65 protein-coding genes and 3 pseudogenes (1 of these 68 cut by a window edge) are annotated in these 53,053 nt (G+C 71.6%); 32 read left to right on the top strand and 36 right to left on the bottom strand.

From position 1 onward, the window contains the following. The 9 genes from AB4039_RS03965 to AB4039_RS03925 form a co-directional block, all read right to left on the bottom strand. Nucleotides 1-194: the 5' portion of a peptide ligase PGM1-related protein gene (locus AB4039_RS03965; RefSeq protein WP_266844319.1), read on the bottom strand. 1,087 nt of this gene lie to the left of the window's left edge; only the first 194 of its 1,281 coding nucleotides appear in the window; the start codon lies at nt 192-194; its stop codon lies beyond the left edge, outside the window. A gap of 183 nt (nt 195-377) precedes the next feature. Then, nucleotides 378-593: a hypothetical protein gene (locus tag AB4039_RS03960; RefSeq protein WP_266844321.1), complete on the bottom strand. Its 216-nt coding sequence runs from the start codon at nt 591-593 to the stop codon at nt 378-380. Nucleotides 594-653: 60 nt separating this feature from the next. Beyond that, nucleotides 654-950 (bottom strand): DUF5133 domain-containing protein, encoded by a 297-nt coding sequence (locus tag AB4039_RS03955; RefSeq protein WP_266844322.1) that lies wholly within the window; start codon nt 948-950, stop codon nt 654-656. Between the two features lie 409 nt (nt 951-1,359). After that, the gene (locus AB4039_RS03950; RefSeq protein WP_442269970.1) at nt 1,360-2,448 is read right to left on the bottom strand and encodes an SDR family oxidoreductase; all 1,089 of its coding nucleotides are present in this window, start codon (nt 2,446-2,448) and stop codon (nt 1,360-1,362) included. A 383-nt stretch (nt 2,449-2,831) separates the two neighbouring features. Beyond that, nucleotides 2,832-3,962 (bottom strand): enolase C-terminal domain-like protein, encoded by a 1,131-nt coding sequence (locus AB4039_RS03945; protein WP_442269969.1) that lies wholly within the window; start codon nt 3,960-3,962, stop codon nt 2,832-2,834. A 73-nt stretch (nt 3,963-4,035) separates the two neighbouring features. Then, nucleotides 4,036-7,110 (bottom strand): FAD-binding and (Fe-S)-binding domain-containing protein, encoded by a 3,075-nt coding sequence (locus AB4039_RS03940; RefSeq protein ID WP_442269968.1) that lies wholly within the window; start codon nt 7,108-7,110, stop codon nt 4,036-4,038. 2 nt (nt 7,111-7,112) lie between these two features. Continuing rightward, the gene (locus tag AB4039_RS03935; RefSeq protein ID WP_266844329.1) at nt 7,113-8,897 is read right to left on the bottom strand and encodes a thiamine pyrophosphate-requiring protein; all 1,785 of its coding nucleotides are present in this window, start codon (nt 8,895-8,897) and stop codon (nt 7,113-7,115) included. A gap of 485 nt (nt 8,898-9,382) precedes the next feature. Beyond that, complete coding sequence (locus tag AB4039_RS03930) at nt 9,383-10,351, bottom strand: LLM class F420-dependent oxidoreductase (RefSeq protein ID WP_266844330.1); 969 nt, start codon at nt 10,349-10,351, stop codon at nt 9,383-9,385. A gap of 106 nt (nt 10,352-10,457) precedes the next feature. Continuing rightward, a complete protein-coding gene (locus tag AB4039_RS03925) occupies nt 10,458-10,988 on the bottom strand; it encodes an SRPBCC family protein (protein ID WP_442269967.1) in 531 nt (176 codons plus the stop codon). Nucleotides 10,989-11,291: 303 nt separating this feature from the next. On the opposite strand from AB4039_RS03925, the gene AB4039_RS03920 reads away from it, so the two are divergent. The 6 genes from AB4039_RS03920 (at nt 11,292) to AB4039_RS03895 (ending at nt 15,273) form a co-directional block, all read left to right on the top strand. After that, complete coding sequence (locus AB4039_RS03920; RefSeq protein WP_266844334.1) at nt 11,292-11,558, top strand: hypothetical protein; 267 nt, start codon at nt 11,292-11,294, stop codon at nt 11,556-11,558. Between the two features lie 36 nt (nt 11,559-11,594). After that, entirely contained in the window at nt 11,595-12,488 is an 894-nt protein-coding gene (locus tag AB4039_RS03915) for an SDR family oxidoreductase (protein WP_266844335.1), read from the top strand. After that, nucleotides 12,485-13,486: a PHP domain-containing protein gene (locus tag AB4039_RS03910; protein WP_266844336.1), complete on the top strand. Its 1,002-nt coding sequence runs from the start codon at nt 12,485-12,487 to the stop codon at nt 13,484-13,486. Before AB4039_RS03915 ends, AB4039_RS03910 begins: the two co-directional genes overlap by 4 nt. Before the next feature lie 157 nt (nt 13,487-13,643). Then, nucleotides 13,644-14,204, top strand: coding sequence for a hemerythrin domain-containing protein (locus AB4039_RS03905; protein WP_266844337.1), 561 nt, complete (start codon nt 13,644-13,646; stop codon nt 14,202-14,204). Between the two features lie 198 nt (nt 14,205-14,402). Beyond that, nucleotides 14,403-14,906 (top strand): hypothetical protein, encoded by a 504-nt coding sequence (locus AB4039_RS03900; RefSeq protein ID WP_266844338.1) that lies wholly within the window; start codon nt 14,403-14,405, stop codon nt 14,904-14,906. 193 nt (nt 14,907-15,099) lie between these two features. Continuing rightward, complete coding sequence (locus tag AB4039_RS03895) at nt 15,100-15,273, top strand: CsbD family protein (protein WP_442269966.1); 174 nt, start codon at nt 15,100-15,102, stop codon at nt 15,271-15,273. Nucleotides 15,274-15,391: 118 nt separating this feature from the next. Here the strand turns inward: AB4039_RS03895 and AB4039_RS03890 are convergent, their stop codons facing one another. Together AB4039_RS03890 and AB4039_RS03885 are read right to left on the bottom strand one after the other, a co-directional pair. After that, nucleotides 15,392-16,471: an SRPBCC family protein gene (locus AB4039_RS03890; protein ID WP_442269965.1), complete on the bottom strand. Its 1,080-nt coding sequence runs from the start codon at nt 16,469-16,471 to the stop codon at nt 15,392-15,394. Nucleotides 16,472-16,475: 4 nt separating this feature from the next. After that, nucleotides 16,476-17,558 (bottom strand): histone protein, encoded by a 1,083-nt coding sequence (locus AB4039_RS03885; protein ID WP_442269964.1) that lies wholly within the window; start codon nt 17,556-17,558, stop codon nt 16,476-16,478. 245 nt (nt 17,559-17,803) lie between these two features. Between AB4039_RS03885 and AB4039_RS03880 the strand changes: the two genes are divergently transcribed. The 11 genes from AB4039_RS03880 to AB4039_RS03830 all read left to right on the top strand — a co-directional run bounded on the left by AB4039_RS03880 (nt 17,804) and on the right by AB4039_RS03830 (nt 23,679). Then, on the top strand, nt 17,804-18,184 hold the full coding sequence (locus tag AB4039_RS03880; RefSeq protein WP_266844343.1) for a gas vesicle protein GvpO: 381 nt from the start codon (nt 17,804-17,806) through the stop codon (nt 18,182-18,184). A 37-nt stretch (nt 18,185-18,221) separates the two neighbouring features. Beyond that, nucleotides 18,222-18,728 (top strand): gas vesicle structural protein GvpA, encoded by a 507-nt coding sequence (locus AB4039_RS03875; protein ID WP_442269963.1) that lies wholly within the window; start codon nt 18,222-18,224, stop codon nt 18,726-18,728. Nucleotides 18,729-18,731: 3 nt separating this feature from the next. Next, nucleotides 18,732-19,442, top strand: coding sequence for a GvpL/GvpF family gas vesicle protein (locus AB4039_RS03870; RefSeq protein WP_266844345.1), 711 nt, complete (start codon nt 18,732-18,734; stop codon nt 19,440-19,442). Nucleotides 19,443-19,510: 68 nt separating this feature from the next. Beyond that, nucleotides 19,511-19,759, top strand: coding sequence for a gas vesicle protein GvpG (locus tag AB4039_RS03865; protein WP_266844346.1), 249 nt, complete (start codon nt 19,511-19,513; stop codon nt 19,757-19,759). A 36-nt stretch (nt 19,760-19,795) separates the two neighbouring features. Further along, nucleotides 19,796-20,200 (top strand): gas vesicle protein GvpJ, encoded by a 405-nt coding sequence (gvpJ, locus tag AB4039_RS03860; protein ID WP_442269962.1) that lies wholly within the window; start codon nt 19,796-19,798, stop codon nt 20,198-20,200. Then, a complete protein-coding gene (locus tag AB4039_RS03855; RefSeq protein WP_442269961.1) occupies nt 20,197-21,036 on the top strand; it encodes a GvpL/GvpF family gas vesicle protein in 840 nt (279 codons plus the stop codon). Before gvpJ ends, AB4039_RS03855 begins: the two co-directional genes overlap by 4 nt. Further along, entirely contained in the window at nt 21,033-21,254 is a 222-nt protein-coding gene (locus AB4039_RS03850; protein WP_266844348.1) for a gas vesicle protein, read from the top strand. The genes AB4039_RS03855 and AB4039_RS03850 overlap by 4 nt, the downstream gene beginning before the upstream one ends. After that, nucleotides 21,251-21,658, top strand: a complete 408-nt coding sequence (locus tag AB4039_RS03845; RefSeq protein WP_442269960.1) for a gas vesicle protein K — start codon at nt 21,251-21,253, stop codon at nt 21,656-21,658. Before AB4039_RS03850 ends, AB4039_RS03845 begins: the two co-directional genes overlap by 4 nt. Nucleotides 21,659-21,950: 292 nt before the next feature. Then, complete coding sequence (locus tag AB4039_RS03840; RefSeq protein ID WP_442269959.1) at nt 21,951-22,394, top strand: hypothetical protein; 444 nt, start codon at nt 21,951-21,953, stop codon at nt 22,392-22,394. Nucleotides 22,395-22,802: 408 nt separating this feature from the next. Continuing rightward, on the top strand, nt 22,803-23,063 hold the full coding sequence (locus AB4039_RS03835) for a hypothetical protein (RefSeq protein WP_266844351.1): 261 nt from the start codon (nt 22,803-22,805) through the stop codon (nt 23,061-23,063). Between the two features lie 178 nt (nt 23,064-23,241). Continuing rightward, the gene (locus AB4039_RS03830; RefSeq protein ID WP_442269958.1) at nt 23,242-23,679 is read left to right on the top strand and encodes an ATP-binding protein; all 438 of its coding nucleotides are present in this window, start codon (nt 23,242-23,244) and stop codon (nt 23,677-23,679) included. A gap of 37 nt (nt 23,680-23,716) precedes the next feature. Here the strand turns inward: AB4039_RS03830 and AB4039_RS03825 are convergent, their stop codons facing one another. Further along, on the bottom strand, nt 23,717-24,064 hold the full coding sequence (locus tag AB4039_RS03825) for an STAS domain-containing protein (protein ID WP_442269957.1): 348 nt from the start codon (nt 24,062-24,064) through the stop codon (nt 23,717-23,719). Between the two features lie 444 nt (nt 24,065-24,508). Continuing rightward, the gene (locus AB4039_RS03820; protein ID WP_442269956.1) at nt 24,509-25,297 is read right to left on the bottom strand and encodes an SDR family NAD(P)-dependent oxidoreductase; all 789 of its coding nucleotides are present in this window, start codon (nt 25,295-25,297) and stop codon (nt 24,509-24,511) included. Nucleotides 25,298-25,665: 368 nt separating this feature from the next. Between AB4039_RS03820 and AB4039_RS03815 the strand changes: the two genes are divergently transcribed. Continuing rightward, nucleotides 25,666-26,106, top strand: a complete 441-nt coding sequence (locus tag AB4039_RS03815; protein WP_266844357.1) for a VOC family protein — start codon at nt 25,666-25,668, stop codon at nt 26,104-26,106. 172 nt (nt 26,107-26,278) lie between these two features. Here the strand turns inward: AB4039_RS03815 and AB4039_RS03810 are convergent, their stop codons facing one another. From AB4039_RS03810 to AB4039_RS03780, 7 genes and pseudogenes are all read right to left on the bottom strand, one after another. Further along, nucleotides 26,279-26,890, bottom strand: coding sequence for an SGNH/GDSL hydrolase family protein (locus AB4039_RS03810; protein ID WP_266844358.1), 612 nt, complete (start codon nt 26,888-26,890; stop codon nt 26,279-26,281). 193 nt (nt 26,891-27,083) lie between these two features. After that, nucleotides 27,084-27,509 carry a hypothetical protein gene (locus AB4039_RS03805; RefSeq protein ID WP_266844359.1) on the bottom strand — a complete coding sequence of 142 codons (426 nt, stop codon included), beginning with the start codon at nt 27,507-27,509 and terminating at the stop codon, nt 27,084-27,086. After that, a complete protein-coding gene (locus AB4039_RS03800) occupies nt 27,506-28,276 on the bottom strand; it encodes a class I SAM-dependent methyltransferase (RefSeq protein WP_442269955.1) in 771 nt (256 codons plus the stop codon). Before AB4039_RS03800 ends, AB4039_RS03805 begins: the two co-directional genes overlap by 4 nt. Beyond that, nucleotides 28,273-29,052 carry a DUF2071 domain-containing protein gene (locus AB4039_RS03795; RefSeq protein ID WP_442269954.1) on the bottom strand — a complete coding sequence of 260 codons (780 nt, stop codon included), beginning with the start codon at nt 29,050-29,052 and terminating at the stop codon, nt 28,273-28,275. The genes AB4039_RS03800 and AB4039_RS03795 overlap by 4 nt, the downstream gene beginning before the upstream one ends. A gap of 110 nt (nt 29,053-29,162) precedes the next feature. Beyond that, a pseudogene (locus AB4039_RS03790) lies at nt 29,163-29,477 on the bottom strand (metalloregulator ArsR/SmtB family transcription factor); the annotation flags it as partial. A gap of 40 nt (nt 29,478-29,517) precedes the next feature. After that, nucleotides 29,518-30,237, bottom strand: a complete 720-nt coding sequence (locus tag AB4039_RS03785; protein ID WP_266844363.1) for a hypothetical protein — start codon at nt 30,235-30,237, stop codon at nt 29,518-29,520. A 241-nt stretch (nt 30,238-30,478) separates the two neighbouring features. Beyond that, the gene (locus tag AB4039_RS03780) at nt 30,479-31,291 is read right to left on the bottom strand and encodes a class I SAM-dependent methyltransferase (protein ID WP_266844364.1); all 813 of its coding nucleotides are present in this window, start codon (nt 31,289-31,291) and stop codon (nt 30,479-30,481) included. Nucleotides 31,292-31,591: 300 nt separating this feature from the next. Between AB4039_RS03780 and AB4039_RS03775 the strand changes: the two genes are divergently transcribed. The 4 genes from AB4039_RS03775 (at nt 31,592) to AB4039_RS03760 (ending at nt 34,047) form a co-directional block, all read left to right on the top strand. Then, entirely contained in the window at nt 31,592-32,173 is a 582-nt protein-coding gene (locus tag AB4039_RS03775) for a DUF2231 domain-containing protein (protein ID WP_266844366.1), read from the top strand. Between the two features lie 192 nt (nt 32,174-32,365). Continuing rightward, nucleotides 32,366-32,527 (top strand): hydrophobic protein, encoded by a 162-nt coding sequence (locus AB4039_RS03770; RefSeq protein WP_266844367.1) that lies wholly within the window; start codon nt 32,366-32,368, stop codon nt 32,525-32,527. Between the two features lie 267 nt (nt 32,528-32,794). Then, a complete protein-coding gene (locus AB4039_RS03765) occupies nt 32,795-33,163 on the top strand; it encodes a PRC-barrel domain-containing protein (protein ID WP_266844369.1) in 369 nt (122 codons plus the stop codon). Between the two features lie 296 nt (nt 33,164-33,459). Continuing rightward, a complete protein-coding gene (locus tag AB4039_RS03760) occupies nt 33,460-34,047 on the top strand; it encodes a hypothetical protein (RefSeq protein ID WP_266844370.1) in 588 nt (195 codons plus the stop codon). A 31-nt stretch (nt 34,048-34,078) separates the two neighbouring features. Here AB4039_RS03760 and AB4039_RS03755 read toward each other — a convergent pair whose 3' ends face one another. Further along, nucleotides 34,079-34,750 (bottom strand): HAD family hydrolase, encoded by a 672-nt coding sequence (locus tag AB4039_RS03755; protein WP_266844372.1) that lies wholly within the window; start codon nt 34,748-34,750, stop codon nt 34,079-34,081. Between the two features lie 296 nt (nt 34,751-35,046). On the opposite strand from AB4039_RS03755, the gene AB4039_RS03750 reads away from it, so the two are divergent. Both AB4039_RS03750 and AB4039_RS03745 read left to right on the top strand, forming a co-directional pair. Beyond that, nucleotides 35,047-36,069 carry an iron-containing redox enzyme family protein gene (locus AB4039_RS03750; RefSeq protein ID WP_442269953.1) on the top strand — a complete coding sequence of 341 codons (1,023 nt, stop codon included), beginning with the start codon at nt 35,047-35,049 and terminating at the stop codon, nt 36,067-36,069. Between the two features lie 93 nt (nt 36,070-36,162). Further along, nucleotides 36,163-36,486 carry a hypothetical protein gene (locus AB4039_RS03745; RefSeq protein ID WP_442269952.1) on the top strand — a complete coding sequence of 108 codons (324 nt, stop codon included), beginning with the start codon at nt 36,163-36,165 and terminating at the stop codon, nt 36,484-36,486. 93 nt (nt 36,487-36,579) lie between these two features. Here the strand turns inward: AB4039_RS03745 and AB4039_RS03740 are convergent, their stop codons facing one another. Beyond that, nucleotides 36,580-37,113 (bottom strand): type 1 glutamine amidotransferase domain-containing protein, encoded by a 534-nt coding sequence (locus AB4039_RS03740; RefSeq protein WP_442269951.1) that lies wholly within the window; start codon nt 37,111-37,113, stop codon nt 36,580-36,582. A 105-nt stretch (nt 37,114-37,218) separates the two neighbouring features. After that, nucleotides 37,219-37,380: a hydrophobic protein gene (locus tag AB4039_RS03735; RefSeq protein WP_266844379.1), complete on the bottom strand. Its 162-nt coding sequence runs from the start codon at nt 37,378-37,380 to the stop codon at nt 37,219-37,221. Nucleotides 37,381-37,549: 169 nt separating this feature from the next. Here AB4039_RS03735 and AB4039_RS03730 point away from each other — a divergent pair, with 169 nt between their 5' ends. Next, nucleotides 37,550-38,386 carry a ribonuclease BN gene (locus AB4039_RS03730; RefSeq protein ID WP_442269950.1) on the top strand — a complete coding sequence of 279 codons (837 nt, stop codon included), beginning with the start codon at nt 37,550-37,552 and terminating at the stop codon, nt 38,384-38,386. Between the two features lie 97 nt (nt 38,387-38,483). Further along, nucleotides 38,484-38,672: a DUF6381 family protein gene (locus AB4039_RS03725; RefSeq protein WP_266844383.1), complete on the top strand. Its 189-nt coding sequence runs from the start codon at nt 38,484-38,486 to the stop codon at nt 38,670-38,672. A 32-nt stretch (nt 38,673-38,704) separates the two neighbouring features. On the opposite strand, the gene AB4039_RS03720 is transcribed toward AB4039_RS03725, so the two are convergent. From AB4039_RS03720 to AB4039_RS03695, 6 genes are read right to left on the bottom strand one after another with little or no spacing between them, the layout of a single operon-like run. Further along, a complete protein-coding gene (locus AB4039_RS03720) occupies nt 38,705-38,887 on the bottom strand; it encodes a hypothetical protein (RefSeq protein WP_266844385.1) in 183 nt (60 codons plus the stop codon). Beyond that, entirely contained in the window at nt 38,884-39,663 is a 780-nt protein-coding gene (locus tag AB4039_RS03715) for a metallophosphoesterase family protein (RefSeq protein ID WP_442269949.1), read from the bottom strand. Before AB4039_RS03715 ends, AB4039_RS03720 begins: the two co-directional genes overlap by 4 nt. After that, nucleotides 39,660-39,920 carry a hypothetical protein gene (locus AB4039_RS03710; protein WP_442269948.1) on the bottom strand — a complete coding sequence of 87 codons (261 nt, stop codon included), beginning with the start codon at nt 39,918-39,920 and terminating at the stop codon, nt 39,660-39,662. The genes AB4039_RS03715 and AB4039_RS03710 overlap by 4 nt, the downstream gene beginning before the upstream one ends. Next, entirely contained in the window at nt 39,868-40,509 is a 642-nt protein-coding gene (locus tag AB4039_RS03705) for a nucleotidyltransferase family protein (protein ID WP_442269947.1), read from the bottom strand. Before AB4039_RS03705 ends, AB4039_RS03710 begins: the two co-directional genes overlap by 53 nt. 3 nt (nt 40,510-40,512) lie before the next feature. Beyond that, nucleotides 40,513-41,562, bottom strand: coding sequence for an NAD-dependent epimerase/dehydratase family protein (locus tag AB4039_RS03700; RefSeq protein ID WP_266844911.1), 1,050 nt, complete (start codon nt 41,560-41,562; stop codon nt 40,513-40,515). After that, complete coding sequence (locus AB4039_RS03695; RefSeq protein ID WP_442269946.1) at nt 41,559-42,164, bottom strand: hypothetical protein; 606 nt, start codon at nt 42,162-42,164, stop codon at nt 41,559-41,561. Before AB4039_RS03695 ends, AB4039_RS03700 begins: the two co-directional genes overlap by 4 nt. Nucleotides 42,165-42,582: 418 nt before the next feature. Between AB4039_RS03695 and AB4039_RS03690 the strand changes: the two genes are divergently transcribed. Then, nucleotides 42,583-42,897 (top strand): hypothetical protein, encoded by a 315-nt coding sequence (locus AB4039_RS03690; RefSeq protein ID WP_266844395.1) that lies wholly within the window; start codon nt 42,583-42,585, stop codon nt 42,895-42,897. 263 nt (nt 42,898-43,160) lie between these two features. Here the strand turns inward: AB4039_RS03690 and AB4039_RS03685 are convergent, their stop codons facing one another. Continuing rightward, a complete protein-coding gene (locus AB4039_RS03685) occupies nt 43,161-45,293 on the bottom strand; it encodes a catalase (RefSeq protein ID WP_442270027.1) in 2,133 nt (710 codons plus the stop codon). A gap of 136 nt (nt 45,294-45,429) precedes the next feature. Then, a pseudogene (locus tag AB4039_RS03680) lies at nt 45,430-45,756 on the bottom strand (hypothetical protein); the annotation flags it as partial. Nucleotides 45,757-45,969: 213 nt separating this feature from the next. Between AB4039_RS03680 and AB4039_RS03675 the strand changes: the two are divergent. Together AB4039_RS03675 and AB4039_RS03670 are read left to right on the top strand one after the other, a co-directional pair. Beyond that, nucleotides 45,970-46,659 (top strand): HemK2/MTQ2 family protein methyltransferase, encoded by a 690-nt coding sequence (locus tag AB4039_RS03675; protein WP_442269945.1) that lies wholly within the window; start codon nt 45,970-45,972, stop codon nt 46,657-46,659. Nucleotides 46,660-46,756: 97 nt separating this feature from the next. Continuing rightward, nucleotides 46,757-46,966, top strand: a complete 210-nt coding sequence (locus AB4039_RS03670; RefSeq protein ID WP_442269944.1) for a CDGSH iron-sulfur domain-containing protein — start codon at nt 46,757-46,759, stop codon at nt 46,964-46,966. A gap of 374 nt (nt 46,967-47,340) precedes the next feature. Here the strand turns inward: AB4039_RS03670 and AB4039_RS03665 are convergent, their stop codons facing one another. Beyond that, nucleotides 47,341-48,246: an ADP-ribosylglycohydrolase family protein gene (locus AB4039_RS03665; protein WP_266844401.1), complete on the bottom strand. Its 906-nt coding sequence runs from the start codon at nt 48,244-48,246 to the stop codon at nt 47,341-47,343. A 125-nt stretch (nt 48,247-48,371) separates the two neighbouring features. Next, on the bottom strand, nt 48,372-49,370 hold the full coding sequence (locus AB4039_RS03660) for a helix-turn-helix transcriptional regulator (protein ID WP_266844403.1): 999 nt from the start codon (nt 49,368-49,370) through the stop codon (nt 48,372-48,374). 93 nt (nt 49,371-49,463) lie between these two features. Here AB4039_RS03660 and AB4039_RS03655 point away from each other — a divergent pair, with 93 nt between their 5' ends. Then, entirely contained in the window at nt 49,464-49,862 is a 399-nt protein-coding gene (locus tag AB4039_RS03655; protein WP_266844405.1) for a VOC family protein, read from the top strand. A gap of 415 nt (nt 49,863-50,277) precedes the next feature. Here AB4039_RS03655 and AB4039_RS03650 read toward each other — a convergent pair whose 3' ends face one another. Together AB4039_RS03650 and AB4039_RS03645 are read right to left on the bottom strand one after the other, a co-directional pair. Next, the gene (locus AB4039_RS03650) at nt 50,278-50,565 is read right to left on the bottom strand and encodes a DUF4190 domain-containing protein (protein WP_442269943.1); all 288 of its coding nucleotides are present in this window, start codon (nt 50,563-50,565) and stop codon (nt 50,278-50,280) included. Next, nucleotides 50,565-50,741: a hypothetical protein gene (locus AB4039_RS03645; RefSeq protein ID WP_266844407.1), complete on the bottom strand. Its 177-nt coding sequence runs from the start codon at nt 50,739-50,741 to the stop codon at nt 50,565-50,567. Before AB4039_RS03645 ends, AB4039_RS03650 begins: the two co-directional genes overlap by 1 nt. 207 nt (nt 50,742-50,948) lie before the next feature. Between AB4039_RS03645 and AB4039_RS03640 the strand changes: the two genes are divergently transcribed. After that, nucleotides 50,949-51,815, top strand: coding sequence for an alpha/beta fold hydrolase (locus tag AB4039_RS03640; protein WP_442269942.1), 867 nt, complete (start codon nt 50,949-50,951; stop codon nt 51,813-51,815). Between the two features lie 282 nt (nt 51,816-52,097). On the opposite strand, the gene AB4039_RS03635 is transcribed toward AB4039_RS03640, so the two are convergent. Further along, complete coding sequence (locus AB4039_RS03635) at nt 52,098-52,598, bottom strand: hypothetical protein (RefSeq protein WP_442269941.1); 501 nt, start codon at nt 52,596-52,598, stop codon at nt 52,098-52,100. Nucleotides 52,599-52,953: 355 nt separating this feature from the next. Between AB4039_RS03635 and AB4039_RS03630 the strand changes: the two are divergent. After that, nucleotides 52,954-53,053, top strand: a pseudogene (locus AB4039_RS03630) (IS5/IS1182 family transposase); the annotation flags it as partial.

The raw sequence follows: 53,053 nt of genomic DNA, 5'->3' as shown, positions 1-53,053 counted from the left end.
GTCAGGTCGTACACGTACCGCAGGAACTCCCGGCTCAGCGGTACAGGAGTGACGAACACGTCCCCCGGCCGAAGCAGCCACGCCTTCCGCGGCGCTTGCCGGGCCCACTGCGTCAGGATCTGACCCTCGGCGAGATCCACCGCCAGGTCGGAGAGGAAGTTCGCGAACACGACGATCGGGCCCGTCTCGGTCACCGCTCTGCTCCCATGGTCGCCGCACGGCCGTCCACGGTCAGCGTGGGAGCACCGCGGCCGCGGCCGGGCGCGCAACGGGCAACCGCGTCCCCGCACGCGTCCTGGCAGGAATCACTGATGCGTCCCGCCCCGTCCCGGCCCGAGTCGCCCACGAGACGTCGCCACGTGGGCCGGGGAATGAGGTCAGGGATACGGTTCCCACGCCTCAGGGCCGGCCCCTCTCCACTCCACGAAGTCGGGGTCGGTGAGGTCGACATCCTCTGCGTTCTCCATCCCGGCAGCGGCGAGAAAAGCTCGGATATCGGCTGGACGGTGTGCCACTCCGATGGCGACACCGTCATAGCGGACACGGCGCCAGCCCTGCTGGTCGGGCGGGTAGATGATCAGCTTGGCGGCCATGGGCCCAGCCTCTGCCGCACCGAGCGGATTGGCATCCCTTCGCATCCGAACGGGTGACCTTCACCGGGCAGCTGTAGCCATGGGCGCCGTCCGCGGTCGGTCCACGCCCGCTGACGGCTGAACCGATGAGCCGGAGACGAGCACGGAGTCATCGAGGGCGCCCGTGCCGGGCAGGCGGTGACGGGTGGCGATGAGGGCGGCGTGCACGTCCGTCGTACCGGTGGCCACGCAGAGCGCTCGCTCGACGTCCTCGATCTCCGTGCGCACGGGCGATTCGCCTTCTGCGGCGTCGAGCACGGACAGCGCCCAGTAACGGTTGACGAGGCCGGGGAGCACGGCCGGGTGAGCCATCAACATGGGTGTTTGCCTTTCGCCAGCGGATCCGTATCGTGGCCGTCGCCTACCCTCCCGATCACCGTTGAACCCGTCCACAGCCTGGTCGCCTCCGGGGGGTGGCGGTGTCGGCCGATGACGAGCACCCCTCGAAGCGTTCCCTCACGCGCAGGGCTGCCTCGGCGGGACCCGCGTCGATGTGGGCGACCGCGTCGAGGGCCACGACGACGGGAAGGGGCACAGAGGCCATGGCGGCCACCGTGTGGCCTACCCCGCCCTGGGTAGGGGCGCAGTGCGGGATGCGGTCCTGGCCCTCATGGCTGCGACGGGGGCCGCATCCCGCCCATCAGGATCACCGCGCTCCAGCGCACTGTCTTCGATGTGCTCGTACGGGCGTTTCCCGCTTCGGGCTCGAAGCGCGTGGCATGTGGCATCACGCGCTTCTCGTCGGGTGGGTTCCCGTCGGCGGGAGGCGTCTGCCCCGCCACGTGAATGCGATGCCGCCCGGCGCCTGCGCCAGACCAGATCTCACCCGCCCGGCCGCCCGCCAGACCCCCGCACCCGCGCCTGCGAGGGCCTGCGCGACCTGCTGCTGGACGCTGCGGGCGCGTGCCTGGTTGTCGAAACGCCCGTGCGCCCCGAAGTCCTCCCCGGCATCGACCGGCTCGAAGAGGTTGTCCGGATCGCCGGCACGGCGGCGCTCACCGGTCTGCTGCGAGTCCCATCCGGTACGGGCCAGGTAGCGGTCCAGCAGCCCGGGCACGATCGCGTTCGCCCACAGGGTGGCCACCGTGCTCGCGCCGACCCAGTACTCGCGCCGCCCGGGATGGTCGGCGGCGAACACCACAGCGCGCGCGGCCACCTCGGGCTGGTAGATCGGAGGCACCGGCTGCGCCCGCTCTGGGAGCCGGGAACGGACCCAGTCGAACTGCGGGGTGTTGACCGCGGGCATTTGCACCATCGTCGTGCGGACTCGGGTGCCGGAGGCCAGCAGTTCGCAGCGCAGTGCTTCGTGCCAGCCCTGGATGGCGTGCTTGGCACCGCTGTAGGCGCTCTGGAGCGGGATGCCGCGGTAGGCGATCGCGGAGCCCACGTGCACGATCACACCCGCGTCGCGGGGCAGCATCCGGGCAAGCGCCGCGCGGGTGGCGTACACGTATCCCAGATAGGAGACCTCGGTGACCCGCCGGAACTCCTCCAGGCTGATCTCGGTGAACGGCGCGAACACGGACGCGAACGCGTCGTTGACCCACACGTCGATCGGCCCGAGCTCTTCCTCGATCCGCTGCGCGGCTGCTTCGATCGCCTCCGGGTCGGCTACGTCGGCTTCGACGGCGATGGCCTTCGCCGCGCCCGCGTGCTCGGCCTCCCGCACTGCGGCCTGGAGTCCGGCCCGGCCGCGGGCGATCAGCGCGAGCCGGTCACCGCGGGCGGCGAAGGCGAGAGCACTCGCCCGGCCGATACCGCCGCTGGCCCCGGTGACCACCACGGTGCGCGGGCGATGTGGTGGGTGATGTGTCATGTCCTTCGGTTAACCCCTCGGCAGGCAGGACAAACCTGCCGGCCACCGGGCCGCGTCCGCTCCGGCGGAGCAGTGGTGGCCGGCCGTGCAACCGGGGCTCCCCGGCCGTGTACTGGATCCAAGGCCCGCGTCGACGGGCATCGGGCCTTGTTCGTCGGTGACAGGCGCAGCGTGGCGGTGGGAACCGGGCGAGGGGTTCGGCTGCCGGCGTCCGTGAAGACCATCGCGACGGCATACGGGTCGGTGGCACTGTAGTGGCAGGTGGTGGGCACGAGCCGGCACTGTGTGGGGCCCCGCGCAGCGGCACTCGGGTCTCCCTCCAGTCCCCTGGGGCAAGGGGTCTGGGCACGGCTCGGCACAGCCGCGGTCATCAGGGCCGGCGGCTACGTGCTGCCCGCCGACACCGTGCTGGTGGCGTGCTGTTCGAGGACGTCGTGGCGTGGCATAAGGCCCAGGCCCGGGGTGCCGCCTTGGCCGGGGTGCAGCCGGCCGCCGGCCGGGTCGAGGGTGCCGTCGAAGAGCATGTTCTCGATGCGGACGTGGTCGTGGAACCACTCCAGGTGACGCACGTTCGGCAGAGTCGCGGCGGCGTGGGCGTGGACGTGCGGGGCGCAGTGCCCGGACAGATCCAGGCCGTGGGCCTGCGCAAGAGCGCCGGCACGCAGCCACACGGTGAGGCCGCCGCAGCGGGTGGCGTCCGCCTGCAGGCAGTCCACGGTCGGGGCCATGGCGGCGAAGTAGGGCAGCGTGAAGCCGTACTCGCCCGCCGCGACGTCCGCCGTGGTGGCGGCGCGGACCTGGGCCAGGCCGGCGAGGTCGTCGGAGGAGACCGGTTCCTCGAACCAGCGCACGTCGTGCTCTTCGAAGCGCTGGGCGAGGCGGATCGCCTGCTTGGCGCTGTAGGCGCCGTTGGCATCCACGTACAGCTCAGCGTCCGGGCCGATGATCTCGCGGGCCTGCCGGATCCGGGCCAGGTCACGGTCCTCGCGGGTGCCCCACCCCTCCCCGATCTTGATCTTCACGCGTGGGATGGCCTGCTGCTCGGTCCACCCGCGCAGCTGCGTCCGGAGCTGTGGGTCGTCATAGGTGGTGAAGCCACCGCTGCCGTAGACCGGCACGGCGTCCCGCGCCCGGCCGAGCAGGTCGACCAGCGGCAGGCCGAGGAGGCGGGCCTTGAGGTCCCACAGGGCGATGTCGACGGCGGACAGAGCGTAGCCTCCGATGCCGGGACGTCCGGCGTTGCGCAGCGCCCGGTGCATGGCCTCGTTGGCGGCGGGCACGTCGAAGGCGTTGCGGCCCATGGCGTGCTCGGCGAGCAGGTCGGTGATCACGTTGGCGCAGGCCGGGGCGCCGTAGGTCCAGCCGTAGCCGTGGGCGGTGTCGGAGCGGGCCTGGACGAGGACCATGGTGGTGCTGGTCCAGGTGGCGGTGCCGTCTGCCTCCGGGGCGTCGGTGGAGAAGTCGAGGACCCACGCCCTCAGGGCGTCGATGGTCGGTGTCGACGGGGTGCTCATCGGGCTTCTGCGCAGGCGTGGCCCTCGTGGTGCACTCGCTTGCGCTGCGAGCGTGGCAGAGCGGTGGGTGACGTCATGGCATCCTCCTCGCACGGTGACGGACGGCGAGAACTGCCCCTGCGGCCAGGCTCGTCAGAGCGCCGATGGTGGCCGCAGTCAGGAGCCGGGCGGCCGCGCGGTGGGGTCGCGGGCGTGCGACGGCCGTCTCGGGTCGGTCGGCGGGCGTGGGGCCGTCGAGGGCCATGGCCAGCGCCTCGGCCAGGTGTACGGCCTGGCGGCCGGTGTCGCACTGGTCGATCTGGGTGCGACAGCTGAAGCCGTCCGCCAGCACGAACGCCTCCGGTGCCGTGTCGCGGACGGCCGGCAGGACGCCCTGCTCGGCGATCGTCCGCGACACCTCGTAATGCCCGCGCTCGAAGCCGAAGTTGCCGGCCAGTCCGCAGCAGCCCTCGTCCAACACGTTCGCGTCCAGGCCCGAACGGCGCATCAGCTCGCGGTCCGGGGCGGCGCCGAGCACGGCGTGCTGATGGCAGTGCGTCTGGACGGTCGCCGCCCGGCTGACCTGCGGCGGCTGCCAGCCCTCGGGCGCGTGGTGGACGAGGTGTTCGGCGAGGGTCCGCACCTGCGCGGCCATCCGGACGACGTCCTGGTCACCGGCAAGCAGCTCGGGAGCGTCCGCGCGGAAGACGGCCGCGCACGAGGGCTCCAGCCCGATGATCGGGGTACCGGCCTCCAGCCAGGGCCGCAGCACACTGGTGGTGCGCTTCAGAACGCGGTGTGCGATGTCGAGTTGGCCGGTGGAGATCCAGGTCAAGCCGCAGCACACCGGCCCCTCGGGGACCGCGACCCGGAAGCCGGCGTCCTCCAGGACCCGGACCGCGGCCTGGGCGATGTGGGGGTGGAAGTGGTTGGTGAACGTGTCCGGCCACAGCAGCACGGTCCGCGGATCGCCCGGCTCGGGCTGCACCCGCCCGGCCCGCCGCCAGCCGTCCTGGAAGCTCTCGGAGGCGAACAGGGGTGCTTCGCGGCGTGGGTCGATTCCGCCGAGCAGCTTGCCGAGCCGGCCCAGGCCAGGGGCGTGCAGAGCGGCGTTGGCCAGACCCGGAGCGAGGCGCGCGAGCTGTGCCCACAGCGGGAGCCAGCCCATCGCGTAGTGTGCGACCGGGCGCAAACGGCCCTCGTAGTGGTGAGCGAGGAACTCGGCCTTGTAGGTGGCCATGTCCACGCCGACCGGGCAGTCGGACGTGCAGCCCTTGCAGGCCAGACACAGGTCGAGGGCGTCGCGGACCTCGGTCGAGCGCCACCCGTCGGTGATCGGCGAGTCCTGGTGGCCGCCGAGCATCTCGAACAGCAGGCGGGCACGGCCCCGGGTGGAGTGCTCCTCCTCCAGCGTGGCGCGGTAGGAAGGGCACATCACCCCGCCTTGATGGGTGCGGCAGTTACCGATCCCCACGCATCGCATCACGGCCTGCCCGAAGTCGCCGTCGTCGTCGGGATACGCGAAGTGCATCACACGGTGCGGCTCGGGCCGCCAGTCGGCGCCCAGGCGCAGGTTCTCGTCGACCCGGTGGGGGTGGACGACTTTGCCGGGGTTCATCCGGTTCCTGGGGTCGAACAGGGCCTTGACCTCGCCCATCGCGTCGACGAGGGGCCGGCCGAACATGCGGGGCAGCAGTTCGCCGCGGGCCTGGCCGTCGCCGTGTTCCCCGGACAGGGAGCCGCCGTAGGAGGCGACCAGGTCGGCGGCCTCGTGAAGGAAGGACCGGAAGGCCTCGACGCCCTTGCCCTGGCGCAGGTCGAACGGGATGCGGGTGTGGACGCAGCCCTGCCCGAAGTGCCCGTAGAGGGAGGCCTGCTGATAGCCGTAGCGGTGGAAGAGCCGCTCCAGGTCGCGCAGGTAGTCGCCGAGCCTTTCGGGAGCGACCGCGGAGTCCTCCCAGCCTTCCCAGGTTTCGGAGCCGTCCGGCGGCCGCGCGGTCACCCCCAGGCCCGCCTCGCGGGCCTTGAGCATCTCGTGCTCGCGCGGCGGGTCGTCGGAGAACGCCACCGACGCGTCGTCCTCGTCGCGGCCGATGGCGCGCAGCAGCTCGCGGGCCTGCGCGTCGGCCTGCTGGACGGTGTCGTCGGTGAACTGGAGCAGCAGCCAGCTGTCGCCCTCGGGCAGCTGCTCCAGGGAGTCGAGGTAGGCGTGTTCCTCGCGCATCAGCTGGGCCATGCGCCCGTCGATCGCCTCCAGCTGGGCGGGCCGGCTGTGCTGGAGCAGCTCGGGCACGGCGTCGGCCGCCTGGTAGATGTCGCCGAAGCCGAGCACCAGCAGCACCTCGGCGGCGGGCACTTCGACCAGCTTCAGTTCGGCGCGCAGGACGGTGACCAGGGTTCCTTCGCTGCCGACCAGGGCCTTCGCCACATCGAAGCCGTTCTCCGGCAGCAGGGAGTCCAGGTTGTAGCCGGATACGCGGCGGGGGATCTTCGGATAGCCGCGCCGGATCTCCGCCAGGTTGCGCCCGGTGATGTCCTTCAGCCCCTGGTACAGGCGGGCCTGGGGCCCGTCCTCGGCCACGACCCGCGCATACTCGTCGTCGCTGGTCGGGCCGGCCCAGAAGCGGGCGCCGTCGTAGGTGAGCACCTCCAGGCGCACGACGTTGTCGGCCGTCTTGCCGTACGCCTGGGCGGAGGCACCACAGCTGTTGTTTCCGATCATCCCGCCCAGCGCGCAGTGGGTGTGCGTGGACGGCTTGGGCCCGAACATCAAGGAATGCGAGGCGAGTTGGCGGTTCAGCTCGTCCAGCACGATGCCCGGCTCCACCACGCAGGTCCGCGCCTCGGCGTCGACCGACAGCAGTCGGTTGCAGTACTTGGTCCAGTCGATGATCACCGCGGTGTTGGTGCACTGCCCGCCCAGGCTGGTGCCGCCGCCGCGCGAGAGCACGGGGGCGGCGAACCGCGAGCACACCGCGACCGCCGCGGCGCCGGCCTCGACCGTGCGGGGCACCACCACGCCGAGCGGGACCTGTCGGTAGTTGGAACCGTCGGTCGCATAGGCGGCCCGGCTGCCGGCGTCGAAGCGGACCTCGCCGTCGACCTCGGCGCGCAGCGCGCGTTCCAGGGCCGCGAGGTCCACTTGCCCGCCCCTGCCTTCCGCGGCCATGGTCAGTTCCCGTTGCCGGGCAGAAACTCCTGGACCTTGGCCTTTACTCCTTGGCGGATGAAGGAGCCGCGGTCGCTGTCGCCATGCAGGACGGAGGAGGCGGCGGCCTTGATCTGGTCCCAGGTGGCGTGCGGCGGGATCGGTGGCACCGCGGGGTCGGTACGGAAGTCGAGGACGAACGGACGCTGCGCAGCCAGCGCCCGGGTCCAGGCGGGGCCGACGTCCTCGGGCCGCTCGACCCGCACGCCGTCCAGGCCGAATGACCGGGCGATGTCGGCATAGCGCACGTCGGGTAGCTGCTGGGAGGGTTCGAACTGCGGTGCGCCTTGCATGGCGCGCATCTCCCAGGTGACCTGATTCAGGTCGTGATTGTTCAAGACGGCGACGACCAGGCGGGGGTCGGTCCATTCGCGGTAGTACTTCGCGGCGGTGATCAGCTCCGCGAGGCCGTTCATCTGCATGGCGCCGTCGCCGACGATGGCGATCGCCGGGCGGTCGGGGTGGGCGAACTTGGCGCCGATGGCGTACGGCACCCCGGGGCCCATCGTGGCCAGGGTGCCCGAGAGCGAGCCGCGCATGGTGCCGCGCATCCGCAGGTGGCGGGCGTACCAGTTCGCCGCTGAGCCGGAGTCCGCGGCCAGCATGACGTCCTCGGGCAACAGAGCGTCGAGCGCATGGACGACGTACTCCGGGTTGACCGGCTCCGCGGAGACCTCGGCGCGGCGCTTCATGACGTCCCACCACCGGGCGGTGTTGTCTTCGATCGTCTTGCGCCATGCGCCGTGGGCCTTGCGTTCCAGCAGCGGAAGCAGGCGGCGCAGCGTCTGGGCGGCGTCGCCGACGAGGTTCGCTTCGAACGGGTAGCGCAGCCCGATCATGGACGGGTCGAGGTCGATCTGCACCGCGCGGGCTTGGTCGAAGTCGGGCAGGAAGTTGCTGTAGGGGAAGCTGGATCCGACCACGAGGAGGGTGTCGCAGTCGCGCATCATCTCGTAGGAGGGCCGGGTGCCGAGCAGCCCGATCGAGCCGGTGACATAGGGCAGGGTGTCCGGGAGCGCGTCCTTGCCCAGCAGGGCCTTGGCGACGCCGGCACCGAGCAGATCCGCGACCTGCTCGACCTCGGTGCGGGCGTGGCGGGCGCCCTGGCCGATCAGCATGGCGACCTTCTCGCCGGCGTTGATGATCTCTGCGGCCCGGGCGAGGTCCTCGCCCGTGGGGACGGGGGCGTAGTGGGGGATGCCGAGGCTGGAGGGGACGTGCTTGAAGGCGTGGGCAGGCGGCTCGTAGTCGAGCTCCTGCACGTCCGCCGGGACGATCAGCGCGGTGACCGTGCGGCGCGCGGCGGCGATGCGCATCGCCCGGTCGAGCACGTTGGGCAGTTGTTCGGGGACGGTGACCATCTCGCAGAACTCGGAGGCGACGTCCTTGTAGAGCGAAAGGAGGTCGACTTCCTGCTGGTACGAGCCGCCCATCGCGGTGCGGTCGGTCTGCCCGACGATCGCCACCACCGGCACGTGGTCGAGCTTGGCGTCGTACAGGCCGTTGAGCAGGTGGATCGCTCCGGGCCCGGAGGTGGCAGCGCAGACCCCGGTGCGTCCGGAGAATTTGGCGTACCCGACGGCCTGGAAGGCGGCCATCTCCTCGTGCCGGGCCTGGATGAAGCGGGGCTGGTCCTCGGCGCGGCCCCAGGCGGCGAGCAGGCCGTTGATGCCGTCGCCGGGGTAGGCGAAGACGAACTCGACCTCCCACTCCCGCAGCCGCTGCAATAGGTAGTCGGCAACCTTCATCTCTGTCCTCCTGGTCCCTGGTGCTGGCCGTCGGGCCCGGAGCGGTTCGCCCCGGCACACAGGCTCGGCTAACCGCTGGCGGTGGGTTCAAAACCCGTCCACCGGCGGTTGCCGGAAGCGATGGTCGGGGTCGTGGGTCGTGGGTCGTGGGTCGTGGGGGAAGTATCGCGAAGGCTTGCCCTGTGGCCGTGCAGACGTGCCCTTGCCCGCGTGGCCGGTAACCCGCCCGGGGGCACGGCTCGGGCAGCCCGGGGCCGCCGTCCTGACACCCGTACCCCGGTCCACGTGACGCGCCCCCGACGGCGGGCATGCGACGGCCGGGAGCCGGGCCGGCACCCAGCGCGGGGCCGGAGCGGCCGACGGCCAAGTGCGCGGCTTGGGTCCGCCCCGCCCGGCGGCCGTCGCAGCCGGTGGCACCCGTCGAGCGTGGCCTCGGCGGGTGCCGATGGCCCTTCTGGTGAGTCCGTGATGGAGCTTCCGCTCGCTCACAGGTTCCGGAGCGCGGGCAGGAGTTTCGCCTCGGCCCATTCCAGGAAGGCCACCTGCCGGTCGCCGCCGATCTGGACGAGGGCGACCTCGGTGAATCCCGCCTCGGCGTAAGGACGTACCGCCGCGACGAACTCGTCCACGTCGTCACCGCACGGAATGGACTCGGCCACGTCTTCGGGCCGGGTGTGCTGCGAAGCCTGTTCGAAGCCCGCGGGGCCGGGGAGCTCGCCATTGACCCGCCAGCCGCCCAGCGCCCAGCGGAACTGGTCGTGGGCGCGCGCCACCGCCGCTTCGCGGTCGGGGTCGTAGCTGACGGGCAGCTGTCCGATACGGGGCTTGCCCGCGCCACCATGGGCGTCGAACTGCCGCAGGAGTTCCGCCTTCGGTTCCGTCGCGACCAACAGGTCGCCGTGCCGGCCGGCGAGTGCGCACGAGCGGGGCCCGGAGACGGCGATGCCGATCGGGGGCAGTTCCTCAGGGAGGTCCCAGAGCTTGGCGTTCTCGACGTCGTAGTGGGCGCCGTGGCAGCTCACGTACCCGCCGCCGAACATCTGCCGGATGATGCCGACGGCTTCCTCCAGCATCTCCAGGCGCACGTGCGCGGCGGGCCATCCGGCGCCGACGATGTGCTCGTTGAGGTTCTCGCCGGAGCCCAGTCCCAGACGGAAGCGGCCCTGGGACAGGATCTGCATGGTCGCGGCCTTCTGCGCGACGACCGCGGGGTGGTAGCGGAACGTCGGGCAGGTCACGTACGTCATGAGCGGGATCCGGGTGGTGGCCTGGGCGGCCGCCCCGAGCACACTCCATGCGTAGGGGGCGTGGCCCTGCGACTCCAGCCAGGGGAACGAGTGGTCGGAGATGACGGAGAAGTCGAAACCCGCCTGCTCCGCTCCCACCACGTGGGAGACCAGTTCGAGCGGTCCGGCCTGCTCGGTCATCATCGTGTACCCGATGCGTACCGGCATGATCACGCGTCCTTCCTGTCGCTCGTGCGGGGAGGATCCGCTGGTATGCGGTCCCCTTCTCCCCCGGGGCGGTCTGCTGCCCCGGGGGGAGACACGGGGGTCGGCCTCAGCCGTACCGCCGGCCGTCCGGCCGGGTGGCGCCGGGCATTTCGGTCCCGGTGGAGGAGGCGCCGCCGGCGTCCGCGGGGGTGATCCGCCCACGCCAGCCGCCGCTCTCCACACCCCGCTCCTCGATGAACCCCTTGAACCGCTTCAGGTCACCCTTGACCCGTTGGTCCAGAACCCCGAGCACGGCCGCCGCCGTCTCCGCCATGCCCTGGGGCTCGAAGTCCAGGGCCAGGCTGACCCTGGTGTGGGCCTCGTCCAGACGCTGGAACGTGACGACCCCCTTCTGGGCCACGTCGTCGGTCACGGACCGCCACGCGATCCGCTCATCAGGCGTCTGGTCCACGATCTCCGTATCGAACTCACGCTCGACGCCCGCCACCTTGGTCTTCCAGCGGCAGTGCCGTTCGTCTATCTGACGCACGTCCTCGACGCCTTCCATGAAGCGCGGGAACTCCTCGAATTGCGTCCACTGGTTGTAGACGCTGCTCACAGGAACGTCGATGTCGATGGATTCCTTCACCATGCTCATGGTCTTCCTCCCTGCCGCCATGTCGGCTTCCCTTCCCGCTGACTACGTCGGCGCCTGCCCGGCCCGCCGTGCTTCAATCCCGTGCGACGCGGCCCTCCCTCGCGCTTGCCGCCCGGGCAGCCAGGAACGGCCAGCTGCGCCTGAGCGGGCCTGCCTCAAGGCGGCTGCCACTGCTGCCGGATGGCCGAACCCGGTCCGCCGGCCAGTAGGCGCGGCCAGGACAGCAGCCTCCGCTCGGCCCCCGCTGACCGGTCTCGCCACACAGGGCCGGATAGGCGGTGACGATCCGGGTAGCCGGACCACATGGGCACCCCTACCGAAACCACGCCGCTGCGCTCTGTCGCGCTGGTCCGCGCACTCTCGCCCTCGCCCCAGCGGTCCGGCTCGCAGTCGCCGGCCGAGCAGACCATGGCCCCCCTGTCCGAGCACGGCGTCACCGGAAAGATGATCCGGAGCGCCGATCACGACGTCGAGCCCCGAGAAGACCGCGGCCACGACCAAAACCCTCGCCGCGAACACCGCGCACTCGCCCGCCGCCTCAAGGCCGCCGCCTACCCACCCCCCACCTGACCCCCGCCCAGCCGGCCGTGCCGGAAGGAGACCGTGATGTCCTCTCACGAAAAGCCCCGCCTCACGGATCCGGTGTCACTCCACGCCCGCCCCCCGTTCCCCGAACAGGACCAGGACCATCCCGGCTCGACCGAGGCGATGGATCCCCGTCCCGACCACGGCGAGGACACGTACCAGGGCCACGGCCTGCTGCACGGCCGCAAGGCGCTGGTCACCGGCGGGGACTCCGGGATCGGCCGGGCCGTCTGCCTGGCCTTCGCACGGGAGGGCGCCGACGTCGCCTTCACCCATCTGCCCGAGGAAGCCGACGAAGCCGACGAGAGCGCCCGCCTGATCCGCGACGCAGGCCGCACCGCGGTAGCCGTCGCCTGCGACATCCGGCACGAAGGCGAGTGCACCGCCCTCGTCGACAAGGCAGTGGGCGAGCTGGGCGGCATCGACCTGCTCGTCAACAACGCCGCCTACCAGATGGCCCAGCCGGACGGGATCGAGGCGATCACCACCGAGCAGTTCGACCGGGTGATGAAGACCAACCTGTACGGCATGTTCTGGCTCACCAAGGCCGCGCTCGCCCACATGCCGCCCGGCAGCTCGGTGATCAACACCGCCTCGGTGCAGGGCTACCAGCCCAGCCCGCACCTCCTGGACTACGCCATGACCAAGTCCGCGATCATCTCCTTCACCCACAGCCTGGCCCAGATGCTCGCAGAGCGCGGTATCCGGGCCAACGCCGTGGCGCCCGGACCTGTCTGGACCCCGCTGATCCCGGCGACGATGCCCGACCCGACGAAGTTCGGCGAGCAGTCACCGCTGGGCCGGCCCGCGCAGCCGGCCGAGATGGCACCCGCCTACGTATTCCTCGCCTCCGACCAGGCCTCCTACATCACCGGCGAGATCGTCAACGCCACCGGTGGAACCCCCCTGCCGTGACCCCGGATGAAGCACTGCGCCGGATCGCCTTCCTCCTCGAATGGCGCGGGGCCTCCCCGTACCGGGTGCGGGCCTTCCACACCGCGGCCGACGCGGTCCGCGACCTGCCAGCGGGCCCTGTGGATGCCGCGCAGGCCAGAGGGCTGCGCGGGGTGGGCCCGGTCACCGCCGAGGTGATCTCCCAGGCATCGGCCGGGAGGGTGCCGAGCTACCTGGCCCGCCTGCAGGCCGAAGCCGACCCGGGCGCCCGCGCCGGCTGGGACCTCGCAGCCGCGAGCGCAGGAGACTGCCACCTGCACTCCGAGTGGTCGGACGGCGGCAGCCCGATCGAGGACATGGCCGATGCGGCCCGCGCCCTGGGCCACCAGTGGGCCGTCCTGACCGACCACTCGCCGCGGCTGACGATCGCCCACGGCCTGAGTCCGGAGCGGCTCAGGAGCCAGCTGGAGGCCGTGGCCGACGTGAATTCCAGGCTGGGCCCCGGTTTCCGGCTGCTCACCGGCATCGAGTGCGACATCCTCGACGACGGCTCACTCGACCAGGACGACGACCTGCTCGGCCGGCTCGACATCGTCGTGGCGTCCGTGCACTCCAAGCTCCGCTCGGAACCCGAACCGATGACCGCCCGCCTGCTGGCCGCGGTACGCAATCCGCACGTCGACGTCCTGGGCCACTGCACGGGACGGATCATCACCGGTCGGGGCCGCCCGCAGTCCCGCTTCGACGCCCAGGCCGTCTTCGCCGCGTGCGCAGAGGCCGGGACGGCAGTGGAGATCAACTGCCGGCCCGAACGGCGCGACCCGCCGGACGACCTGCTCGTTCACGCCGCCGCCGCGGGCTGCCTCTTCGCCGTGGACACCGACGCCCATGCCCCCGAACAACTGCACTGGCAGAGCACGGGCTACGCGCGCGCAGCCCGAATCGGCCTGGGAGCGGACCGGCTGATCACGACCTGGCCGCTCGGGCGGCTGCTGAGCAGCCGGAGCGGCCGACCCTGAAGCACCGGCTTCCGCCCCGCCAGATCGGCCGGTGAGCAGGTGGCTGCCTCAGCCCCCAAGCGAGTGAGACGCCCCGTGCAACCGGGCGCCGCCGGGTCCGGCGGGGAACCCATCGGATCAGGCCGGACAGGCCCGGCCCGACACAGAAGGAGGCGACATGGGACACGGCGGGAACGTGATCGAAGAGCTGATGGCCGACCACCGGGAGGTGGAGGAGATGTTCGCCCGGCTCCAGGCCATGACCGGCACCGGGCAGGAGCTACGCGATCTCATCGACGAGATCACCATCGAGCTGGTGCGGCACTCGGTCGCCGAGGAGCAGTACCTCTACCCGGCGGTACGCGAGCACGTCGAAGGCGGCGGGCGCATGGCGGACAAGGAGATCGAGGACCACGGCCGCATCGAGAAGATGCTCAAGCGGCTGGAGAAGATGAGCACCGACGACGCGCAGATCAGCCCGCTCCTCCAACAGCTCATGGAAGAGGTCGCTGCCCACGTCCAGGACGAGGAGAGCAACCTCTTCCCGATGCTGCAGAGAGCCTGTACCCCTCAGCAGCTGGACGGTCTCGGTGACAAGATCCGCCGCGCCAAGGCCATGGCGCCCACCCGCCCGCACCCCGCCGCACCGAGCAGCCCCACCGCCAGCAAGATCCTCGCACCGGGCGTCGGTCTCGTAGACCGCACTCGCGACTTCGTGACCGGCCGAGGCAAGTCCTAAACCCCCGCCCCGGGGCGGCGGGCCCGCACCCGTGTTCCGGCCCGCCGCCCCGGGGACGGACGGACGGTGACGTGCGTCATGCCGCACGCCCGTCGCTTCCGGCTACGCTGGTCGCCCACGAGCGGAGCGGCGCAGCTTCGCGCCGCAGCTCGCGGACCCGGCAAGGGCCAGAGCGAGCACGCCCCGAAGGAAGCCGCCGTGTCCGCCGATCTCGCACCCGTCATAGCCGCAGGCACCCGCTGGCTGCTGACCGCCTTCCCACCCGCCCCGGGGGCGTTCAGCGGGGCCCTGGCCGAGGCCCAGGCCCGGCAGGCCGTCACCCTTGCCGCGGCCCTGCGCTACCCGACCCCGCTCGACGCAGAGCTGCTGCATCTCCTCGGCCCTGGCGGAAGCGCCCGGCTGGACTGGCTGACGGGCTCCGATCACGGCGGCGACGCCGACGCCGACTGGCGGACCTGGGTGGACGAAACCGTCGTCAGCTGGGCCGCCTGCCTCCTCGCGGCCCCCGCCCTCGCCGTCGACGCCCACCACCTCGTCGATCGCGGCCAGGCCGGCGAGGTCACCCGTCTCACCCGCCCCGGCGACCACGAACACGACGCCGCGCCCTTGCTGCGCCACCCCGACCTCCTCGATCCGGTCGCCGCCCTCCACCGGGGACTGCTGCTGGACCTGCTGGACAACGAGAACGCCGCCCTCGGATAGCGCCCGCGAAGGGCTCCATGGCCGCCCAACGGTCCCCATACGCGCAAGGGTCCGAAAACGGGCCGCCGTTCCTACAGGTGCCTTCCTGGTCGGGCTGGTGGGGCCGCCAGCCTTTCAAGCTCCTTTTTGTGGGTAGACGGACCTGGTCAGGTTTATTGGGTATTTTCCCGGTTCCGGTATGGAGGTGGCTGCAATGGCCACGGGGAAGAAGGCCAAGAACGTCGGCAAGACGCTCAAGGGGAAGACCAAGGAGGTCACCGGCAAAGCGGTGGGCAACGAGAGCCTTGAGATGAAGGGCCGAGCCGAGCAGGCCGCGGGCGATGCCAAGCAGACCGTCCAGAAGGCCAAGGACACGCTCAAGCACTGACCGGGCGTGACGGGGCCGGCGGCGTGATGCCGCCGGCCTTTCCCGTGCCCAGGTCCATCGGGAAGACGCAGGGGGCGGTGGCCGTGCCTCGTCCGACACGGCCACCGCCCCTTGAGCGTCACCGCCGACGGCGTGCCCGGCGGGGCTCCTCTTCCTCCCCCTCTTCCTCCTCTTCCTCCGCGTCCTGATCCTGCTCCTCGTCCGCGTCTTCGTAGGCCGCCTCCTCCTCGCCGTACGCCGCCCCCTCGTCCTCCTCGTCCTCGGGATAGTCCTCGTCCTCGTCCTCGTCCTCGGGATAGTCCTCTACGTCCTCCTCCCCACCACCTTCCTCGGCGTCTTCTTCCGTCTCCTCGTCCGGCTCCTCGGCCGCGGAATCCTCTTCCTCTGCCTCTTCTGCTTCGAGGGCCTCCTCGTGGGTGACGACGACCTCGCCGTCCTGGATCTCTCCGCGCCATCCCTCTGCCTCGGCGTTGCCGAGGGTGACGAAACGGCTGAAGTTCTTCAGGTCCAGCCGCATGCGCCGACCCTGGGCCCGCCAGAGGTTGCCGGTCTTCTCGAAGAGCCCGGCGGGGTAGTACTCGACTACCAGGACGATCCGCGTCAGGGCGGGCGCCAGCTCGTGGAAGCTCACGCAGCCGCGTGTGCTCCCCTTGGCGCCTTCGGAGGTCCACACGATCCGTTCGTCGGGGATCTGCTCTTGGACGGTGGCCTTCCAACTCCGGGTCGAGGGACCCACCTTCACCTTCCAGTCGGAGCTGGTGTCGTCGCCCTTGGAGACGCTGCGGACGCCCTTGGTGAAGCTGCTGAAGTCCTCGTACTGGGTCCAGTGGTCGTAGGCGGTGCGCAGCGGGACGCCGACGTCGATGGTCTCGATGATGTTCATCGATTTGGAGCCGCTCTTGCGCCCCTTGCCCTTGCCCCCGCCCATGAGGTTGCTTCCGACGTCTTTGAGCTTGTCCGTGACACCGCCGAGGGCCGCTTTCACGGGGGAGTCGCCCTTGAGGATGCGGGCGCCGATGTCCGGGAGCGTCCCGCCGTTCTCCGCGACGTCGAGGAGGGTGTCGGTCACGTCGCCGACCTTGTCGACCGCCTTGTCCGCGAGCTGTTCCGCCTGGGCCGTGACGTAGCCGCCGAGTTCCTCCATCAGCCGGTCCAGGCCTGAAGAGGGGGTGGTGTCACCGCGCTGTGTGGTGGCCATGGTGTCACCTCCTCGCGGAGGGCTTGCGGCCGGTGGACTTCGCCGCGGTCTTCTTCGCGGCGGTCTTACGGGCCGGCGGGCGTGTGGCGGTCTTCTTCGGCGCGGCGGTCTTCTTCGCTGGGGCTGTCTTCTTCGCGGCTGTCTTCCTCGCGGCCGTCTTCTTGGCCGGGGGCGCCTTCTTCGCCGCCGTCTTCTTCGTGGCGCTCTTGCGCGGTGCCGCGGGAGCCGCACCCGGCCGTGTCCGCGACGCCGTCTTCTTCGCCGGTGCCCTGGCGGTTTCGGAGCGGGCGGCGGTCTTGCGTGCCGCGGTCTTCTTCGCCGGTGCGGCCCTGTCGGGTTCGGTGCGCTTCCTGGCCGGCGCGGCCTTCTTGGCCGGTGCGGCCTTCCTGGCCGGTGCGGTCTTCCTGGCGGGAGCCTGCCTGTCGCCGGAGGGCTTGCGGGCTGGTGCGCTCCGGGAGGGTGCGTGCGTACCCTCGGCCGTCGAGCGGCGTTGGGAGGTGCGTCGGCGGGGCTCGGGCTCGGGCTCGGGCTCGGGCTCGGGCTCAGGTTCGGGCTCTTCTTCGTCTTCCTCGTATTCTTCCTCCTCTGGTTCCTCTTCCTCTTCCTCCGCCGCTTCCTCCCCCTCGTCTTCGAACTCGTCTTCCGCCGGTTCTTCGCCCTCTTCCTCGTACTCTTCCTCGTCGTCCTCTTCTGGCGGGTAGTCCTCGTCGTCGTAGCGCTCCTGCGCCTCCTCGTCCTCTTCGCCCTCCTCGTCCTCGTCGCCCTTTCCGCCGCTGCGGCCGAGTTCGAGGGTGCGTTCGTGGAGGGTGTCGGCGAGCCGGGACAGCTGGCGGTTGGCCGTGGCGGTCAGCGCCTTGCGTCCTGCGTCAAGGGCCTCGCCTTTGACCTGGTCGCCGATTTCCGCGAACTGCGGCATCTCGCTCAGCTTCTTCAGACCCTGGGTGGCGAGTTCTTTGGGGTCGAGGCCGAAGCGGCGCCCCGCGGCATAGGTGGCGAGGCTGAAGGCCAGGCGTCCCTTCTTGGCCCGCCCGAGTATGTAGCCGCCGGCGACTGCGGCCGCCAAGGCGATCTTGGTGGTGTCATCCATGAGCCTTTCCCTTCACCGTGGTGCGCACGGCCGTCACTGCCTGTGCGTCGTTCGTCGCGACTGCCGTGAAAGCACGCTGGGGGTGACGGCACACACCGCTCGCACGGGTCACCGGAGCGCCTGCTCATCTCTGCGTCCGTTATGCCTCGAATGCTGTAGAAATAAAAAGACATGCACGAGTTTGTGGGTACACCACCATGGGAGCGGGCAGGCCCTACGGACCGCCCGTGAAGGGGAGTGGTGCCATGGCACCAGCAGAGCCGGGCCGCCGTCGGCGCCGCGATAACGACGAGAGCGACCGGGAACCGCCCGCACGGCCCGTCCGCAAGGCCGCGCCGCGCACCTCGTCGTCCCGTTCTCGGGGCGTGGGCGGAGCGGCGGCGGCCATGCGAGCCGCGGCTGAGCAGCTCGCTCAGCTCTTGGGCCGCCCACCCGAGTCGGTTTCCTCCCTCAAGCCCACCGAGGACGGGTGGGAAGCCCAGGTCGAGGTCCTCGAACTCGAACGCGTTCCCGACACCACCAGCATCCTGGCCAGCTACAGGGTGGCCATCGACAGGACAGGAGAACTCGTCTCCTACGAACGGACCCGGCGCTACAGCCGGGGCATGATCGACCGGCCGGCCTGAGAGTCGCCAGGCGGGCCGCCCGGGAAGGGACAGCGCCATGACCATGGTGCCGCAGGGCCCAAGCAACCTCAGCAGAACCACAGCCTCGGGCGGAGGTGCCACCGGCACCAGCCTCTACGACGTCCTTGAGCTGATCCTCGACCGCGGTCTGGTCATCGACGTGTTCGTCCGGGTCTCCCTGGTCGGCATCGAAATCCTCAAGATCGACGCCCGGATAGTGGTCGCGAGCGTCGACACCTACCTGCGGTTCGCCGAAGCCTGCAACCGCCTCGACCTCGAATCCGGCCGCAAGGCCCCTGCTCAGCTCACCGACATCGTCGGCGACACCATCGAATCCGGCGCCAAGGGCAAGTCCAGGGGCGCCCTCAGCGGCGCCGTGGAGGCCGTCACCGAATCCCTGACCGGCAAGAACGCCGCCGAAGAGGAACCCGAGGAGGAGCCGGAGGAAGAGCCGGAGGAAGAACCCGAAGAAGAACCCGAAGCAGAGGCCGTGCCCCGCCGCCGCAGGCCCGCCGCCCGCCGCGCCCGCCGCGAGAGGGAGTAGACCATGACCGTCTACGTGTACTCGGTGATCGCCGCCGACCACCCCGCCCGCCTCGACCACCTCACAGGAGTGGGGGCCGAACCGTCCCCGCTGCGGCTGGTGCGAACGGACCGGCTGTGCGCGGTCGTCAGTGACGTCGAGCAGGAAATCCGCGCCAAACGCCGCGACCTGACCGCCCACCAGGACGTCCAGGAGAGCCTCATGGCCGACGGCACCGTCCTGCCCCTGCAGTTCGGATACACCGCCGCGGACGACCAGGCCGTCAGCGAGGCCCTCCGCGAGCGCGAAGCCGAGTACCTCGACTCGCTCGAAAGGCTTGAGGGCTGCGCCGAATACCACGTCAAGGCGAGCCAGGACGAGGAGGCACTCCTGCGTGAGATCCTCGGCGAGTCCGAGCACGCCCGCCTCCTCAACGAACGGATCCGGGCCGGCGACACCGACCCCCGTCTGCCGCTGCAACTCGGGGAACTCGTCGCCGCCGAAATCCGCGACCGCCAGGAATCCCTCGCTGCGGGACTCGTCCAGGCACTGCTGCCCTACGCCCGCGAGCACGCCGTCCGCGCACCGGCCGAGGGTGACCTCCTCAACGTGTCCCTGCTGGTCCCCGACGACCACAAGGACGCCTTCATCGACGCGGAGGGCGGCCTCGCCCGACAGGTCGACCACGTCACCTTCCGGTTCACCGGGCCGCTGCCCCCCTACAGCTTCGTGTAGCGGCCGAACCCCGCCGTCCCGCACGCGCCGCCCCCGCGCGACCGTCCCAAGGAGCACCTGGAGGAACCATGGGGCTGTTCACCCAGCTGCTGACCGCGCCTCTCGCCCCGGTGCGCGCCGTCCTGTGGGTGGCCCAGCGCGTCGCCGACCGTGCCGACGAGCAGTACTACGACCCCGCCCCCGTCTACGCGGCCCTTGCCGACCTCGAGCAACGCCTCGTCAGCGGCGAGATCGACCAGGAAACCTTCGACGCCCTCGAAGACTCGCTCCTCGACCGCCTCGACGAGATTGCCAGGTACCGGCAAAACCTGCCATGAGCAGGGGCCGGCCCCGACCAGGAAGGACGGACGGCCGTGAGCGATCCCCTCGACAACCGGCTCGGCTCCCTGCCCTCTCGGGCGACTCCGATGGGCTACCCGCCGTCCTCGTCCGCCAGCCTCGCCGACATCCTCGAACGCGTCCTCGACAAGGGCATCGTCATCGCCGGCGACATCCGCATCAACCTCCTCGACATCGAGCTGTTGACCATCAAACTGCGCATCCTCATCGCGTCCGTCGACAAGGCCAAGGAGATGGGCATCGACTGGTGGGAGCACGATCCCGCCCTGTCCTCCCGCCACACCGGCGGCCCCCTGGCCGAAGAGAACCGACGCCTGCGCGCGGAAATCGAAACCCTGCGCCGCGAACAGGCCTCCGGCGAAGGCAGTGACGCAGCCCGCGAGCCCCCGCCTGCCGCCCGAAGGAGGCCCACCCGGTGAACACTCCCGAGCCCGCCCTCACCTACGTGTACGCCGTCGCCGCCGGCTCCCCCGGCCTCGGCGAGGTCGTCACGCGCCTCCAGGGCGTCGCCGGTACCTCCCTCACCCTCCTCACCACGTCCGGCGCCGGCCCCGGCTCCCCCGTCTTCGCCATGAGCCGGGTACCCGCCGCAGACTGGAACGGGCAAGCCCTCAAAGCCCACTTCGAAGACCTCAGCTGGCTGGAAGCCACCGCCCGCGCCCACCACGAGGTCATCGAAGCCCTCGCCGCCCGCACCACCGTCCTGCCCCTGCGCCTGGCCACCCTCTACGAGGACACCGCCCGCGCCCTGGCGGCCCTGCAGGAACAGCACGACCTCTTCGCCGAGCGGCTCGCCCTCCTGGCCGGCCACACCGAATTCGGCGTCAAGGCCTACATCGCCCCCGCGACGACCGGACCCGACCCTCCCCCGGCCGACACGACCGGCCCGGGCAAGGCCTACCTGCGCAGCCGCCGAGCCCAGCAGCACGCCAGGGACGACCGGTACCGGCAGGCTGCCCGCGCGGCGCAGCAGCTCACCGACACCGCCGCCCGCTACGCCTCGGCCCGCGTCAGCCATCCCGTGCAGATCGGGCCGCTCGCCGGTGACCGGGACGGCGAGAACGTCCTGAACGACGCCTACCTCGTCCCCGACGACCGGGCCGACGACTTCCGCGGGGCGATCGAACAGGACGCCGCCCGCCTGCCCGGCATACGCGTCCGCGTCACCGGCCCCTGGGCGCCGTACTCCTTCGCCACTCCCCCGCCCGAAGCGCCCGAAGCGCCCGACGGCAGGGACCTCGGGGCGGCGACATGAGCCTCACTCCCGCGGACACACCCCTCCCCGGTCGCCAGGTGGCACTCGTCGACCTCCTGGACCGCCTGCTGGCCGGCGGCGTCGTCATCACCGGTGACATCGTCCTGTCGATCGCCGACATCGACCTCGTCCGCATCTCCCTGCGCGCCCTGATCACCTCCGTCAGCAGCCTCGGCGACGGCGCCGCGCTCCAGCCCCCGGGAGGTGAGCGCCCATGAGCACCACACCACCCGGCTCCGGACCGCGCTCGGCCGGCGACACCGTGGCCCAGGCCTTCCGCCTCCTGCAGGCCCCGCCGCCGAATCCAGCCGCCGGACCCGCCGCGCCCGCCCGGCGTATCCACGCCGATCCGGACAGTGTCGGGGAGGACCTCCTCAAACTCGTCCTGACCCTCGTCGAACTCGTCCGCCAGCTGATCGAACGCCAAGCCTTGCGCCGCGTCGACGCCGGAGACCTGAGCGATGAACAGGAGGAGGAACTCGGCGCCACCCTCATGGCCCTCCACGACCGTATGACCGAGCTGTGCGCGCAGCACGGCTACACGCTGGACGACCTCAACCTTGACCTCGGCCCCCTGGGGCCCCTCCTGCCGCCGCCGGAGTCCGGGGGGACGGGGTCTTGAACAGGATGTGAGCCCGGCGCATCGGCGGCCGGCCGGGGCGGGCGCGCTGGTGCCCGTCGTCGGGCATGCGGCGCACCGGCCGGGGCAGGTGCCGTAGGGACGGTGAGCAGGCATGGACGGCGAGCGGCCCGCCTTGCGCGGACGTACCCGGTCCGCGGGGCCGGCCCCACCGTCACCGTCCGCGTCTTCGCACTGAGGGGCCCGGAGACGGGCACCGGTCAGGACCGGACGTGTCCGGCACCAAGCCTCGGAGCACTGAGCCCGGTCTGCCCCGAGGCCACGGGAGGACGACATGGCACAGAACGCCGACGCGCCAGTCAAGGCCACGCTGTACGAGGCGGCCCACTACCGGGGCCCCGCTGTCACGCTCTCGCCGGACAGGTGGGAGGAGGGCGGGGCCGCGTTCGTCTACTCGCTCGCGCACCTCGGACTCAGACGCCTGGGGTCCCTTCGGGCGCCGGTCGAGCCCGCCGAGTCCGACAGCCCCCTCCACCAGCGCCTCGGCTTGGTCACCCGCGTCACCGTCTGGGCCTCCCGGCCCGTCGCCCGCCGGCTCGACCCTGAGGAGCGGGGGACGGCATGGCAGCAGTACAGCGCCGATACGGGTGACCTCGGCAGCTGGGCGGCGCGGTCGGCGTACGTGCGCGTCTGGCAGGAACGGGAGGACGCCGCCGCGACCGGCACCGACCCGACCGGAACGGACGGCTCCGAGCTCCCTGTCACGGTCGTGGAGTAGGCCCCTCCTCTCCCCGGTAGCCGGCACCCATCTCACGCCCACGCCGGTTGCGCCGGCTACGGCGTCGGCCCAAGCGGAGGCCGAGTGCGAGGTGGGCCCACGAGGCCGTGATCCATGTCAGGGGCGAATTCGACCTCGCACCCAAGCCCGGCGGGTACGGGGCCGGGCGAGGATCCGGCTCGCGACAGGACCCGGCCAGGGCTGTGGGCACCGGCCGGGCCCTGCACCCGTGGGACACCCGCCGCCGTCGCCGTCGGCTCCCGCCCGCACCCTTACACACAATTTACGTCACCAAGCGCGACCAGACGGGTGACCTCCAGCCGCGGACCAGGCCCCGGCAGGCGCACCCCGGATCTGGCACCCACCATGAACTCATACCCCACCGACCCACCCCACCGGGAGCCTTCCGTGCCCGCACCCAGCCCGTACCGGCACCACACCACCACCTCCGCCAGGCCCGCCAACAGCCCGGGCGGTGAAGGGCGGTCCGGCACCCCCGTCACAGGCAGCCGTTCCGCCGGCTACCTCGCCGCGGGCGACTACTGGTTCAGCTGCACGACCGGCATCGTGCGCGAGGTCGCCGCGAGCCGCTCGCACACCTGGCCGATGCCCACCCCCGAGAAGTCCGTCGAGAGGGCGCGGTCCGTGGGGCAGGCCGGGAGGCTGTGACCGCCCCGCCGGAAGATCCGTCGCAGGCCTGCCGTGCAGCAGCCACACCCCCGCACCCGCCGCCACTCGCGGCAGCCGCCCCCTTCCGCATCGCCGCCACGGAGCCAGCCCGAGCGTTGCGCCAGGGCGGGGGCCCTGGCGGCACATACCGGACGAAGGGGCGGGGAAGGCGCAGCGTATGGAAGAACGGACCCTGACGTCCCACCTCCTGCCGGCCGGCGAACGGGCCGGCGGCGTCAGCTCCGCACGAGCCCGCACCACCACCCGGACCCTTCTCGCCCGCCTCGGTGTGCCCGCGGCCGGGGTGGACGACGTCGTCATCGTGGTGACCGAGCTGGTCAGCAATGCCATACGTCACGCCGGCGGCGTCACGGGCTTCGCCATCACCGCCCGCCCCGGCACCGGGACCGTTACCGTCGAAGTGTCCGACCGCGTGTCCCGGGTGCCGGAGCTTCGCACCCCGGCACCCGGACGACCGGGCGGATTCGGATGGCGGGTGGTCCACGACCTCACCGACACCGTCCGCATCAGCACCCTTGACCGCAACGGCTGCGGCGGCGGCAAAACCGTCACTGTCACCTTCACCGGAGAAAGACTCGGCTTCCCCGGCGCGTAGCCCGGCGCGAGAAGCCGGGGACTCCCGGCCGGGCGGATCAGGCCAACCCTGTGCCGTCGCGGATGTCGAAGAGGGTCAGCGCGCCCGTCATCTCCAGCAGCCGAAGGAGCTGGTTCGGCAACGGCCCGACCAGCGCCGTCGGCCGGGCGTTGCGCAGGCGGATCAGCTCGTTCAAGAACGACGAGTCCGCGAACGCAACCCCCGACACGTCCAGGAGCAGAAGCTCCACGTCCGCCGCCTGCGTCCGGCAGGCCTGCGCCACGAGGCCCGCTGTATCAAGGTCGAACTCGCCCGTGCACACAACCACGGCCGCACCATCCGCACCGGGCCGCACCGTCACCTTCGGCGACTCCATCGTCATCTCCCCATCGCCGTCCACGTCCACGGCGCCGATACCCGGTGCCCTGACCGTAGAACCTGCTCACACAACAAGCAGCACCACACCTACCCGCACAGGGACCGCCGGGACACCTCCACATCTGGGCCGCACGGCCGTACGGGCGCACACAGGCCACACGGAAAGCGTGCGCGCAAAGCGTTTCAAGCGGGCAGGCACGGATACACGCGCCAAAGACGGTGCGCGCCAGGGACAGACGCCCACCGCGGTGTGATCGGGTGGCACCCCCTCCTCCCCCGAGGGGTGCCACCCGTCCACGACCACCCCAGCCACGGAACACGGTCAAAGGCCGTCCTGCCGACACGAAGCCCCTGGCCCGGCGCCGGCCCCAACCAGGACGAGGCCACTGCGACCAGCCGCCAGGCCACCGCCCTGCCGATGGGCGCGCGGCGGGCCGACACCGTCCTCAGCCGATCGTCGGCGAAGCTCACATCAGAGCGTGGTGATCAGACCGCCGTCAATGGTGTGGTCGGCACCCGTGGTGTTGCCCGCCCGGCCGGAGGCGAGCAACAGGACGAGGTCGGCGACCTCATCGGCGCGTGTGAAGCGCCCGGTGACGAGCTGGGCGGCGGTCCTCGCGACGACGTCGTCCGAGGTGTTCCCGGATGCGGCGGCGAAGGTGGCGGCGACTCCCCGGTCCCCGAGCCACAGGTCCGTCTCGACCGGGCCGGGGCTGACAGTGTTGACGCGTACGCCGCGCGGGCCGAACTCCTTGGACAGCGCCTTCGAGAAGTTGGTGAGCGCTGCCTTCGCCGCGCAGTAGTCGATCACCCCGGGGTCGGGCAGGAAGGCGTTGACCGAGCTGACGTTGACGATGGACGCCGCTCCGCGCTCGATGAGGTGCGGGAGGGCGGCCCGGGTGGTACGGACGGCCGTGAGGAAGTTGATGGTCAGACCCCAGGTCCAGTCCTGGTCGGTGACCGACAGGAAGCCGTTCAGCCGTGGGCTGACGGCGCCGACGTTGTTGACGAGGATGTCGAGCCCGCCGAACGCCTCGACCGCTTCCCGTACCGCGCGCGCAGGTCCGCCCTCGGTGGTCAGGTCGACCGCGACGGGCCGGACCCGCCCGCCGGCCGCCAGTTCGGCAAGCGGGCCGCCCACCGTACGGGCGGCGGCGACCACCCGGGCACCCTCGCCGGCCAGCGCCCGGGTGACCGCCAGGCCGATGCCCCTGCTCGCTCCCGTGACCAACGCCACCTTGTCACTCAGATGCAGATCCACGTGATGCTCCTCGCCGAGGTGCGGACCGGACCCGGCCGCCCGGCCCACGAGCACCGAGTGTGCAGGTGCACGGGTCTTCGGGCGGCCTGACAGGGCCAGAGCGTCAGGCAGCCGGCCCAGCGACGGCGACCCGGTGCCCGCCCGTCGGCCCTGGCAGCCGACTGCCTGCCGGGGCCGGCGGGCGGCTTCCTTCGCCGCCGCTCCGCCACTCGCCCTCGGTGGTGACGTCTGGCTCGCGGGTCTGCTGTGGCGGTGCCGAGGCGCGATCCGGATACTTCGGAGTTCGGCGGTCTGAGGACGTCGAGAACGTGCCACCGGCTCCGTCCCGGGGACATCAGCGGCAGCACGAGGAAGAAGGAGAAACCAGCATGGCGATCCAGCGGATGGACAACGTCGGCATCGTGGTCGAGGACATCGACGCCGCCATCGCGTTCTTCGTGGAACTCGGTATGGAGCTGGAGGGCAGGGCGGAGGTCGAGGGTCCCTTCGCCGACCAGTGCACCGGGCTCGACGGCGTCCGCTGTGACATCGCGATGGTCCGGACCCCGGACGGTCACAGCCGGCTCGAACTGGCGAAGTACCGCAGCCCCGCAGTGATCAGCGCCGGGCCGCGCAACCGGCCGCACAATGTTCTGGGCACGCATCGCGTCATGTTCGCCGTCGACGACATCGAGGACACCGTTGCCCGCCTGCGCCCTCACGGCGCCGAACTCGTCGGCGGGATCGCCCGGTTCGAGGACAGCCATCTCCTCTGCTACGTCCGCGGCCCGGAGGGCATCATCGTCGGACTGGCCGAGCAACTGGGCTGAGGGGGGAGGAACCGAACCGTGCAACCGTGCAGCCAGGAGCCGCCGGCCCGGTGGAGCACTCCGTACGGCCGTGTCGGTGTGACCGTACACGGTGAATGGCCCCGCCGGCCGGCTTCGATGCTCAGGTCCTCGCTGTCGAGCGCCCCTCCCCGTACCTCCCGCGGTCCCGAGCTCAGGTGCGGGGCTCCATGGGCCCCAGGCCCAGAACCCGGAGGGTGTGCTCGGCCATCTGAAGGTGGCCGGCGGCGTTGGGGTGGGCCGGGTCGTCGAGCCAGGCTATGGGGTCGGCGTCGCCGAAGTGCGAGCGCCAGTGGGTCTCGTGGTCGACCAGCAGGACGTCGGCCTCCTTGGCGATGTCCCGCACCGCTTGGGCGTACGCCGGGAGCGTGCCTCGGGCCTCGCGGCCCGCGATGCTGACCAGCACCGGTGTGTGCAGGACGATCTGGGTCCGCGGGCCCGCACGGTCGACGAGCTGACGTATGGCGTCGTGGAACTCCGGCAGTCCGGCCAGGCCGGCGCGCGCGTCGTTGGTGCCGAGCGATATGGACAGGACGTCGGGCGCGAAGCGTCCGATCAGGTGGTCGTAGGAGCCGAGCACGTCCACGGCACGCCAGCCGGAAACACCGGTGTTGACGACGATGTCGGTCAGCCGGTCCATCTGCCATCTGACCCGTTCCTGCAGGTGCTCCACCCAGCCACGTGCGCCGTGGGTGTGCAGTACGGCCTGGGTGATGCTGTCCCCGGTGGCTACCCACGTCATGGGTTCTGCAGACAGACGGATCATGTCGTTCTCCTTCGGTGCGCTCGCGGCCCTGGCGACGGCCGACGACCCTTTTCAAGATCAGAAACATAACGCCCACGCGTCCTGTGGCCTTCCCCGGCGATGACCGGCCCGGCTGGAAGCGGTCGCCGCGCGACAGTCGTTTCCGTCCGTCACGGTGGCCGGCCTGCGGTGCGTGGCATCTCGTCAGATGCGCTCAGACCGGGGCGGCGAGGAGGGCGTAGGCGAAGACGGCCGTCACCCAGGTCCACAGGATCGCGAGTGCGATGTGTCCGAAGGTGCGGAAACGGTCTCCGCGCCACAGAGCGGGTGAGAAGTAGACGAACTGGAAGACCCAGCGGGCGCCCCAGAACAGGGTCTGGCCCGCCGGCAGAGCCGTGCCGAGGGAGGTGCCGGTCAGGAGCTCCGGGGTGTAGCACAGTGGCAGCAGACCGAGCAGGACGCAGGTCAGGCCGATGAAGAAGAGGTGTGCGTAGGAGACCTGGCGGGTCAGCAGGCTGGTGCCGGCGAGGTCGGTGGGCCAGTCCACCAGGCGGGGCAGGACGATGTGGAAGGCGCCCATGGCGGTCAGGGCGAGGCCCACGAGCCGGAGTTGGGACTCCAGGGTGAAGAGGTGGTTCACTCGGCACTCCGGCTGAAGGCGCAGGCCGTGACGAGGTTCGCGATCCGCGTTTCGGTGACGGAGCGCAGCCCCGCGCCGTCAGCGAGCCGGAGCCATTCGCGGCGGGGCATGAAGTGCCAGGCGCCGGGGCCGAAGGCGGCGGTGTTGGCCCGGTCGCGCAGGTGCTCCACCAGGATGAGCGTGCCCCCGGGGCGCAGGGTGCGGGTGATCTCCGTGAACAGCGCCTCCCGGTCGGGTGCGAGGCGCAGTTCGTGGGCCGCGAAGACCGCGAACACGGTGTCCTGGGAGCCGGTGGCGAGGGGCAGTCGGGACGGGCGGCCGGGCAGGGTCCCGGGGCGTGGGGGCACGCGCCGGCGGGCGCGCCGGATGGAGCCTTCGGTGGTGAGCGCCGGGTCGTAGAGGTCGACGACGGTCTGATCGGTCCGGGGGTACCGCAGGGCCAGGGGGTGGCTGGTTTCGTCGAGGCCCGCCGATATGACGAGGTGGTCGCCGGGGCCGTCGGGCAGCGGGCCGGTCAGCCAGTCGAGGGAGTACAGCTCGGAGCGGGCGTACACCCACCAGCAGGCGGCGGTGCTGCCCGCGAGCAGGGCGGCCGCGGCCAGCGCGCCCGTGCGGGCGAGGGCGGCCGGGACGCGCGGCAGGCGCGGTGCGAGGGCGAGGCCTCCGGCGACGGCGGACAACCCGCCCGCGTACAGGGGCCAGTTGTATCCGACCACCTCGCGTACTCCGGAGGGGCGCGGCGGCGGTGGGGCGGTGCGGGTGCTCACAGCATTCCCCCGTCCGGGGCCCGCCGGTAGCCGCGCTCCCAGCCGTAGTCGAGGTCGCCGACGTGGAAGGCGTTGGCGAGGACGGGCTCGGTTCCGGCGAACGGTCCGTGGTCGAAGAAGGTCAGGGTGGGAACCTCGACCGCGACCGGGACCGGCTCCCAGTGCGTACGGGTGGCCTTGACCACGATCACCGTGCCGGTCTGCGGCTCGTACTCGAAGGTGTACGCGAGCGGGCCCGCGTACCGGCGGGCGTCCTTGGCACTCGCGAAGGGGCTTCCCCCGGGGAGCGGGGCGGGGGTGTCCGCCAGGTCGGCGCGGACGTGGAGGTCGGCCCGGCCGTCGGCGCTGACCACCTTGAACTCCAGGGTCCGGCCGGCCGTCCGGGCGCCGATGCGGGCGAGGCGGTAGTTGTAGCGGGAGAAGAGGTTTCCGCCGAGGACCATCATCCGGTGGTCGGTGTCGCTGCGCAGGATGCGCAGGCCGCGCATGGTGCGGCCGCCGGGGGTGGAGAACCTGGTGAAGATCCGGTAGCCGGTGAGGATGAAGTCCCGGCCGAGGCCGGCGGGAAGGAACGACGGGCGCAGTGCCCGGGTGTCGACGACCGCGGCGGCGACGAACCCGTGCTCGGTGCCGTTCGCGTCACGGTAGGTGTCGAGGGCGAGTCCCGGCGGAACCAGCGGGGTGAGCAGCTCGGGCGGCAGCGCGTAGGTGAGTACCAGGGAATGCGCGAACGACGTCCGCATCGGCAGGGGGTGGCGTTGCAGCAGGTGCCTCATGAACCAGCCGCCTCGTCGGTCGCGGCAGACGGTGCGGCCGGTGCGGCCGGTGCGGCCGGTGCAGCCGGTGCAGCCGGTGCAGCCGGTGCAGCCGGGGGCTCGTTCCCTTCGGCCCTGCGCCACTTGGTGTGCCGCAGCACCACCTGTTCGGGGCAGACGGCGCTGAGGAAGCGTCCGATGTGCATGGCCAGGCGTTCCTCGGCCAGTGCGTAGAGGATGCGGTTGCCGTCGCGTCGTTCGGTGACCAGCCCCGCCCCCTTGAGCACCCCGAGGTGCCGGGAGATGGAGGGCGCGCTGATCGCGAACCGGCTCGCGATCTCCCCGGCCGCGAGCTCACCGCCCCGCAGGTCCTCAAGGATCTGACGCCTCGTGGGATCGGCCAGCGCCCTGAACGCGCCCGCCTCGTCTTCGCTTGATGTGCTCATGCAGCAGAACTCAGCACTTTAGCTAAATACGAAAATAGACTCAGCTGGGCGGCTCGCAGCGCTGGGGAAGGGTCACGATGCCGGGCCGGTGCTCGAAGGTGTCCATGGCCAGCCACTCGTCCAGCTCGGGGTCGTAGAGGTTCTGGACACCGAACTGCAGCACCTGCCAGAAGGTGCCGCGGTCGTTCTCGTCGACGTAGACGTCACCCAGCGCGAGCGGCAGACGGGGGTAGTTCCCGGGAGGCAGTTGCGGCAGGACCGCGCCCACCCTCCAGTGGTTCACGTGCCGTTGTGGAGAGCGCCGCAGGGTCTCCGGCCCGACGAACCTGGCGTTCTCGAACGCCCTGTTCAGCGCCTCCAGGTTGAAGCCCGGGATGCGCGAGCAGGGATGCTCGTTCAGACCGGGCCATTTGTACGTGAGCGTGTAGAGCGTGTCGTGGTAGATCAGGTTGGTGAACCAGATCGGGTACTGCGGGCCCCCCGCGGTCATCTGGCTGTCGCCGTCCCTCCCCTCCCAGGTGAACGGCACCGTGATGTCCAGGTCACGGACGATCCACTTGCCCTTGCCGCGGAAGTCGCGGGGAAGGCGGGGCGGAGGCGGCGTCGGGGAACTCGCCTGCCGCGCGGCCACCGTCCCGAACGACAACGCGGTTCCGGTCCGGGGCGCGGCGGCGACCTGGGGCGGAGCCGCCAGGCCCAGGGCGGCCAGTCCGGCAACAGCGGCCGACGTGGCCGTCCGACGTGCGCCTTGCCAACCCATGGTCTCCCTCGGCTGTCGTGTCGGGCGCCGTCATGGCGCGCGGACGATCACGGCGGTGCTGGGACACCGTCCCCGGAATTGAAGATTCCGAAACCGGCGGCTACGAGTGGCCATCAAGGTGGTGGCGCGGCGCGTGCGGGGCCGAAGGCGGCTCGCGTACGCGGGCAGGACATGCCAGGTGGTCGTCGAGGGCCGGTCAGGACAGGCGAGTGGACCTGCACCTGGCCAAGTGACCAACCCATCACGCCACGGGATCGATCCTGCTTCCTTCCCCGCCTCGGCGCCCGCGTGCCGCCCAGGCCCGGGCGTGGAGGGGGATCGAGCCGTCCGCCGCCTGCGGGAGGGCCGTGCGGAGCCGGTCGCGGAGTTCGAGGCGGCGACCCTCGGAGAGGCCGGACAGGTAGGCGGGGGCCGGGCCCTGCCCTCCCAGGAACGGCGTCCAGTAGTCGTCGAAGTCCTGAAATCCGGTCGGGATCCGGATCTCGTCGACCTCCACGTCCTCCAGTCCCGCTCCCACGAGCAGTTCGGCCAGCGGGCCCCGGGCGCACACGGGGAACCTGACGGCCTCGTCCAGTGCCCGTGCCTGCCCGTCCAGGGCGACCGCGGCATCCCAGAAGGCGCGGATGGCCTCCATGCCGCCCTCACCGTAGTCCCACACGTACACCCCCACCCGCCCCCCGGGGACGACGACCCTGGCCATCTCGGCAGCCGCCCGGGCCGGGTCCGGGACGAAGTTGAGTACGAGCCCGCTCACCGCGACCGACGCCGTGGAGTCCGCGAACGGCAGCTTCGCCGCATCGGCCAGGACGAACCGCGCCCGCCGGTCGACGATGTGCCTGCGGGCGTAGTCCACGTAGCCCTCCGACGGGTCCACGCCGACCACCGACACCGGGTCGGCGACGTCCAGCACCGCCCGGGTCACCGCACCCGTGCCGCACCCGATGTCCCGCCAGCTCCCTCCCGGGGACACGCCCATCCACCGGACGAACCGGCCGGCGACCAGGCGGCTCCATCGCCCGACGTACGGCTCATACGCCTCACCGGTCGCCCACATCGGCCCATCCTGTCCTCGGCATGCACGCTCCTGGCGATGATGCTGCGTCAACGACGCCGAGGGCGGGCCACCACGCCGCCAAGGGACTGGCCAACAGGACTCGCGCTCCGACCGTCACGTTGCCCGCTTCGGCCTGGCAGGGCGTCCCCGCACCGCGCGGGCGGGCATCGGCCGCCGCTGCCCGGCCCGCTCATCGGCCCCGGCGAACGGACGCCGCGCAACTCTCCCGTCGGGTTCGTTCGTTCGGGGGTATTCGGCGGCGGGGCGGGATGGCGGCGGAGTTCCGGGTAGGCGTCGGGTATGAACTCGCACACCTCCGATACCTTCTCCACGACCGAACAGGCAGCGGTCGTCGACACCGCATCGGCATGGTGGCTGACGGCCTTGGACCGGCTGGAGCGGACGACGGTGGCCGATCCGGCCATCAGGGTGCTCCAGCGGGGAGTCCGTTCCCTTCCTCTTGGTTCGATGCGTGATCTGCTGCGCGGCAGGCCGCTGGGCCATCCCGTGCATCCCGTGCTGGTGCAGGTGCCCATCGGCTGCTGGCTCTCGGCCGCGGTGCTCGACCTCGTACCCGGGTCACAGCGCGCGACGGCCACCCTGACCGCCGTCGGACTGGCCGGGGTCGCTCCGGCGGCGATGGCCGGCTGGGCGGACTGGGCGGACATGCCGCCCGAACAGGCGAGGGTCGGCCTGGCTCACGCCGTCTCCAACGTGGCGGCGGTGGCCTGCTATACCGCGTCGCTGACCGCACGGTTGGGCGGCCGCTGGGCGAGGGGCCGGATGTGGTCCCTGGGTGGGCTGGCTGCCGTAGCCGTCAGTGGTGCGCTCGGCGGGCACGTGGCCTACCGACAGGCCGTCGGAGCACACGCCACGCCATGAGGAACAGATTTCGTCGAGTAGCGGATCCCACCGTATGTGTCGCCCTCCGGCGCGCGTCCGCCGACGTGCCATCACGGCGGCCGGTCGCGGTAAACGGTGTTCGCTGCCGAGACAGAGACGCATGAAACAAACGAGAGTCACACGAATGTCCTGGGTTCTGCCGGGCAGATTGCGCTTCGGAGGTTGATAACCATGGTTCCCCTGCTTCTCGTTCTGCTGCTGATCCTGATTCTCTTCGGTGCGGGTTTCGCGCTGAAGATTCTCTGGTGGGTGGCCATCGCAGTCCTGATTCTGTGGCTGATCGGTTTCGTCGCACGTCCGAAAGGTGGCAGCGGCCGCTGGTACCGCTGGTAGGTGCGAGGCAACAGCCCAGTTCGGACAGCTGAGTCGCAGGCGGCCGGGGCGGCTGCCCGTGGCGCGGCAGGCGACCTGCTCACCTGCGATGACCGGCGGCCACACCGTTCCGGAATTCAATCCGGGTGCATGAAGCCTGAAAGGCAGGGCAAACGAAGCCCAGGCGGGATGCGGTACAACCCGTCGAGCACGACGTACGGAACAAGGAGGACCGGCGGATGTTCCTTTCTCCGTCGACCTCCATTGACCGGAGGAGTTGTCTTTCGCGTGACTGAGAATGTGTGGAATTACCAGCCGACCTCGGGCCACCTGTCCGGTACGGACCTGACCGGCTACAAGGTCGAGGCGACCGACGGCAGGATCGGCAAGGTGGACAAGCACTCCGACGAGGTCGGTGACGCCTATCTGGTCGTCGACACCGGTGTGTGGATCTTCGGCAAGGAGGTCCTGCTGCCGGCGAGCACGGTCGTCAGGATCGACCCGGAGGACAAGACGGTCTTCGTCGACCGCACCAAGGAACAGATCAAGGGTGCTCCCGAGTTCCACCGCGACAAGCACCTCGGCGACGCCGGATACCGGGAGGAGCTGGGCACGTACTACGGCACCGGCGCACCCTTCGGTGGCCGCCCCGCCTGATCGGCTTCCGCACGATGACGATGGTCCCGGCCCCTTCATGGGTGCCGGGACCATCGTCTTGGCCGCCATTCGGTTCCGGAATCGACACCGCACGGGTGAACGTTCGGATCGGCGTGCGATCGAAACCGGCCTGGTGTGCCATGTTCGGTGGCGGCTGCGAGACAGCCACCGGATCCGACCGTTCACCGCACCTCCTGCAACTCCCCCGCGGGAGCACGGCGCCATGGTCGGGTGCGGCTCTCTGCAGGCAGGCCCGCCCGCCAGGGGCCGGCCGCCACCGACGTTGGAGGAACCGCATGAAGACCCTCCCCTGGGCAGCACGGGGCGTGGCAGCAGTATCGGGCGTGGTACTGGCCGGAGCGCTCCTGGCCCCGTCCGCGGTCGCGTACGGCGGACCCGATCCCAAGGCGCCGGCCAAGCACACCACCGGGAAGAAGGCACCTGCCAAAAAGAAGGCCCCGGCCAAGCAGGCTCCGGCCAAGCCGGTCCTCAAGGAGCAGCAGGGCGGGCAGGGGGCGGGCGGGAAATGTGTCACGAGCCGCGACGTCAGCTCCACCGTGGTCGACTACTCCGGCTCCGGTCTGTTCGAGACGGTGTTCCGCTCCGCGACCGACGATCGGGGGCACGCCTTCCTCAACGACAGCCGCAACCCCGGCGTCTGGATCAACCTCGCCCTGCTCCCCGGCGCGCCCAAGTGCGTCTACGACACCGCCCTGTCCGTGACCGAGGAAAACCCGGGCCACCTCTTCGTCACCGTCCTCGCCAGTAACGGCACTCTGCACCAGGCCGTCTGCACCTCCTCCAGCAGCGCCCCCTTCACCCCCGCCAACCTCGCCACCGCCTGCGCGCCCGGGTTCACGCAACTCGCCGACACCCCCGTCTGACCGACGCACCCCGGGCCCGCGCTTCGCTCGTTCACGCGGCGCGTATCGCGGAGAACGGGCTGTCGTCCAGACCGGCCAGGAGGTCGGCCGGGTCCCGGTAGACGGCGGCGGCTCCCGCGTCCTCCAGGTCGCCGCGGGGGATCCCGCCGCACAGCAGGCCGACGGCGGTCACACCGGCCCGGGCGGCGGCCTTCATGTCCCATACGGTGTCGCCGACGAACACCGCGCGCCCGGACGGCGTCCCGGCCAGTTCGAGCGCGTGGTGTACGGGGTCGGGCGCGGGCTTGCCCCGTTCCACGTCGTCGGAGGTGGCGGTGTCGGTGAGGGCGTCCTCGGCGTCGATGGCCCGGCGCAGGGCGCCCAGTTCGCTGTCCTTCGCGGAGGTGACCAGCAGCACCTTCCAGTCGGCTCGCGACAGCGCCCGCAGCAGGCCGGCCGCCGAGTCCAGGGCGGCCAGCCGATCGAAGTAGGTGGCGTACAGCGTGTCGTGGGCGGCGGTCAGGCGGTCGTCGCCCGAGCGGTCGCGGTCCTCTCCGAGAAGGTGGTCGAGGAGGTCCTCGCCGGGCAGGCCTATCGCCCGGTGGATGTCGTGCGTGGCCACCCGGTGTCCGGACTGGCGCAGCGCTTCCCACCAGGATGTGATGTGGAGGTGGTTGGTGTCCGTGAGGGTACCGTCGACGTCGAAAAGTGCGGCGCGGTTCATGGCGGTGGCTCCTCTGCGGGTGGCGGGTCGGGGTATCGGATGCGCACCATGTGTGGCGTCTTGCCGTGTTCGTGTCCGTGAAACGCAGACCTCGACGGGCCCCTCAACCGCTTGACGTCACCCCCGACCCGACGGGCAGGCATCCGGGCAGGCATCCCAGCGCGTAGCGGGGGCGCAGTCCATCGCGCGGCTGACGCGCGTGTGAACGTCGTCCAGGCGCCGGCAGGCCGCGAAGCGGGCGAATGTCCGTGGGCAAAGGGGTGTGAGAGGTTTCCGGTACGGGGTAGGCGCAGCGCATGATCCCTTCACTGCGCAGTCCGCGCGAAACGGCAGCCGCGCCCGCTCTCGTAGAGGGCCGCGGAACCCTTTCCTCGGCCGTGGTCAAGGCCCTGAGCACCGGCCGGGCGCCCGTCTACGCGCCCGCCGCCGTCCTGCGGGCCGATCCGTGGGGCGAGGATGTGCAGCTGGGCCTCCACCTCTTGTACGAACTGCACTACCGGGGCTTCGAGGGCGTCGCCGACGACCTCGAATGGGACCCGGACCTGCTCCGCCTGCGCCACGCCCTGGAGACCCGGTTCCTCCACGCCCTGCGCGGCGAGCTGGCCGACGCCCCCCGCTCGGTGGAGGAGGCCTTCGCCCCGCTCCTCGTGGAGCCCGTGGACCTGAGCGGCAGCCTGAGTCACCGCCTGGAGACGGAGGGCGAGCTGTGGCAGCTGCGCGAGTACGCGGCCTTGCGGTCGCTGTACCACCTCCGGGAAGCCGACCCGCACGTATGGGTCGTCCCCCGCCTGACCGGGCGCGCCAAGGCCGCGATGGTCGCCATCGAGTACGACGAGTTCGGCGCGGGCCACGCCGACCGGATCCACGCCCGGCTCTTCGCCGACCTGATGGACGACCTGGGTCTGGACCCGGGCTACGGCCACTATCTCGACCGGGCTCCGGCGCCCCTGCTCGCCACGGTCAACCTGATGTCGCTGCTGGGGCTGCACCGTGCGTTGCGCGGAGCGCTCGTCGGTCACTTCGCGTGCGTCGAGGTCACCTCCTCCCCGGGGTCCCGCCGCCTGGCCAAGGCCATGCGCCGGTGCGGGGCGGGCCCGGCCGCCGAACACTTCTACGCCGAGCACGTGGAAGCGGACGCCGTCCACGAACAGGTCGTGCGCCACGAGGTCATCGGCGGGTTGCTGGCCGACGAACCCACGCTGGAGCCGGACATCGCCTTCGGCTGCGCGGCGACGCTCCTGCTGGAGGACCGTCTGGCCGCCCACATCCGCACGGCCTGGGACGAGGGCCGGTCGGCCCTGCGCACGCCCCGGATGTGACGGGGCGGAGCGCGTACGGCCGGTGGTGGCAGCGGCATCGTACGGCGCGTGATGGGTAGACGCCGTGGACCACCGCGGGAAGAGGGCAGAATCATGGGTTGGGCGACATGGACGACGGTTTCGGTCCCCGTGGGTCCCGGCGGCGTCGAAACGCAGGAGAACGGCCGCCTCCTCGACGGAACGCTGGACGTCCGCACGAGCTGGAGGGACGGCCGCGCCCGGATCTCGCTGCGGCCCTCGGGCGGGCCCGAGGAGTGGTTCACGATGGTCGGCAGTCCCGTCCCGTGCCCGACCGCCTACCGGAGCCGCGCCCTGCACGAGGCCGTCGTCGAGGCTGTCCGGCTGGGCGGGGCGGCGAGGCCCGTCGGCCCCCAGGCCGGGCGGGCGGGGTACGCCCCGCCCGCGGCCGCCGCGTGATCGTCCGTAGCCCTTAGCCCCGTGATCGTCCGTAGCCCATGGCGCGCGGCCCGTAGTCGCGTAGCCCGCAGCGCCGCAGGGTGGTAGCGCGGTTCAGCCGCCGAAGACGGTCACGAGCGCCTCGCAGAACGCCTCCAGGTCGTCCGGCTTGCGGCTGGTCACCAGGGTGCTGGTGCCGGCCCTGCAGACGTGGACCTGCTCGTCCACCCAGGTGCCGCCCGCGTTGCGGATGTCGGTGGCCAGGCTGGGCCACGATGTGAGCGTGCGGCCGCGGACGACGTCGGCCTCCACCAGCAGCCAGGGGGCGTGGCAGATCGCCGCCACCGGCCGGCCCGCCTCGAAGAAGCCGCGCGTGAAGTCGACGGCGCCGCTGTTCATCCGCAGCGCGTCGGGATTCGCCACTCCCCCCGGCAGGACGAGGGCATCGAAGCTTTCGTCCGTACGGCCGGTGATGACCCGGTCGACGGGGTAGGTACCGGCCTTGTCCAGGTGGCGCATGGCCTGGACCTCACCCGGCTCCGTCGAGACCAGTCGCGGGGTCCAGCCGGCCTCGACGACCGCCTTCCAAGGCGCGGTCAGTTCGACTTCCTCGACGCCTTCGATCGCCGTCAGGAATGCGATGCGCACCGTACCCACATCCTTTCGTGTCGCAGGGATCCGGTTGAGCTCCGCGGCTCCGCGCAGGGGGTTCGCCGCAGGGGTCGCCCGGGGTCGTCGGACCTCGTAGTCCCGCTACCAGCGGTACCAGTGGCCACCGCCGCCGCTGGGGCGGGCGACGAAACCGATCAGCCAGATGACCAGAACGGCGATCGCGACCCACCACAGGATCTTGACGGCGAAGCCGGCGCCGAACAGCAACAGCACGAGGAGAAGGACGAGCAGGAGAGCAATCATGGTTTCCACCTCCGGACCGGCGCCTGCCCGGTCCGGCGGACCGTATGCCAGGACGGCCGCCGGACCGATTCCGGCGGCCACCCGCCGGGCCGCCCGTCATTCGGCGCGACGCGGGGCTCGCGCGGGGGCCGCGGGGTTTGGGACGGTCGGCGCGGGACAGCCGCCAGGCATGAGCAGCTCCAGCGGCCGCGGGGCTCCCCGGTGGCTGGCGCCCGTCAGGCGGGCGCGCAGCGTGTTCCGTCGTACGCGGGCGGGGCGCCGCTGGGTGCGCGTGCGGGAACTGGCACTGTGGCAGCGTTCCCTCGGGTTCGCCGCGCTCGGCTTCCTGACGCTGGTGCCGCTGCTGATCGTCGTCTCGGCGGCGGACACCGCCAACGGGCAGGGATTCGCGCAGTGGCTCGGGGACGGGCTCGGCGTGTCGACGTCCGCGCGGCTGGAGATCGAGCGGCTCTTCGCCCTGCCCGGCCAGACCTGGCGGACCACGACGGCCTTCGGCCTGGCGCTGCTGACCGTGTTCGGCCTGTCCTTCGGCACCGTTCTGCAGAGCGGCTACGAGAGCATCTGGGACCTGCCCCCGTCACGCTGGTGGGCCCGGTGGCGGCACGTGCTGTGGCTCGGCGTTCTGATCGGGGTGCTCTACCTGTCGGCGATCTCCCCGCCCTGGCGCCACTCCCCCGCCCGCGGGTTCGTCACCGTCGCGATCGGCACCCTGTTCTTCTGGTGGTCGCAGCGCCTGCTGCTGGCGGGCCGGATTCCCTGGGCGGCCCTGCTGCCCGGCGCGGTGGCCACCATGCTGGGGCTGCTCGGTCTGCGGATCTTCTCCCGTCTCGTCTTCTCCCCGCTGATCGCGTCCAGCGCCGTCACCTACGGCCCCTTCGGCACCGTCCTCGTGGTCCAGTCCTGGCTCCTCGGCGTCGGCGTGGTCGTGTTCGGCGGCGCACTCGTCGGCAGGCTGCTGCACGAGGAACTGCCGCGCCGCGCGAGCCCCGCGGACCAGGATGGCTGAGGCCCCCCTTGACCGGTCCGGCTACGGTGGCGGCCGCGGCCCGGTGCTGTTTGGCTTGGGGGGTCCACACTTTCCCCCACCCCACCCGAGGACGGTCATGAGCAATGACAGCGGGCCGAGCGAACGAGCCCGGGAGATGCGCGACAAGGCCCAGGAACTGGAGCAGGCGGCCCAGCATGCGACGGATCCCGCGGAGCGGCAGCGGCTGAGGGACAAGGCCCTGCGCATCCGTGAGAAGAGCGAGGAGCAGAACGGCCCGGGCAGCGGGACCATGGATCCCATGTAGGCGCCAGCCCGGGTGGTGCGGGGGCCCGGCCGTCATTCCGCGTCGTCGTCCTCGTGGGTCATGGCCCGCTCCTGCCGCCGCCGCAGCTCCTCCGGGGTCCTGCCGGGGACCGGCTTGCTGGCCTCCGGGTGTACCGGGTCCGGGCCGGGGTGCTCCTGCACCTGTTCCTCGCGGCCGATGCCGGGCTCCTGGCGCTTGTGTTCCATACCCTTCATGGCAACTGCTCCTCATGGGTTTCCTGGATGGGGGCTCCCTGCGGCCCGGGCGGGCGGGGAGTGAGGTGGTACACGGCGTACGCCCGGTCGATGACGGGCATGGCCACGTTGCGGACCCGGACCCCGCCGGCCGTCATCCCGTGTTCGGTGCCCAAGTGGGCATGTCCGTGGACGGCGAGGTCCGCACCGATCTCGTCGATGGCCTCGGCCAGGAGGTAGCTGCCGAGGAACGGGTGGATCTCGGGGGGCTCGCCGGCCAGGGTGTCCGGTACCGGCGAGTAGTGGGTCAGGGCGATCCGCAGGGCGGTGCCGGCCTGTACCAGGTCGGTGAGCGCGCGGCGCAGCCCGTCGGCACACGTACGGGAGTGCCGCATGAAGGCCTTCATCTCCGGTTCGCCGAAGTCGCTGCCGCAGCGCCCGGCGTACCCTCCGCCGAACCCCTTGGCCCCCGCCACCCCCACGGTGGTGCCGTGGAGGTCGAGCACGGCAGCTTCCCCTTCGAGGACGGTGACCCCGGCCGCGGCGAGGATGGCTGTGACGTCCCGCGGCCGGTCGCCGTGGTGGTCGTGGTTGCCGAGGACGGCCAGGACGGGCACGGGCAGGCCGCAGACCTCACGGGCGACGACGGCGGCCTCCTGCGGGGAGCCGTGGCGGGTGAGGTCACCGGCGAGGAGGAGCAGGTCGGCGTGGTCACCGAGGGTCTCGAAGGCGGGTCGCAGGGTCCCCTCGCCGCCCGGCGCCAGATGGATGTCCCCCACGGCCGCCACGCGGATCACGGCAGGTCCTCCTCGCGGTCGGGCGGGCGTGCGCTGACGACGGTCAGGTCGTGGCGCCAGGCCAGCGGGTGCAGGGCCTCCCCGGCCATGCGCAGGACCGTCTCGCGGCAGTCCGGGGTGGAGACCGGCCCCCAGACGAGGACCGTGGGGCCGCGCAGCTCGACGCGGACCCCGAGTTCGGCGATTCCCTCGTGCGCGAGCCGGTCACGCAGGTGCTGGGCCTGGTACTCGGGCTGCGTGGGATGGTGCGTCGTCATGGCGTGCCTGCTTTCGGGGCTCGATCACCCGCAGGCGTTCGAGGAGGTAGAGGAAGGCGTCGGGCAGGGGCTCGTCGCGGTGGCGGCGGTCGAGGAGGCCCCAGTCGATGCGTTCGCGGAGCATGCGGGCCATGGGGAGCAGTTCGGCGAAGTCGCAGTAGTGCTCGCACAGCGCGGTCAGGCGGCTGTCCATGAGGTCGGTCGGGGCGAGGACCGGCATGTGGACGGAGTCCACGGCGCGGACGTCCGCTCGCCGGAGGAGCTCCTCGGCGACGGGTCTGCCGGCCAGGTCCAGGATGAGGTCGATCTCCTCCTCGCCGTCACGGCCCTTGATCAGCCAGTCCTCGGGGGCGTCGACGACGGTGATGCCCGCGCCGGTCAGCGCGGCCACGGCGGCCGCGGCGTCCTCCCGGCGGAGGCAGAAGTCCGTGTCGTGCCGGAAGCGGGCCGGCAGGCCGTGGGCGAAGGCGGCGACGCTCCCGGCGAGCGCGAAGGGCACCCCGGCTTCCTTGAGGAGCGCGCCGACCCGCTTGGTGGTCTCCAGGATGGCCTGCGTGTGGTCGCGTGGAAGGCCGTCGGATCCGCTCACGGCTCACCTCCCCGGAGGGGCGGATTTGCCGCCTCCGCCCGCTCCCGCGGTCGCGGCGGCCAGGGGCGGTGTGCCGGTGCCGGCACCCCGGTGGAGGCCTTCGAAGAACTCCGCGACGGCCTCGGTGGCGGTCACCGCCGGCGCCCAGCCCAGTTCCTCGCGGGCCCGCCCGGCGTCGAGCAGGGGCAGCCGCAGCACGGCGTCGAGGAGTCCGGGGGCGGCCGGTACGAGGTGCATGCGCCAGGCCGCGGCGAGTGCGGCGCGGGCGGCGCCCGCGGGGAGCGGCACCGTACGGGTGTGCAGGATGTCGGCGATGGCGGCGGTGTCGAGCACCGGGTCGGCCACCAGGTTGAACGGGCCGTGGACCGGGCGTACGACGGCTGCGCGGTAGGCCTCGGCGGCGTCGTCGGTGTGCAGGGCCTGGAAGCGCAGGCCGGACACGGCGGGGAGCGCGGGCAGCAGGCCCGGCCGGATGAGGCGCCACGGCAGGAGCGGGCCGGCGAAGATCCTGCGCTGCTCACTCGCCGACTCTTCCTGGAAGAGGAACGCCGGCCGCATCCGCACCAGCCGCATGGCGGGGTGGGCGAGCTGGAAGCCGTCGAGGTATCGCTCCAGGTAGGCCTTCTCGCGGGTGTAGGCGGCGCCCGGCCAGCCGTGGGTGGGCCAGGACTCGTCGACGGGGCGTCCGTCGGCGGGGCCCGGTGAGTACGCGCCCACGGACGAGGCGTGCACCAGCACCCGCACCCCGGCCCGGGCGCAGGCCTCGAAGACCCTGATGCTGCCGAGCACGTTGGTCTGCCAGGTCGCGACGGGATCGTGGGTGGGCTGGAACTTCCAGGCGAGGTGGACGACGGCGTCCGCGCCCGCGAAGAGCTCGGTCAGCCCGTCGCGGCCGGGGTCGATGTCCGCGGCGGCCCAGCGCACGCCGGGGATGCGGAGGTCCGGCAGCCGGCGGGCGACGCCGAGCACGTCGGTGACCGTACGGTCGCCGGCCAGGGCGCGCACCACGCTGATGCCCGCGTTGCCGGTGGCTCCGGTGACGACGACCCTCATGACGCCCACCGGGCCCTTCCGCCCGCGCCGTGGCGGAATGACCTCCCCTGAGCGGGGGCCGGGTCCGGGTTGGTGAAGGTGCGCCCGGCCGCCTCCATCCGCAGGGCCTCCAGCACGGACGACTGCCGCCCCGCGCGAGCCAGGAGCCGGTCGAAGGCGGCCAGGTCCAGACGGGGGTCCGTGACCGCGAGGACCCTGAGCGAGCGCCACATCGACGCCTTGCCCTCCACCCCGAGACGCATGGCTTCCAGTTCGAGGACGTCGCTCAGGGGTGAGCGCTTCACCAGTCTCCCGTTGAGCTTGAGCCTGGCCACCTTCTCCCCCATGCGGCCCGCTGCGACCCTCGGCCACTGCGCGGGCACGTCGAGTGCGGTCATGAACTCGCGCAGGCTCTCCCTGTCCTCGGCGATCTCCTGGGCGAGCTCGGCCAGGGCCGGCCCCGCCGGCGTGCGTCGGTGCGTCCTGGCCATGCGGCGGATCAGGGAGACACCGCTTCCGGCGCCCGCGAGGTGGTCGTTGAGATAGACCGCCACGAGGCGCTGCGGGTCCGGAGGGGAAGCGGTGCGCGATCGTGCTCGCGAGCCGATGGTGTGGGTGTTCATGGCATGTCCGATCCGCTAGGTGCCGGCAGCGGTTCCGCGGCGGGAACGGTGTCCTGCTCGGAGAGGGCCTGGTCGGGCAGGGCCGGTCGTGCGCCACGGCCCCACGAGGCTCTTCCGTCGTGACCTCGTGTGCCGCTCCGTCGTGACCTCGTGTGCGGCCCGGTGGGACTGCGCGCGGCCGTGGCCGACGGAGCGGTCGTGTCCCTGCCGGCCGGATGGCCGCGTGCGCGCATCACGCAGGACCGCGCTTCGGGGCCGTCCCTCGGGTCCTCCGGGGTTCGGTTGGCGCGTGCCCCCGGACACCCGGTACAAACCCCGGGATCGGGCGGGTCCCGGCCGACGGCATGAAACCGGGGATGCCGGGCAGGCGCTCACCCATGACTGACGACCGACCGGCCGGGCGACACGGGTCCGCGCCATGACGGGCGACGACGCGAGGCTGAAGGCGATCGCGGCGCTGGTGGGCCTGCGCGGCGGCGTCGGGGCGGACTACGTCTCCGAGCTGCTGGGCGAGGTCACGCCGGACCGGTTCACGGTGCCCGTCGAGGCGGACGCGGCGGAGATCGGCCTGTCCGTGCTGCAACAGGTGTCGGGACCCGTCAATTCGCTGATCAACGGCTTCATCCTGGCCTTCGAGGTGCTGGCGGACGCCTATGAGGAGATGGGCCCCGACACGTCCACCGAGGAGGTCCTCCAGGAGCTGGCCCTGCGCATCGCGAGTGAGCCCGACTGAGGACCGCCCGACCGGGTTGAAGCCGAAAGTGACCTCGTTACGGTCCTTGAGCGGCTTGCGTTCCAGCACGTTGGGACCCCTGCCGATGTAAAAGGTGCCCGTCATCATGGGCGCGGCGCCTGCCGGGCGCGGACCGGCTGGGCTGGGCGCGGAGAGGATCTCACCCGCCCGCCACGCGCAGGCCCGCTCCGCCACGCCGCAGCCCCCGGCCGGGTGGGCCCGCCCCGTCACGCCCGCAGGCCCACCCGGCCGGGCGTGGGCCGTCAGGGCGCGGGCGGGAACCTGTCCCAGGCCCGGTGTCCCGCCAGGGCCTCGGCGGCCGCCCGCACCGCCTCCGTACCGCTGTCGCTCACGATGACGCCCGGCCCCTCCGACGGTGCGATGCCCGCGGCTTCGAGGACGGTCTCCGCGCCGTTCCATCCGCCGACCGCCTTGCCGTGTCGATAAGCCTCGGCGAGCAGGAGCACGACCCTCGGGTCGGGGGCAGCCTTCCCGGTACGGCCCATGTCGCCGGTGTTCCCGGCCTTGGCGTCCCGGGCCCCGTGGGCGTCGGCGGCCGGTGCGGGTGCGCCGGCGGTCAGGACGGCGTCGAACTCGACGGAACGGGCCGTGGCGAAGGTCCGCTGGACCTCGACGGGATCGCCGTCCGCATCGAGCGTGCCGCCCGTCGGTGCGATGACCAACGGCACCATGCCCGCGTCCAGGACGGCCTGCCGGGCGGCGCGTACACCGTCCGGGTCGGTGCTCCCGTCGGCGACGATCCCGACCACACGGCCGTCCGCCGGCCAGGTTCCGCCCATCTGCGAGAGCGCCGGACTGGCGTCCGCGGCGACGAGGGGAACAGTCGCCTTCGGCGCCGGCAGGCCGAGGCCCTCGGCGACGTCCTCGCACAACCGGGGATCGATGTTCGCCAGCACGGCGAGAGCGCGTTCCTTGACCGGCTGCTCGACGCACTTGTTCAGTTCGAAGGTGTACGCGGCGATGATGTGTTCGCGCTCCGTCGGGGTCATGCTCAGCCAGAAGAGCCGTGGCTGCGTGAAGTGGTCCGAGAAGGAGGCGGGTGCCTCGCGGACCTTGCTCGCCTCGGGCACCCGTACGGGCGCCTCGACGTACGCGCCCGTGTCGGCTCCGGCCAGGAAGGGGCAGCCGCCGTCCAGGCTGTTGGGCCGGTACGGTGCCACTCCGGTGTGCACCGCGCTCTGGTGCATGCCGTCACGGAGCATGTCGTCGACGGGGGCGTGCGGCCGGTTGACCGGGAGCTGACCGAAGTTCGGGCCGCCGAGCCGGCTGATCTGGGTGTCGAGGTAGGAGAAGAGCCGGCCCGCGAGCAGCGGGTCGTCCGTGACGTCGATGCCCGGAACGAGGTGGCCGGGGTGGAAGGCCACCTGCTCGGTCTCCTCGAAGTAGTTGTCCGGGTTGGCGTTCAGGGTCAGCAGGCCGATGGGCTGCACCGGGGCCCGCTCCTCCGGAACGAGCTTGGTGGGGTCCAGGAGGTCTACGCCTTCGAACGTCTGGTCCGGGGTGTCGGGGAAGACCTGGATGCCCAGCTCCCACTGCGGGAAGGCGCCCGCGTCGATGGCCTCGGCGAGGTCCCGGCGGTGGAAGTCCGGGTCCATGCCGCCGATCAGCTGGGCCTCCTCCCAGACCAGGGAGTGCACGCCCAGCCTCGGCTTCCAGTGGAACTTCACCAGCGCGGTCTCACCGGCGGTGTTGACCAGGCGGAAGGTGTGGACGCCGAAGCCCTCCATCATCCGGTAGGAACGGGGAATGCCGCGGTCGGACATGTTCCACAGGGTGTGGTGGGTGGCCTCGGTGTGCAGGGACACGAAGTCCCAGAAGGTGTCGTGGGCGCTCTGCGCCTGCGGGATCTCCCGGTCCGGGTGCGGCTTGGCCGCGTGGACGACGTCGGGGAACTTGAGCGCGTCCTGGATGAAGAACACCGGGATGTTGTTGCCCACCAGGTCGAAGGTGCCCTCGCCGGTGTAGAACTTGGTGGCGAACCCGCGGGTGTCGCGTACGGTGTCCGCCGAGCCCCGGGATCCGAGGACGGTGGAGAAGCGGACGAACACCGGTGTCTCGGCGTCCTTCGCCAGGAAGGCGGCCTTGCAGACCTCACCGGCGGTTCCGTACCCCTGGAAGACGCCGTGGGCGGCGGCGCCGCGCGCGTGCACCACCCGTTCCGGGATCCGTTCGTGGTCGAAGTGGGTGATCTTCTCGCGCAGATGGTGGTCCTGGATCAGCACCGGTCCGCGTGCGCCGGCCTTCAGCGCGTGGTCGCTCTCGTACAGCCGAGCCCCCTGCGCCGTCGTCAGGTGGCCGCCGCTCTGCGCCGGGGGGCCGCCGCCGGTCGGGCCGGGTGTCACTTCGGAGTTTCCGTCTGTCATCGTTCCTCCCAGGGGCAGTTCGGGTGGGCGCCGTGTTCATCACGGGCCGTGTCCATCAGGGGGCGAGGAGCACCTTGACGACGCCGTCGTGCTTCTTCTGGAACATCTCGTAGGCGTCCGGCGCCTCTTCGAGCGGCAGTCGGTGCCCGCTGCCGCCGGGCGGCACGTCCGCGTACTCGACCGCCTGCCACACCGCCTGCCACGCGGTGGGCAGGACGTCGGGCAGGTGGACGAAGCGGGTGTTCCCCAAGGGGACGCGCAGGTACTGGGCCTGGCCGCCCGGCACTTGGCCGTGGAGCTTCGTGTAGCCGAGGAGCGGGGCGCCGGTGCCGAGCACCCCGTAGAGATGCGGGTCGGAGCCGCACAGGCCGGTGGTCCTCACCCTGATGACGACGTCGTCGGCATCGCGGACGGCGGGGTCCGGGACGGTGTCGACGCCTACGTCCCGCTTGCCGTGCCAGGCAGGTGCCCTCATCCCGTCTCCTCACCGTCCGTCGCGGCCACGTCCCGTGTGCCCTTCGGCGCCTGCCCCCCTCGGGGCGGCCGAACCGGGAACGGCGGGTCTTTTGCCGCGGGGGGGCCCGCGGACCCCGATGTTCACAGGGCGGGATCGCGGGTAGGCGCCGCCCATGATTGCCTCTCTGCCCCTCGCGGCCTGCGGTTTCCCGGGCCGGTCAGGAGGTGCCCCGTGCCGGGCACTGCCTTGACGTACACCGATCCCCTGCCCCGCCTGATCGCGCTTCCGGGCGTGTACCGGCCGCAGGCCGATACCGCGCTCCTCGCCGGAGCGCTCGCACGGGAGCCGCTGCGCTCGGGTGCGGAAGTCATCGAGATCGGTACGGGTACCGGCGCGCTCGCGCTGCACGCAGCGGCCAGGGGCGCCGAGGTCACCGCGGTCGACGTGGCCTGGCCCGCCGTGCTGGCCGCCCGGCTGAACGGATGGCGCTGGCGACTGCGGCTGCGCGTCCTCCACGGCGACTTCGCCGCCCGGACCCGGGGCCGGCGTTTCGACCTGGTCCTGGCCAACCCGCCCTACGTCCCCTGCCCGGACGCGCGGGTGCCGACCGGCGGGGCCCGGCGCGCCTGGGACGCGGGCAGGGACGGACGGGCTGTCATCGACCGGATCTGCACCGCGGCACCCGCCCTGCTGCGCCCTGGAGGTGTCCTCCTGATGGTGCACTCGGGGATGTGCGGGGCGTGGGAGACCCTTGAGCTCCTGGGGCAGGAGGGACTGTCCGCCGAGGTCACGGAGCGGGCATGGGTGCCCTGGGGGCCGGTGCTGCGTTCCCGTCGGGCCTGGCTCCGGGAGCAGGGCCTGACACGGGAAGACGGCGACGAACGAGAAGAGCTGGTGGTCGTCCGTGCCCGGTACCCCTGAACCCGACACCTCTGAACCCGACACCTCTGAGCCCGACACCTCTGAGCCCGGGCGCACTCCTCGGGTGCCCGCCGACAGGGCTCCCTGCCCCCGGCGGGTGTCCGTGGACCGCGCCGGCCCGGTGCTGGTGGAGGGCCCGGTCGAGATCGTCCTGGACGACGGAACCATCGCCCGGTCGGACCGGTTCATGGTCGCCGTGTGCACCTGCCGCCGCAGCCGTACCTACCCCTGGTGCGACACCAGCCACCGCCCCCGCGAAGGCGCGGCCCCCAGAGGGTCGTCGGCGCCCGGGGAGAAGGAGTCTTGATCAGGGTGCGGGGCGCCCTGACGGCCCGGCGCGCGGGAACGCAGAACCTCGTGGGCTGCGGCCCGGGGACCGCGCGGGGCACTCGCGACGATCGGCGGGGAGGACAGCCCCAGCGCGGCGTTGTCCCTGCCGTCCCGCATGTGGTTGAGCCAACGCTCGTACCTGCTGAGGAAGTCCCGTGCCGAGGAGACGTTCGGAGGCCGGAAGCCGTCCGCGTTGCCGGTGACCCGGCACCGCTGCCCCCGAGCCCGATGAGAAACGCGCGGTAGGCCGCCGGCAAGACGATGCGGTGCTCCGTCTCGGGCAGCGGTCCGCCGCCGCACGTCCGTCCTGAGGGCAGCCCTCTGCCGGTCCCACCGGGCGGGTTCCTGTGCTTACGCGATCAGGGGCAGCGGTTCGCGGGCTTCGTGCCAGGCCGCCGGGAGGGAGGCGACGCCCGTGCGCGCGGCGATGACCCCGCCCGTGATGGCGCAGGTGGTGTCGATGTCGCCGCGTCCGGCGACGGTGGACCACAGGCCCTCGTGCAGGTCGTCGAGGTGGCCCGCCGCGCACCAGAGGGCGTAGGGGACGGTGTCGGGCGCGGACATCCGGTAGCCGGAGCCCAGGACCTCCGCCGCGTGCCGGACCGAGGTGTGCTGCGGCATTCGGGCCGCGGTCCGGACTCCGGAGCGGACGTCGCCGACCGGGATCCGTTCGGCGACGGACCGGAGGAAGTCCGGCCTCGCCGGGGCGGCCCCGCCCCGGCTGCGGGTGGCCAGCGCCGCGGCCACGGCGACCGCCACCGCACCGGCGACGGCTTCCGGGTGGTGGTGCGAGGCCTCGCTCTGCCGGGCGGCCTGCTCGGCAACGGCCTCCAGGTCTTCGGCGAGCCAGGCACCGAGGGGGGCCACGCGCATGGCGGAGCCGTTGCCCCAGGAGCCCTGGCCCCCGAACTGGCCGGCGACCACTTCCTGCCAGGCTTCGCCCGCGCCGATCCGGCGGAGCACGTCGTGCATCGAGGCTCCGTAGCCGCGGTGCGTGTCGTTGGCGTAGGCCTCGGCGAGACGCAGGGCGAAGCGGTCCTGGTCGACGGCCCCGCCGCCCGCGGCCAGTTCCCGCAGGAGTACGAGCGCCTGGGCGGTGTCGTCACTCCACTCCCACAGCGCCTCCGGGGGCAGGATCCGTGCCTCCAGGGCCGCCTGGCCCTCGCGGCGCAGGATCCCGAACCAGCGGTCACCGAAGGCATCACCGAAGGCGAGACCAGACAACGAGTCCAGCGCGGCGACAGGCAATTTGATCATCAGGCCAGTATGACGGGGCACCGGCATCCCCGACACCGTGATTTCGGGGCGGCGGCCATGCTGCCGAGGCCACAGGGGCTCTGCCGCTCACCCACCGGCCGGTACACCCTCCCCGCCGGCCCCGGTCACCCCGGGCTTCGCCGGGCGGAGTCCGCGAGCCGTTCGGCGAGGGCCTCGACGAGGCCGCGGAGCTCATGCGGGCGTTCGATGACGAAGGGCCGGTCCATCGAGGAGAGTACGGCGGGCAGCCAGTCGAGCCGGTCCACGCGCAGTTCGACACGGCACCAGGCCCCGGTCCCCGTGCTCGCGCCGGCCGGGCGAGGGATTTCCGTCACGAGGGCGATGCCGGAGGGCAGTAGGTCGTGGACCTGCGCGGTCGTCCCCTGGACACGCAGGCTCACCTCGTACCGGTACGGAACCGTGGCCAGCGCTGTCAGGACGCGCTCGGCCGGATCGATTCCGACGGGCGGTTCGAACGATCCGGGCAAGATCCTCACACTGGTGATGCGGTCCAGTCTGAAGGTCCGGTCCTGACCCGCCGAGAGATCCGCTGCCGTTACGTACCACCGGCCCGAGTGGGCGACGACCCCGTACGGGTGCAGGGTGCGCTCGCTGCGCCGGCCGTCGCCCGCGGTGTACCGGATCGAGACCGGCCGGTGGTGGTGCACCGCATCGGCCACCGGGAGGAGGACCGCGGGTTCCGGGGCTGCGGCCGCCCTGCCGGGCGGATCCGCGAAGGCGAGCGAGCCGAGCACGGCATCGAGGCTGCGGCGCAGCCGTTCGGGCAGCACTCGCCGGATCTTCGCCGCAGCCGTCTCGCTCGCCGTGTCCGTGGCCGCCGTCAGGCCCGATCGGCGAGCGGCGACCAGGCCGAGCAGCACGGCGAGCGCCTCGTCGTCGCTCAGCATGAGCGGGGGCATGCGGTATCCGGGGGCGAGCCGGTAGCCGCCGTAGCGGCCGCGCACCGACTCGACGGGCACGTCGAGGTCGACGAGCTGCTGTGCGTAGCGCCGTACGGTGCGTTCGTCGACGTTCAGCCGATCGGCGAGTTCGCGCACGGTACGGGTACCGCCCGACTGCAGAAGCTCCAGCAGGGTGAGGACACGGGCGAGGGGGCGGGGCATACCGGGAAGTCTCCCGCACATACCGGGCGGGTTCCGCCCGGTATTGGTCGTAGCGTGCGGTCACCAGCACCGACCGGCCAGAGGAGAACATCCGTGGACTTCGTCTCCATCCGCATCATCACGGGCGATGTCGCCCGCCTCGTCGACTTCTACGAGCGCGCCACCAAGGTGTCCGCCACCTGGGCCAACGAAGACTTCGCGGAGCTCAGAACCGCCTCGGCCACTCTCGCGATCGGCAGCACCCGCACGGTCCCCCTCTTCGCCCCCGGCTCCGCCCGCCCGGCCGACAACCACAGCGTCATCCTCGAATTCCTCGTTGACGACGTGGACGGCGTGCACAAGAACCTGAGCGGTTTCGTGGACGACTTCGTCAATGAGCCCACCACGATGCCCTGGGGCAACCGCTCGCTCCTCTTCCGCGACCCCGACGGCAACCTCGTCAACTTCTTCACCCCGGTCACGCCGGCCGCCATCGAGAAGTTCGCTCCCTGAAAGCAGCACGGCGGACGGCCGTCTCCCGTTGGGCGGCCCAACCGTTGAGCGCGGTACTCGGCTCCCCAGGATCGGGGCCGGATCACGGCGATTGGCCCCGGCCCCGACTCCGGCCCCGACCCCGACCAGGGGTGCGGGATGCCCAACAGGTACGACAGGACCGCCCGGTTCCGCGGGGCAGCCGTCACCTTCGCGTCACGCTTCTGATGGATCGTGACACTTCGATGCCGCTAGGGGGGCGGTGCACACGACATAGGCGTACGCCGAGGCCTCGCCGGCGGAGGTGTTCCTCACGCCGCCCTCCCAACCCGCCTCTCAGCGGAACCGACGCACGAGCAGGACAGACCGGAAATCCGTCCACCACCTCTCCGGAGACCAGGTCCGCCCGGCCCCCGAACGCCGGGCCGGCGCCGGCTCAGGTCAGAGCCCACGACCACGTGCCGTCGGCGGTGACGAGGCAGGCGAGGACCACGACGTCGGCCACGCCCAGGGCGATGGCGAGGCGGGCTCGGCCGGGCCGGGCCGTGTGCTGCCACAGGGCGAGGGTGCCGAGGCCAACGGCGATGGGGCCGAGCAGCAGGTTCATCACCAGCAGCCCGACCAGGCCGAGGACGAAGGCGACGACGGCCATCGCGTCGGCGTCGCGAGTGGAGGTGCGGGTACGGGTACGGGCCGGAGCCCTTACGCCGGTCCGAGGGCGCATCACAGACCCTCCCGACGCCGTTCGGGACGGTGCCGCGACAGCCGTTCGCGCGCGGCGAAGAGCAGCAGCCAGACGGCGATCGCGCAGCCGCCGGCCACACTGACCGGCACGGGCACATGGGCCACGGCTCCGAGGACGACACCCAGGACGAGCAGTGCGCCTACGAGGAAGAGCACCGGGGTTCCTCCTGTCTTCAGGGAACGGTCGCCCCCCGGGTACCCGGACCTGCCCACCTCAAGCCGACGGCCGGCCGCCTGCCCGGGGATTCCGCCCCGGCGGGGGTGGCGACGTCACCACGCCCCCGGTGCGCCGAGGCGGCCTTCGCCCGGGGGTGCGCGGATGCACAATGGGCCCGGTGAGGCGACGTGGCGATGGCTGAACGCATGATTGACGTGGATGGCGTCGAACTGTGCACCGAGCCCTTCGGAGACCGGGCGGACCCCCCGATCCTGCTCATCATGGGCACCGGCGCTTCGATGCTCTGGTGGGAGGAGGGCTTCTGCCGGATGCTCGCCGAGGACGGCCGGTTCGTGATCCGCTACGACCATCGCGACACCGGTCGATCGGTCACCCGCGAGCGTGGTCGGCCCGGATACACCGGCGCGGATCTGGCCGGCGACGCCGTCGGTGTGCTCGACGCCTACGGGATCCCGGCCGCACACGTGGTGGGCGTCTCCGCCGGTGGGGCGCTCGCCCAGTTGATCGCACTCGACCGCGCCGACCGGATCCTCTCGCTCGTTCTGATCAGCACGTCCCGCGCCATACCTGGCGGCCGAGAGCTGCCCCCGCCGGCCGAGGAGTTCATGCGCTTCGTATCGTCAGCGGAGGCCGACTGGTCGCACACCGCCTCGGTGATCGATTACCTGGTGGAGTACGCGCGTGTGCTCGCGGGAAGCCGGCGTCGGTTCGACGAGACCGCCGTCCGCGACCTCGTCCGTCGGGACGTCGAGCGTGCGCACCACTTCGCCGCAGTGCGGAACCACGACTCACTGCCCGAGGGCGAGCGACCGCGGCGCCCCCTGTCGTCGATCGCCGTGCCCACCCTGGTGATCCACGGGACGGCGGACCCGATGTTTCCCTTCGGGCACGGCGAGGCGCTCGCCGAAGCGATCCCCGACGCCGGGCTGTTGGCCTTGGAAGGTGCGGGCCACGGGGTCGACCGAGCCGACTGGGAGACGATCGTCCGCGCGGTCATCGCGCATACCGCTGCGGACGACCACGGCCGGAGCGGTCACCGGAAGAGCCGGTAGGTGTCGCGGGATCAGGTCTCGGCAGTGTCCGCGCGCATCGCCGGAACACGGGTCCGCGGCGCACGGATGTGGGGTGCGAGCGGATCAAGCAACGGACTGTGTCGATCACGGTGCGAGTGCGTAGACGGGCTGGTAGTCGTATCCGGCATCCGGACTCAGCGCCGGATGCACGGCCGGGGTGTGCCCGATGAGAGTCTCGCCGGACACACCCTCTTTTGCCTGCCTGTTCTGCCCAGTGATCGTCCATCGGCGTCACCGTTGCCGACACGGGGCAGTTGGGTGTCAGAAGTCTTCTGGGACGTTCGACTCGGGTGTACCGAACGGCTCGGGGTCACCGGCTTCGACGGCCTCGGACAGGGACCTGGACTCCTGGCCGGCAGGCGGGGGGAATTCGGTCTTGATACGCGAGTTGACGTCGAACACCAGACCGCCCTGGCCTCCGACGGCATCACCGTTCTTGCGCCGCGCGACGATCTCGTGGCGCGGCGACCACATCGCCGCCGACTTGCCGGCCGGGATGGTCAAGGGCCAGACGTCCTGGAGCTCCTGGAACTGCGTGACCTCGTTGCGGCTGCTGTAACCGAGCTCGGTGGACACGCTCGTCTCGATTCCGGCGGAGAACCCCTTCACCTCGATGCCCGCCTTCGCCGTGACACTGATGGTGGTGCGCTTGCTGAACTCCTCGCTCTTCGTCGTGGTCACACCCGTGATGACGGTCTGCGGCGCGCTCTCCTCCACGCTGCCCTGCGAGTTGTCGAAGTGCTTGTGCGGGTAGAAGTTCACGTTCGCCCCACGCAACCAGGATCGTGGCCCGCTTTCCTGAGATGTCACCCCAAGTGCTCTGGCCCACCCTGCCGACGTAGCGCCAACCCTGGTGATACAGCGAGCCACCACTGGCCGGGTTGAAGAACGAGCCGTACAGGTCCGCCCCCCGAACCCCGATCCTCCCACCGCCGCCGGAACTGGTCGATGACCATGATGTCCAACGCCCCGTACCTGACACTTTCGACCACAGCAGATCTCCCTGTCTACGCGATCGATCCGGGCGAGGCCTCCCACCAGCCTCGGGCAGCCCCAATGGGGACCAGACACTAAGGGTTGTCCCGTAACTGCTGGTCACAGGTGAGATGATCTTGGTGTGGCTGGTGTGATCACGGCGTCGGAGCCGTCTTGGATAGCCCCGTTCACGGGGCTGAGTCCGCGCTGTTTCGGGAAGCTGGTGACCGTTTTGCGGCGCG

The sequence above is a fragment of the Streptomyces sp. M-16 genome (assembly GCF_052114405.1).
GTDB lineage: Bacteria > Actinomycetota > Actinomycetes > Streptomycetales > Streptomycetaceae > Streptomyces.
This window is presented reverse-complemented; position numbering and strand designations above follow the sequence as displayed.

Excerpts from the sequence above, each read along its gene's own strand:
- AB4039_RS03890 (WP_442269965.1), bottom strand. The coding sequence starts at position 16,471 with ATGGCCACCACACAGCGCGGTGACACCACCCCCTCTTCAGGCCTGGAC.
- AB4039_RS03710 (WP_442269948.1), bottom strand. The coding sequence starts at position 39,920 with ATGACGACGCACCATCCCACGCAGCCCGAGTACCAGGCCCAGCACCTG.
- AB4039_RS03665 (WP_266844401.1), bottom strand. The coding sequence starts at position 48,246 with ATGATCAAATTGCCTGTCGCCGCGCTGGACTCGTTGTCTGGTCTCGCC.
- AB4039_RS03850 (WP_266844348.1), top strand. The coding sequence starts at position 21,033 with ATGAGCCTCACTCCCGCGGACACACCCCTCCCCGGTCGCCAGGTGGCA.
- AB4039_RS03830 (WP_442269958.1), top strand. The coding sequence starts at position 23,242 with ATGGAAGAACGGACCCTGACGTCCCACCTCCTGCCGGCCGGCGAACGG.
- AB4039_RS03735 (WP_266844379.1), bottom strand. The coding sequence starts at position 37,380 with ATGATTGCTCTCCTGCTCGTCCTTCTCCTCGTGCTGTTGCTGTTCGGC.
- AB4039_RS03650 (WP_442269943.1), bottom strand. The coding sequence starts at position 50,565 with ATGCGCCCTCGGACCGGCGTAAGGGCTCCGGCCCGTACCCGTACCCGC.
- AB4039_RS03940 (WP_442269968.1), bottom strand. The coding sequence starts at position 7,110 with ATGGCCGCGGAAGGCAGGGGCGGGCAAGTGGACCTCGCGGCCCTGGAA.
- AB4039_RS03640 (WP_442269942.1), top strand. The coding sequence starts at position 50,949 with ATGATTGACGTGGATGGCGTCGAACTGTGCACCGAGCCCTTCGGAGAC.
- AB4039_RS03935 (WP_266844329.1), bottom strand. The coding sequence starts at position 8,897 with ATGAAGGTTGCCGACTACCTATTGCAGCGGCTGCGGGAGTGGGAGGTC.
- AB4039_RS03770 (WP_266844367.1), top strand. The coding sequence starts at position 32,366 with ATGGTTCCCCTGCTTCTCGTTCTGCTGCTGATCCTGATTCTCTTCGGT.
- AB4039_RS03930 (WP_266844330.1), bottom strand. The coding sequence starts at position 10,351 with ATGCCGGTACGCATCGGGTACACGATGATGACCGAGCAGGCCGGACCG.
- AB4039_RS03920 (WP_266844334.1), top strand. The coding sequence starts at position 11,292 with ATGGGCACCCCTACCGAAACCACGCCGCTGCGCTCTGTCGCGCTGGTC.
- AB4039_RS03775 (WP_266844366.1), top strand. The coding sequence starts at position 31,592 with ATGAACTCGCACACCTCCGATACCTTCTCCACGACCGAACAGGCAGCG.
- AB4039_RS03780 (WP_266844364.1), bottom strand. The coding sequence starts at position 31,291 with ATGTGGGCGACCGGTGAGGCGTATGAGCCGTACGTCGGGCGATGGAGC.
- AB4039_RS03755 (WP_266844372.1), bottom strand. The coding sequence starts at position 34,750 with ATGAACCGCGCCGCACTTTTCGACGTCGACGGTACCCTCACGGACACC.
- AB4039_RS03730 (WP_442269950.1), top strand. The coding sequence starts at position 37,550 with ATGAGCAGCTCCAGCGGCCGCGGGGCTCCCCGGTGGCTGGCGCCCGTC.
- AB4039_RS03905 (WP_266844337.1), top strand. The coding sequence starts at position 13,644 with ATGGGACACGGCGGGAACGTGATCGAAGAGCTGATGGCCGACCACCGG.
- AB4039_RS03960 (WP_266844321.1), bottom strand. The coding sequence starts at position 593 with ATGGCCGCCAAGCTGATCATCTACCCGCCCGACCAGCAGGGCTGGCGC.
- AB4039_RS03870 (WP_266844345.1), top strand. The coding sequence starts at position 18,732 with ATGACCGTCTACGTGTACTCGGTGATCGCCGCCGACCACCCCGCCCGC.
- AB4039_RS03745 (WP_442269952.1), top strand. The coding sequence starts at position 36,163 with ATGGGTTGGGCGACATGGACGACGGTTTCGGTCCCCGTGGGTCCCGGC.
- AB4039_RS03750 (WP_442269953.1), top strand. The coding sequence starts at position 35,047 with ATGATCCCTTCACTGCGCAGTCCGCGCGAAACGGCAGCCGCGCCCGCT.
- AB4039_RS03945 (WP_442269969.1), bottom strand. The coding sequence starts at position 3,962 with ATGAGCACCCCGTCGACACCGACCATCGACGCCCTGAGGGCGTGGGTC.
- AB4039_RS03915 (WP_266844335.1), top strand. The coding sequence starts at position 11,595 with ATGTCCTCTCACGAAAAGCCCCGCCTCACGGATCCGGTGTCACTCCAC.
- AB4039_RS03950 (WP_442269970.1), bottom strand. The coding sequence starts at position 2,448 with ATGACACATCACCCACCACATCGCCCGCGCACCGTGGTGGTCACCGGG.
- AB4039_RS03690 (WP_266844395.1), top strand. The coding sequence starts at position 42,583 with ATGACGGGCGACGACGCGAGGCTGAAGGCGATCGCGGCGCTGGTGGGC.
- AB4039_RS03875 (WP_442269963.1), top strand. The coding sequence starts at position 18,222 with ATGACCATGGTGCCGCAGGGCCCAAGCAACCTCAGCAGAACCACAGCC.
- AB4039_RS03795 (WP_442269954.1), bottom strand. The coding sequence starts at position 29,052 with ATGAGGCACCTGCTGCAACGCCACCCCCTGCCGATGCGGACGTCGTTC.
- AB4039_RS03660 (WP_266844403.1), bottom strand. The coding sequence starts at position 49,370 with ATGCCCCGCCCCCTCGCCCGTGTCCTCACCCTGCTGGAGCTTCTGCAG.
- AB4039_RS03725 (WP_266844383.1), top strand. The coding sequence starts at position 38,484 with ATGAGCAATGACAGCGGGCCGAGCGAACGAGCCCGGGAGATGCGCGAC.
- AB4039_RS03785 (WP_266844363.1), bottom strand. The coding sequence starts at position 30,237 with ATGGGTTGGCAAGGCGCACGTCGGACGGCCACGTCGGCCGCTGTTGCC.
- AB4039_RS03895 (WP_442269966.1), top strand. The coding sequence starts at position 15,100 with ATGGCCACGGGGAAGAAGGCCAAGAACGTCGGCAAGACGCTCAAGGGG.
- AB4039_RS03810 (WP_266844358.1), bottom strand. The coding sequence starts at position 26,890 with ATGATCCGTCTGTCTGCAGAACCCATGACGTGGGTAGCCACCGGGGAC.
- AB4039_RS03865 (WP_266844346.1), top strand. The coding sequence starts at position 19,511 with ATGGGGCTGTTCACCCAGCTGCTGACCGCGCCTCTCGCCCCGGTGCGC.
- AB4039_RS03815 (WP_266844357.1), top strand. The coding sequence starts at position 25,666 with ATGGCGATCCAGCGGATGGACAACGTCGGCATCGTGGTCGAGGACATC.
- AB4039_RS03840 (WP_442269959.1), top strand. The coding sequence starts at position 21,951 with ATGGCACAGAACGCCGACGCGCCAGTCAAGGCCACGCTGTACGAGGCG.
- AB4039_RS03885 (WP_442269964.1), bottom strand. The coding sequence starts at position 17,558 with ATGGATGACACCACCAAGATCGCCTTGGCGGCCGCAGTCGCCGGCGGC.
- AB4039_RS03695 (WP_442269946.1), bottom strand. The coding sequence starts at position 42,164 with ATGAACACCCACACCATCGGCTCGCGAGCACGATCGCGCACCGCTTCC.
- AB4039_RS03760 (WP_266844370.1), top strand. The coding sequence starts at position 33,460 with ATGAAGACCCTCCCCTGGGCAGCACGGGGCGTGGCAGCAGTATCGGGC.
- AB4039_RS03700 (WP_266844911.1), bottom strand. The coding sequence starts at position 41,562 with ATGAGGGTCGTCGTCACCGGAGCCACCGGCAACGCGGGCATCAGCGTG.
- AB4039_RS03925 (WP_442269967.1), bottom strand. The coding sequence starts at position 10,988 with ATGAGCATGGTGAAGGAATCCATCGACATCGACGTTCCTGTGAGCAGC.
- AB4039_RS03845 (WP_442269960.1), top strand. The coding sequence starts at position 21,251 with ATGAGCACCACACCACCCGGCTCCGGACCGCGCTCGGCCGGCGACACC.
- AB4039_RS03720 (WP_266844385.1), bottom strand. The coding sequence starts at position 38,887 with ATGAAGGGTATGGAACACAAGCGCCAGGAGCCCGGCATCGGCCGCGAG.
- AB4039_RS03880 (WP_266844343.1), top strand. The coding sequence starts at position 17,804 with ATGGCACCAGCAGAGCCGGGCCGCCGTCGGCGCCGCGATAACGACGAG.
- AB4039_RS03955 (WP_266844322.1), bottom strand. The coding sequence starts at position 950 with ATGTTGATGGCTCACCCGGCCGTGCTCCCCGGCCTCGTCAACCGTTAC.